This is a genomic window from Serratia sp. GW822-FHT06D09, assembly GCF_058799515.1.
The window spans coordinates 76,490-131,940 of sequence record NZ_JBXALO010000009.1 but is presented as its reverse complement, the minus strand read 5'-3'; the positions used below and the strand labels follow the sequence as shown (position 1 = coordinate 131,940).

At 55.5% G+C, this 55,451-nt stretch carries 57 protein-coding genes and 2 tRNA genes (1 of these 59 cut by a window edge); 20 read left to right on the top strand and 39 right to left on the bottom strand.

Translation table 11 applies throughout. The annotated features are described in order from the left end of the window. The 5 genes from AC1RKG_RS20015 to fabB all read right to left on the bottom strand — a co-directional run. Positions 1 to 402, bottom strand: partial view of a TolC family protein gene (locus tag AC1RKG_RS20015; RefSeq protein ID WP_493183633.1) — the beginning only. 858 nt of this gene lie to the left of the window's left edge; only the first 402 of its 1,260 coding nucleotides appear in the window; the start codon lies at positions 400 to 402; its stop codon lies beyond the left edge, outside the window. A gap of 10 nt (positions 403 to 412) precedes the next feature. After that, positions 413 to 736 (bottom strand): copper-binding protein, encoded by a 324-nt coding sequence (locus AC1RKG_RS20010; RefSeq protein WP_493183632.1) that lies wholly within the window; start codon positions 734 to 736, stop codon positions 413 to 415. A 68-nt stretch (positions 737 to 804) separates the two neighbouring features. Beyond that, entirely contained in the window at positions 805 to 1,227 is a 423-nt protein-coding gene (locus tag AC1RKG_RS20005) for a hypothetical protein (RefSeq protein ID WP_493183631.1), read from the bottom strand. A gap of 204 nt (positions 1,228 to 1,431) precedes the next feature. Further along, complete coding sequence (locus tag AC1RKG_RS20000; protein WP_020827903.1) at positions 1,432 to 1,653, bottom strand: putative periplasmic lipoprotein; 222 nt, start codon at positions 1,651 to 1,653, stop codon at positions 1,432 to 1,434. A 210-nt stretch (positions 1,654 to 1,863) separates the two neighbouring features. Then, positions 1,864 to 3,078, bottom strand: coding sequence for a beta-ketoacyl-ACP synthase I (gene fabB / locus AC1RKG_RS19995; protein WP_020827904.1), 1,215 nt, complete (start codon positions 3,076 to 3,078; stop codon positions 1,864 to 1,866). A 170-nt stretch (positions 3,079 to 3,248) separates the two neighbouring features. On the opposite strand from fabB, the gene mnmC reads away from it, so the two are divergent. Beyond that, complete coding sequence (mnmC, locus tag AC1RKG_RS19990; protein WP_493183630.1) at positions 3,249 to 5,273, top strand: bifunctional tRNA (5-methylaminomethyl-2-thiouridine)(34)-methyltransferase MnmC2/FAD-dependent 5-carboxymethylaminomethyl-2-thiouridine(34) oxidoreductase MnmC1; 2,025 nt, start codon at positions 3,249 to 3,251, stop codon at positions 5,271 to 5,273. A 46-nt stretch (positions 5,274 to 5,319) separates the two neighbouring features. On the opposite strand, the gene AC1RKG_RS19985 is transcribed toward mnmC, so the two are convergent. The 6 genes from AC1RKG_RS19985 to prmB all read right to left on the bottom strand — a co-directional run bounded on the left by AC1RKG_RS19985 (position 5,320) and on the right by prmB (position 10,353). Further along, positions 5,320 to 5,601 carry a YfcL family protein gene (locus AC1RKG_RS19985; RefSeq protein ID WP_020827906.1) on the bottom strand — a complete coding sequence of 94 codons (282 nt, stop codon included), beginning with the start codon at positions 5,599 to 5,601 and terminating at the stop codon, positions 5,320 to 5,322. A 285-nt stretch (positions 5,602 to 5,886) separates the two neighbouring features. Further along, positions 5,887 to 6,444 carry an elongation factor P hydroxylase gene (locus AC1RKG_RS19980; RefSeq protein WP_020827907.1) on the bottom strand — a complete coding sequence of 186 codons (558 nt, stop codon included), beginning with the start codon at positions 6,442 to 6,444 and terminating at the stop codon, positions 5,887 to 5,889. A gap of 66 nt (positions 6,445 to 6,510) precedes the next feature. Next, positions 6,511 to 7,311 (bottom strand): sulfite exporter TauE/SafE family protein, encoded by an 801-nt coding sequence (locus AC1RKG_RS19975; protein WP_046373022.1) that lies wholly within the window; start codon positions 7,309 to 7,311, stop codon positions 6,511 to 6,513. Positions 7,312 to 7,439: 128 nt separating this feature from the next. Further along, on the bottom strand, positions 7,440 to 8,267 hold the full coding sequence (mepA, locus tag AC1RKG_RS19970) for a penicillin-insensitive murein endopeptidase (RefSeq protein WP_044552709.1): 828 nt from the start codon (positions 8,265 to 8,267) through the stop codon (positions 7,440 to 7,442). Positions 8,268 to 8,272: 5 nt separating this feature from the next. Next, on the bottom strand, positions 8,273 to 9,358 hold the full coding sequence (gene aroC, locus AC1RKG_RS19965) for a chorismate synthase (RefSeq protein WP_020827910.1): 1,086 nt from the start codon (positions 9,356 to 9,358) through the stop codon (positions 8,273 to 8,275). Between the two features lie 62 nt (positions 9,359 to 9,420). Then, entirely contained in the window at positions 9,421 to 10,353 is a 933-nt protein-coding gene (prmB, locus tag AC1RKG_RS19960) for a 50S ribosomal protein L3 N(5)-glutamine methyltransferase (RefSeq protein ID WP_041415542.1), read from the bottom strand. 170 nt (positions 10,354 to 10,523) lie between these two features. On the opposite strand from prmB, the gene smrB reads away from it, so the two are divergent. After that, on the top strand, positions 10,524 to 11,054 hold the full coding sequence (gene smrB, locus AC1RKG_RS19955; protein WP_187961723.1) for an endonuclease SmrB: 531 nt from the start codon (positions 10,524 to 10,526) through the stop codon (positions 11,052 to 11,054). A 66-nt stretch (positions 11,055 to 11,120) separates the two neighbouring features. Here the strand turns inward: smrB and sixA are convergent, their stop codons facing one another. From sixA to AC1RKG_RS19935, 4 genes are all read right to left on the bottom strand, one after another. After that, positions 11,121 to 11,603, bottom strand: a complete 483-nt coding sequence (gene sixA / locus AC1RKG_RS19950; RefSeq protein WP_493183629.1) for a phosphohistidine phosphatase SixA — start codon at positions 11,601 to 11,603, stop codon at positions 11,121 to 11,123. A gap of 405 nt (positions 11,604 to 12,008) precedes the next feature. Next, positions 12,009 to 14,174: a fatty acid oxidation complex subunit alpha FadJ gene (gene fadJ, locus AC1RKG_RS19945; protein WP_493183628.1), complete on the bottom strand. Its 2,166-nt coding sequence runs from the start codon at positions 14,172 to 14,174 to the stop codon at positions 12,009 to 12,011. Next, on the bottom strand, positions 14,174 to 15,484 hold the full coding sequence (gene fadI, locus AC1RKG_RS19940; RefSeq protein WP_044552712.1) for an acetyl-CoA C-acyltransferase FadI: 1,311 nt from the start codon (positions 15,482 to 15,484) through the stop codon (positions 14,174 to 14,176). The genes fadJ and fadI overlap by 1 nt, the downstream gene beginning before the upstream one ends. 193 nt (positions 15,485 to 15,677) lie before the next feature. Next, a complete protein-coding gene (locus tag AC1RKG_RS19935) occupies positions 15,678 to 15,974 on the bottom strand; it encodes a YfcZ/YiiS family protein (RefSeq protein ID WP_142814749.1) in 297 nt (98 codons plus the stop codon). Positions 15,975 to 16,373: 399 nt separating this feature from the next. Here AC1RKG_RS19935 and fadL point away from each other — a divergent pair, with 399 nt between their 5' ends. Further along, entirely contained in the window at positions 16,374 to 17,714 is a 1,341-nt protein-coding gene (gene fadL, locus AC1RKG_RS19930; protein ID WP_493183627.1) for a long-chain fatty acid transporter FadL, read from the top strand. A gap of 116 nt (positions 17,715 to 17,830) precedes the next feature. Here fadL and mlaA read toward each other — a convergent pair whose 3' ends face one another. The 10 genes from mlaA to ccmA form a co-directional block, all read right to left on the bottom strand. Continuing rightward, positions 17,831 to 18,589, bottom strand: coding sequence for a phospholipid-binding lipoprotein MlaA (gene mlaA / locus AC1RKG_RS19925; RefSeq protein WP_020827918.1), 759 nt, complete (start codon positions 18,587 to 18,589; stop codon positions 17,831 to 17,833). A 35-nt stretch (positions 18,590 to 18,624) separates the two neighbouring features. Next, positions 18,625 to 19,836, bottom strand: coding sequence for a c-type cytochrome biogenesis protein CcmI (ccmI, locus tag AC1RKG_RS19920; protein ID WP_048762972.1), 1,212 nt, complete (start codon positions 19,834 to 19,836; stop codon positions 18,625 to 18,627). After that, positions 19,836 to 20,309, bottom strand: a complete 474-nt coding sequence (locus tag AC1RKG_RS19915) for a cytochrome c-type biogenesis protein (protein ID WP_020827920.1) — start codon at positions 20,307 to 20,309, stop codon at positions 19,836 to 19,838. Before AC1RKG_RS19915 ends, ccmI begins: the two co-directional genes overlap by 1 nt. Next, positions 20,306 to 20,857, bottom strand: coding sequence for a DsbE family thiol:disulfide interchange protein (locus AC1RKG_RS19910; protein ID WP_020827921.1), 552 nt, complete (start codon positions 20,855 to 20,857; stop codon positions 20,306 to 20,308). The genes AC1RKG_RS19915 and AC1RKG_RS19910 overlap by 4 nt, the downstream gene beginning before the upstream one ends. Beyond that, positions 20,854 to 22,824: a heme lyase CcmF/NrfE family subunit gene (locus AC1RKG_RS19905; protein ID WP_020827922.1), complete on the bottom strand. Its 1,971-nt coding sequence runs from the start codon at positions 22,822 to 22,824 to the stop codon at positions 20,854 to 20,856. Before AC1RKG_RS19905 ends, AC1RKG_RS19910 begins: the two co-directional genes overlap by 4 nt. Further along, positions 22,821 to 23,315: a cytochrome c maturation protein CcmE gene (gene ccmE, locus AC1RKG_RS19900; protein WP_012146100.1), complete on the bottom strand. Its 495-nt coding sequence runs from the start codon at positions 23,313 to 23,315 to the stop codon at positions 22,821 to 22,823. The genes AC1RKG_RS19905 and ccmE overlap by 4 nt, the downstream gene beginning before the upstream one ends. Beyond that, positions 23,312 to 23,548: a heme exporter protein CcmD gene (gene ccmD / locus AC1RKG_RS19895; RefSeq protein WP_020827923.1), complete on the bottom strand. Its 237-nt coding sequence runs from the start codon at positions 23,546 to 23,548 to the stop codon at positions 23,312 to 23,314. The genes ccmE and ccmD overlap by 4 nt, the downstream gene beginning before the upstream one ends. Further along, positions 23,545 to 24,282 (bottom strand): heme ABC transporter permease, encoded by a 738-nt coding sequence (locus tag AC1RKG_RS19890; protein WP_129940934.1) that lies wholly within the window; start codon positions 24,280 to 24,282, stop codon positions 23,545 to 23,547. Before AC1RKG_RS19890 ends, ccmD begins: the two co-directional genes overlap by 4 nt. Positions 24,283 to 24,400: 118 nt before the next feature. Further along, positions 24,401 to 25,060, bottom strand: a complete 660-nt coding sequence (gene ccmB / locus AC1RKG_RS19885; RefSeq protein ID WP_044552718.1) for a heme exporter protein CcmB — start codon at positions 25,058 to 25,060, stop codon at positions 24,401 to 24,403. Beyond that, positions 25,060 to 25,692: a cytochrome c biogenesis heme-transporting ATPase CcmA gene (gene ccmA / locus AC1RKG_RS19880; RefSeq protein WP_020827926.1), complete on the bottom strand. Its 633-nt coding sequence runs from the start codon at positions 25,690 to 25,692 to the stop codon at positions 25,060 to 25,062. The genes ccmB and ccmA overlap by 1 nt, the downstream gene beginning before the upstream one ends. 257 nt (positions 25,693 to 25,949) lie before the next feature. Between ccmA and AC1RKG_RS19875 the strand changes: the two genes are divergently transcribed. The 4 genes from AC1RKG_RS19875 (at position 25,950) to dsdC (ending at position 29,001) form a co-directional block, all read left to right on the top strand. Further along, complete coding sequence (locus tag AC1RKG_RS19875) at positions 25,950 to 26,879, top strand: formate/nitrite transporter family protein (protein ID WP_493183626.1); 930 nt, start codon at positions 25,950 to 25,952, stop codon at positions 26,877 to 26,879. Between the two features lie 129 nt (positions 26,880 to 27,008). Continuing rightward, positions 27,009 to 27,083: transfer RNA gene (locus AC1RKG_RS19870), tRNA-Arg, on the top strand. A gap of 201 nt (positions 27,084 to 27,284) precedes the next feature. Next, positions 27,285 to 27,824, top strand: coding sequence for a DUF2058 domain-containing protein (locus AC1RKG_RS19865; RefSeq protein ID WP_020827932.1), 540 nt, complete (start codon positions 27,285 to 27,287; stop codon positions 27,822 to 27,824). A gap of 247 nt (positions 27,825 to 28,071) precedes the next feature. After that, a complete protein-coding gene (gene dsdC, locus AC1RKG_RS19860; RefSeq protein WP_308530500.1) occupies positions 28,072 to 29,001 on the top strand; it encodes a DNA-binding transcriptional regulator DsdC in 930 nt (309 codons plus the stop codon). Positions 29,002 to 29,029: 28 nt separating this feature from the next. On the opposite strand, the gene AC1RKG_RS19855 is transcribed toward dsdC, so the two are convergent. The 3 genes from AC1RKG_RS19855 to AC1RKG_RS19845 all read right to left on the bottom strand — a co-directional run bounded on the left by AC1RKG_RS19855 (position 29,030) and on the right by AC1RKG_RS19845 (position 30,641). Next, positions 29,030 to 29,329 (bottom strand): hypothetical protein, encoded by a 300-nt coding sequence (locus AC1RKG_RS19855; RefSeq protein ID WP_020827934.1) that lies wholly within the window; start codon positions 29,327 to 29,329, stop codon positions 29,030 to 29,032. 3 nt (positions 29,330 to 29,332) lie between these two features. Next, positions 29,333 to 30,256: a DMT family transporter gene (locus AC1RKG_RS19850; protein ID WP_493183625.1), complete on the bottom strand. Its 924-nt coding sequence runs from the start codon at positions 30,254 to 30,256 to the stop codon at positions 29,333 to 29,335. 94 nt (positions 30,257 to 30,350) lie between these two features. Then, positions 30,351 to 30,641, bottom strand: coding sequence for a hypothetical protein (locus AC1RKG_RS19845; protein ID WP_020827936.1), 291 nt, complete (start codon positions 30,639 to 30,641; stop codon positions 30,351 to 30,353). 419 nt (positions 30,642 to 31,060) lie between these two features. On the opposite strand from AC1RKG_RS19845, the gene AC1RKG_RS19840 reads away from it, so the two are divergent. After that, complete coding sequence (locus AC1RKG_RS19840; RefSeq protein WP_020827937.1) at positions 31,061 to 32,212, top strand: porin; 1,152 nt, start codon at positions 31,061 to 31,063, stop codon at positions 32,210 to 32,212. 203 nt (positions 32,213 to 32,415) lie between these two features. Here the strand turns inward: AC1RKG_RS19840 and mltB are convergent, their stop codons facing one another. Further along, a complete protein-coding gene (gene mltB / locus AC1RKG_RS19835; RefSeq protein ID WP_115058383.1) occupies positions 32,416 to 33,501 on the bottom strand; it encodes a lytic murein transglycosylase B in 1,086 nt (361 codons plus the stop codon). Positions 33,502 to 33,793: 292 nt separating this feature from the next. Between mltB and AC1RKG_RS19830 the strand changes: the two genes are divergently transcribed. The 3 genes from AC1RKG_RS19830 to ypdK all read left to right on the top strand — a co-directional run bounded on the left by AC1RKG_RS19830 (position 33,794) and on the right by ypdK (position 35,382). After that, on the top strand, positions 33,794 to 34,234 hold the full coding sequence (locus tag AC1RKG_RS19830) for a DUF805 domain-containing protein (RefSeq protein ID WP_493183624.1): 441 nt from the start codon (positions 33,794 to 33,796) through the stop codon (positions 34,232 to 34,234). Between the two features lie 74 nt (positions 34,235 to 34,308). After that, positions 34,309 to 34,749 (top strand): type II toxin-antitoxin system HicB family antitoxin, encoded by a 441-nt coding sequence (locus tag AC1RKG_RS19825; RefSeq protein WP_020827940.1) that lies wholly within the window; start codon positions 34,309 to 34,311, stop codon positions 34,747 to 34,749. 558 nt (positions 34,750 to 35,307) lie between these two features. Further along, a complete protein-coding gene (gene ypdK / locus AC1RKG_RS19820; protein WP_104410986.1) occupies positions 35,308 to 35,382 on the top strand; it encodes a membrane protein YpdK in 75 nt (24 codons plus the stop codon). Between the two features lie 67 nt (positions 35,383 to 35,449). Here ypdK and AC1RKG_RS19815 read toward each other — a convergent pair whose 3' ends face one another. The 3 genes from AC1RKG_RS19815 to AC1RKG_RS19805 form a co-directional block, all read right to left on the bottom strand. Continuing rightward, positions 35,450 to 35,974 carry a cytochrome b gene (locus AC1RKG_RS19815; protein ID WP_020827942.1) on the bottom strand — a complete coding sequence of 175 codons (525 nt, stop codon included), beginning with the start codon at positions 35,972 to 35,974 and terminating at the stop codon, positions 35,450 to 35,452. Positions 35,975 to 36,084: 110 nt separating this feature from the next. Continuing rightward, positions 36,085 to 37,323, bottom strand: coding sequence for an alanine transaminase (gene alaC, locus AC1RKG_RS19810; protein ID WP_493183623.1), 1,239 nt, complete (start codon positions 37,321 to 37,323; stop codon positions 36,085 to 36,087). Between the two features lie 121 nt (positions 37,324 to 37,444). Beyond that, complete coding sequence (locus tag AC1RKG_RS19805; RefSeq protein ID WP_115058379.1) at positions 37,445 to 37,984, bottom strand: GNAT family N-acetyltransferase; 540 nt, start codon at positions 37,982 to 37,984, stop codon at positions 37,445 to 37,447. 169 nt (positions 37,985 to 38,153) lie between these two features. Here AC1RKG_RS19805 and AC1RKG_RS19800 point away from each other — a divergent pair, with 169 nt between their 5' ends. The 3 genes from AC1RKG_RS19800 (at position 38,154) to AC1RKG_RS19790 (ending at position 41,929) form a co-directional block, all read left to right on the top strand. Beyond that, a complete protein-coding gene (locus AC1RKG_RS19800; RefSeq protein ID WP_046373009.1) occupies positions 38,154 to 39,398 on the top strand; it encodes a DUF1479 domain-containing protein in 1,245 nt (414 codons plus the stop codon). A 108-nt stretch (positions 39,399 to 39,506) separates the two neighbouring features. After that, positions 39,507 to 41,198, top strand: a complete 1,692-nt coding sequence (locus AC1RKG_RS19795) for a sensor histidine kinase (RefSeq protein WP_041415550.1) — start codon at positions 39,507 to 39,509, stop codon at positions 41,196 to 41,198. Continuing rightward, complete coding sequence (locus AC1RKG_RS19790; RefSeq protein WP_020827947.1) at positions 41,195 to 41,929, top strand: LytR/AlgR family response regulator transcription factor; 735 nt, start codon at positions 41,195 to 41,197, stop codon at positions 41,927 to 41,929. Before AC1RKG_RS19795 ends, AC1RKG_RS19790 begins: the two co-directional genes overlap by 4 nt. A 10-nt stretch (positions 41,930 to 41,939) precedes the next feature. Here the strand turns inward: AC1RKG_RS19790 and AC1RKG_RS19785 are convergent, their stop codons facing one another. Then, positions 41,940 to 42,272, bottom strand: a complete 333-nt coding sequence (locus AC1RKG_RS19785; protein WP_020827948.1) for a DUF2502 domain-containing protein — start codon at positions 42,270 to 42,272, stop codon at positions 41,940 to 41,942. Positions 42,273 to 42,669: 397 nt separating this feature from the next. Between AC1RKG_RS19785 and AC1RKG_RS19780 the strand changes: the two genes are divergently transcribed. Beyond that, complete coding sequence (locus tag AC1RKG_RS19780; protein ID WP_020827949.1) at positions 42,670 to 43,896, top strand: L-lactate MFS transporter; 1,227 nt, start codon at positions 42,670 to 42,672, stop codon at positions 43,894 to 43,896. A 65-nt stretch (positions 43,897 to 43,961) separates the two neighbouring features. Here AC1RKG_RS19780 and glk read toward each other — a convergent pair whose 3' ends face one another. Beyond that, the gene (gene glk / locus AC1RKG_RS19775) at positions 43,962 to 44,927 is read right to left on the bottom strand and encodes a glucokinase (protein ID WP_493183645.1); all 966 of its coding nucleotides are present in this window, start codon (positions 44,925 to 44,927) and stop codon (positions 43,962 to 43,964) included. 342 nt (positions 44,928 to 45,269) lie between these two features. Between glk and AC1RKG_RS19770 the strand changes: the two genes are divergently transcribed. Further along, entirely contained in the window at positions 45,270 to 46,523 is a 1,254-nt protein-coding gene (locus AC1RKG_RS19770; RefSeq protein ID WP_020827951.1) for an ion channel protein, read from the top strand. Here AC1RKG_RS19770 and AC1RKG_RS19765 read toward each other — a convergent pair. Beyond that, the gene (locus tag AC1RKG_RS19765) at positions 46,520 to 47,212 is read right to left on the bottom strand and encodes an aspartate/glutamate racemase family protein (RefSeq protein WP_129983438.1); all 693 of its coding nucleotides are present in this window, start codon (positions 47,210 to 47,212) and stop codon (positions 46,520 to 46,522) included. The genes AC1RKG_RS19770 and AC1RKG_RS19765 overlap by 4 nt on opposite strands. Positions 47,213 to 47,278: 66 nt before the next feature. Then, positions 47,279 to 47,731, bottom strand: coding sequence for a multidrug/biocide efflux PACE transporter (locus AC1RKG_RS19760; RefSeq protein ID WP_020827953.1), 453 nt, complete (start codon positions 47,729 to 47,731; stop codon positions 47,279 to 47,281). 158 nt (positions 47,732 to 47,889) lie between these two features. Between AC1RKG_RS19760 and AC1RKG_RS19755 the strand changes: the two genes are divergently transcribed. Continuing rightward, positions 47,890 to 48,750, top strand: coding sequence for a LysR family transcriptional regulator (locus tag AC1RKG_RS19755; protein WP_174574502.1), 861 nt, complete (start codon positions 47,890 to 47,892; stop codon positions 48,748 to 48,750). A 5-nt stretch (positions 48,751 to 48,755) separates the two neighbouring features. Here AC1RKG_RS19755 and AC1RKG_RS19750 read toward each other — a convergent pair whose 3' ends face one another. Then, positions 48,756 to 50,417, bottom strand: coding sequence for an alpha-keto acid decarboxylase family protein (locus tag AC1RKG_RS19750; RefSeq protein WP_493183622.1), 1,662 nt, complete (start codon positions 50,415 to 50,417; stop codon positions 48,756 to 48,758). A gap of 245 nt (positions 50,418 to 50,662) precedes the next feature. On the opposite strand from AC1RKG_RS19750, the gene mgrA reads away from it, so the two are divergent. Beyond that, positions 50,663 to 51,652 (top strand): L-glyceraldehyde 3-phosphate reductase, encoded by a 990-nt coding sequence (gene mgrA, locus AC1RKG_RS19745; protein WP_493183621.1) that lies wholly within the window; start codon positions 50,663 to 50,665, stop codon positions 51,650 to 51,652. 230 nt (positions 51,653 to 51,882) lie between these two features. Further along, the gene (locus AC1RKG_RS19740; RefSeq protein WP_020827957.1) at positions 51,883 to 52,284 is read left to right on the top strand and encodes a DUF2502 domain-containing protein; all 402 of its coding nucleotides are present in this window, start codon (positions 51,883 to 51,885) and stop codon (positions 52,282 to 52,284) included. Positions 52,285 to 52,418: 134 nt separating this feature from the next. Here AC1RKG_RS19740 and AC1RKG_RS19735 read toward each other — a convergent pair whose 3' ends face one another. Then, positions 52,419 to 53,651: an Nramp family divalent metal transporter gene (locus AC1RKG_RS19735; protein ID WP_020827958.1), complete on the bottom strand. Its 1,233-nt coding sequence runs from the start codon at positions 53,649 to 53,651 to the stop codon at positions 52,419 to 52,421. 378 nt (positions 53,652 to 54,029) lie between these two features. Between AC1RKG_RS19735 and AC1RKG_RS19730 the strand changes: the two genes are divergently transcribed. Continuing rightward, the gene (locus tag AC1RKG_RS19730) at positions 54,030 to 55,217 is read left to right on the top strand and encodes a NupC/NupG family nucleoside CNT transporter (RefSeq protein WP_020827959.1); all 1,188 of its coding nucleotides are present in this window, start codon (positions 54,030 to 54,032) and stop codon (positions 55,215 to 55,217) included. A gap of 155 nt (positions 55,218 to 55,372) precedes the next feature. Here the strand turns inward: AC1RKG_RS19730 and AC1RKG_RS19725 are convergent. After that, positions 55,373 to 55,448: transfer RNA gene (locus AC1RKG_RS19725), tRNA-Ala, on the bottom strand. Between the last annotated feature and the right edge of the window lie 3 nt (positions 55,449 to 55,451).

Below are 55,451 nucleotides of genomic sequence, written 5' to 3'. Positions count from 1 at the left end.
TTGAAGGCGAGCGCGAATGGTGGCGCTGCCCGCATCCGTCTGGCTGGCTTCGGCGCGCAGGGTGTCCGCTTTACGCTGACGTTTGGTGCTGCTGACGTAATCCTGCATGATGCCGATTCGTCCCATGGTCATGCCTTCGCGGGTAAAACGCCGAGCGTTGCCGCCCTGCACCGGCACGTTTTCAATGCCGAACTTCAGCTTGGGATCGGGCAACTGCATTGCCGAATCCGCCATGTTCTGCAAGGCGTCAACCTGATGACGATTGGCGGATAACTCCGCCGAATAACCTTCGGCCGCCGTCAATGACTGTTGCAGCGTCAGACCCGCCGCCAGGGTGGCCGGTGCCCAACAGGCAAGCAGCAGCCAGCCCACCCGCCAAGGGTGAGAAAGGATAATGGTCATAACGCCTCCGTTATGGTCGAGCAGCGGCGATGGCGATCAGCTGATAACCGCCGTCGATCGGCAGGAAGCTGAAATCAACCTCGGTACCCACCGGCAAGACGGCGAATGAAGGCGATGAAGGAAGCAGGAAGCTCATGGTCATTGGCGGCCAACTGAGTGCAGGAATGGCCTGGTGCGCGATAGACACCTTTCGCTCATCCCAGCTTTTGACGACGCCCTGGCTGTGGATTTCATCGGCAGTTCTTGCGGCAGGATCCTGCATTGCCATATCGGCAGCGCTGGCGCTAAAAGAGAAAAACAGGGCGATCACTACGGCAGCAAATACATTACGCATAACGGGTACTCCATAAAATAGTTAACAAACGCGGAAAACCGTCGGAGACGGCAAAGCGGTTGTCAGAACTATTCACGGAACCGGCAGAAAACGATCTCTGCCGGCGGACCTGTTATCGGGGGCGTTTGCCAGGTATTGGAGGGGACTGAACGAGACGGGAAAGGCGTAATAACGGCCAATTCGCTGCTGGTAGGCAGCGCAGCCAATGTCAGGTTGCTGTGATCCTGTTGGGCTGACTCCGGAACGCAGTGTTTCTCACACAGCGGCTCTTGGGTTTGCATCTGCTGCTGCGACGGCACGCTGTTTTGCATATGCATCATATGCTGAGCCATCGGCGCTTCACCGCTGAACTGCAGGTTGCAGTTGTGGCTGGCCAACGCCAGTTGAGTATTCAACAACAGCCAGCTGACGACCAATAACCATGCGCAGGCCCGCTTTTTAGTAAAGCGCAGGCGGTGCATGGATAAGGAGATGGACGCCAAAGCCGACATCAGATCGTTCCAGAGTGGGAGATAGCGGGAGTATATCGACCCGGACCGGGCGCAGGAATGGAATTTACATCCGCTGACAAAGAACTGCCCATCTGTGGGCCGGTAATATAAATGCCATGACTTCAATCAACTGGCGGTGGATTACCCAAACAAAAAGCCCAGCAGATGCTGGGCTTTTAAACCGGGAGACTCTCCGACGGAAGGTTATTTGGTCAACGCGATAATACCCAGCGTCAGACCGGCAACTGCCGCTGCCCCACCGGCGATGGCGCCAGCGGTTTCCCAGTTGTCCTGCGTGGTGCCTTTCATGCAGGTATTGGTGTGCACCAGACGACCCTGGTCGTCATAGACCGGGACACAAGGGGAATCGGTCGCGCACCCAGCCAGAATGACCGACAGCAATCCAACCGCAATTAACTTTTTCATACTCTTGCCTCAATGTTCGATCACTCTGAAACGCTACGCCGAGTGATATTCGCGCTATTGAGCCATTGTATGCGCAAAAGGCTGAACAAAGCGTTAATGATCCGTCAGGAGATGTAATTTGGGATAACTCCTAGCGGCCCGTCGGCAGGGATTGCAGGCATTAAAAAGCCCGCAAAAATGCGGGCTTGATCCAGAACCTTGAGGCCGGAATTACTTCTGCAGCTTACGCATCACCAGCGTGGCGTTGGTGCCGCCGAAGCCAAAGCTGTTGGACATCACGGTGGTCAACTCGCGTTGAGTTGGCTCAGTCACGATGTTCATGCCAGCGGCTTTCTCATCCAGGTTATCGATGTTGATGCTCGGCGCGATAAAGCCGTGCTCAACCATCAGCAGGCTGTAGATCGCTTCCTGCACGCCCGCGGCACCCAGTGAGTGACCGGTCATGGCCTTGGTGGAAGAGATTGCCGGGGTGTTGTCGCCAAACACTTCGCGAATGGCACCCAGCTCTTTCACGTCGCCCACCGGCGTGGAGGTGCCGTGAACGTTCATGTAGTCGATTGGGGTATCAACGCCCTGCAGCGCCATCTTCATGCAGCGCACCGCGCCTTCACCTGATGGAGCCACCATGTCGGCACCGTCGGAGGTCGCACCGTAGCCGATGATTTCAGCATAGATGTGCGCACCACGCGCCAGAGCGTGTTCCAGCTCTTCAACCACCACCATACCGCCGCCGCCGGCGATGACGAAACCGTCACGGGCAGAGTCGTAAGTACGAGAAGCTTTTTCAGGGGTGTCGTTGTAGCTGGTGGACAGTGCGCCCATCGCATCGAACTCACAGGCCATTTCCCAGCACAGCTCTTCGCCGCCGCCGGCAAAGACCACGTCCTGCTTGCCCAGTTGGATCAGTTCAACCGCGTGACCAATGCAGTGTGCAGAGGTTGCGCAGGCAGAGCTGATGGAATAGTTAACGCCACGAATTTTGAACGGGGTTGCCAGGCAAGCAGAAACGCCTGAAGCCATAGCCTTGGTCACCATGTACGGACCAACGCCGCGCAGGCCTTTGGCACGCATGCCATCGGATCCGGCAACCTGGTTGCGCGGAGAACCACCACCTGAGCCAACAACCAGACCGGTGCGATCGTTGGAAACCTGATCGGCAGCCAGACCTGAGTCCTTGATGGCTTCTTCCATGGAAAGATAGGCATAAACGGACGCGTCGCTCATAAAGCGCATCACTTTACGGTCAATCAGACCCGTAGTGTCCAGTTTAACATCGCCCCATACGTGACTACGCATGCCGGAATCTTTCAGCTCCTGGGAGAAAGTGATCCCAGAACGTCCTTCCTGCAGGCTCGCCAGGACCTCCTGCTGGTTGTTACCAATGCTGGAGACGATTCCCAGGCCAGTAATCACTGCACGTTTCATTCAATACCTCTTCCACAATTTTACATTCGGGATTTTGCATCGCACTTTAGCGTACAGATGTACGCCGAACAAGTCCGATCAGCGTTTTTCAGCTTTATTCTTATCCAGTTTGCGCCATAGCGCCAGCGCCGTTAGAATCCCGTCACCCCTTGAGTTACGAGCAACTAACCGTGAGCCACGCCCCGATCCAAACCGCAGCGTTATCCTGGAATGAACAGGGTACACCTGTTTCGAAACAGTTTGATGACGTCTACTTTTCCAATCAGGATGGGCTGGAAGAAACCCGCTATGTGTTTCTCATGGGCAACCGACTGCCGCAACGTTTTGCCGACCACCCTCGCCCGCTGTTTATCGTGGCGGAAACCGGCTTCGGCACCGGGCTTAACTTTTTGACGCTGTGGCAGGCCTTTGCCGGTTTCCGCACGGCGATGCCGGACGCCCCGCTTCAGCGCCTGCACTTTATCAGCTTTGAAAAATTCCCGCTGCTGCAGGCCGATTTGGCGGCGGCGCATGCCCGCTGGCCGGAACTGGCGCCATATGCCGATGAATTACGCGCTCAATGGCCGTTGCCGCTGCCGGGCTGCCACCGCCTGCTGCTGGCCGAAGGGCGCATCACGCTCGATCTGTGGTTTGGCGACGTGAACGCGTTGCTGCCTCACTTCGACGCCAGCATGAACCGTCAAATCGATGCCTGGTTCCTCGATGGCTTCGCCCCGGCAAAGAACCCGGATATGTGGACGGAGCAGCTGTTCGGCGCCATGGCGCGCTTTGCCCGGCCGGGCGGCAGCCTTGCCACCTTTACCGCCGCAGGCTTCGTGCGTCGCGGCTTGCAGCAGGCCGGTTTTGATGTCATCAAAACCAAAGGCTTCGGCCAGAAGCGAGAGATGCTGACCGGCGAGTTGCCTGCCGATGCGCCGGCCGTCGCTCACCCTGCTCCCTGGCTGATGCGCCCGGTGGCGGAGAATACCGATGATATCGCCATCATTGGCGGCGGCGTCGCCAGCGCGCTAACCGCCCTCGCCCTGTTGCGACGCGGCGCAAAAGTCACGCTGTATTGCGCAGATCCGCAGCCGGGCGAAGGGGCATCAGGCAACCGTCAGGGCGCACTCTACCCTTTGTTGAACGGCCGAGCCGATGCGCTGGAAAATTTCTTCAGCGCCGCGTTTCCGTTTGCCCGTCGTCAGTACGATGCACTGGTGCGACAGGGCGTGGAATTCGACCATCAGTGGTGCGGTGTGAGCCAACTGGCCTTTGACGAGAAGAGCGCCGGGAAAATTGCCAAGATGCTGGCGGTTGAATGGCCGCAGGCGCTCGCCATGCCGGCCGACCGCGCTACGCTCAGCGCCTTGTGCGGCGTCGACAGCGGTTTTGACGGCATTAACTACCCGCAGGGTGGCTGGCTGTGTCCGGCCGAGCTGACGCGCAGTGCGATTGCGCTGGCGCAACGTCAAGGGATGCGCTGCCATTATGACGCTACGCTCAGCGCTCTGACCGCCCAAGAAGCAGGTTGGCAACTCAGCTTTAGCCGGGGTGAAATTCGACAGCATGCGACGGTGATTCTGGCCAACGGGCATCGGTTATCCGAACTGACGCAAAGTGAAGCGCTGCCGGTTTATGCGGTGCGCGGTCAGGTATCCCATATTCCTACCACGCCGCAGTTGAGTGCATTGAAGCAGGTGCTGTGTTACGACGGTTACCTGACGCCGGTGAATGCCAATAATCAGCAGCACTGTATCGGCGCCAGTTACCAGCGCGGCGAGACCGCCACCGAATACCGCGAAGAAGAGCAGCAGGAAAATCGGGCTCGCCTGCTACGTTGCCTGCCGGATCAAACCTGGCCGCTGGAGGTGGACGTCAGCGACCGCCAGGCGCGCTGCGGCGTACGCAGCGCCACTCGCGATCACCTGCCAATGGTAGGTGCAGTACCCGACTACCAGGCCACGCTAACGCAGTACCAGGATTTGCAACGTCAACACCAACGCGGTGAAGCTATCGCCAATGCGCCGAGCTACCCCAATCTGTTCATGATTGGCGGGTTAGGCTCTCGTGGGTTGTGCTCGGCCCCGCTGGCGGCAGAGATTTTGGCGGCGCAGCTGTTTGGCGAACCTTTGCCGGGCGACGCAGACCTGTTAGCGGCGTTGAACCCGAATAGAATGTGGGTAAGGAAATTACTGAAGGGACGTGTGGTAGCGTAAGAAAAATCACGCAGGGCGCCGGCGAAAGCGCCCTGCAGAAGCACTATCAGGCGGTAGGCAATGCCGTTTTGTACAGCGTTTCCCACATGCCATACACCAGTGCCTGATCCGGTGGTGACAGTTCACCGGCGGCAATGGCTTTATGCAGGCTGCCTTCCACCTGCGCCTTCAGCGCTTCAGCGGAGTGTTCACCCAGCTCTTCGACCTCGGCAACCGCCAACGTCAGATGACCGCGCAGGTAGCCACCGGCAAACAGTTCATCATCGCTGGCGTGCTCTACCATGTCATCAATCAGCGCCAAAATGCGCGCTTCAAATTCTGCGATCATCAAATTTCCTCTCATACCCTTCATCTTTCAAACTCTAGCGTTGTTGGCTGCGCTCACGCACCCCGGTCACTTACCTGAGTAAGCTCCTGGGGATTTGTTTGCTTGCCGCCTAGCTACAGCTTGGAAGCTATTGGGTATCTATTTTCAGTTAAACATATATACCCGTCATACTTGAAGCTGCTTCTTTGTTGGCTGCGCCGACTCGCCCCGGTCACATAGTGGACTATGCTCCCAGGGACTCGCAGGCTTGCCGCCGCGATGCAACTCCAAGTATTTAGGGTATAGTCAGTTGAGATCTTCCGGATAGGGAAAATGCTCCGCCGCCAGCGGTGGCGTATTGTAAAACGATTGTAACGCCTGAATAAAGCGCGCAGGTCTTGTGGGTATTCCCTGCTCCAACAGCAGCAGCACCCGTTCGCGCACCTTGCGTTGGAAGGCAATGCGGTCCGGCTCGCAGTCACCGTTGAGGTTGTCGCAACTGACATTGAACGGGAAACCGGCGGCGACGCAGAACATCCATTCCAAAGATTGCGGTTTAATTTCCACCGCTTCAAATTCACTTTGCGTCTGTGCATCTCGCCCGTCCGGGCAGTACCAGTAACCGAAATCTACCAACTTGCGGCGCTGTTCGCCGGCGATGCACCAGTGCGAGATTTCATGCATGCCGCTGGCGTAATAGCCATGGGCAAAAACGATCCGGTTATACGGCAGCTGATCGTCGGCCGGCAAATAGATCGGTTCATCGTCGCCTTTGACCAGTCGCGTGTTGTATTCATCGCTGAAGCACTGATTAAAAATTTCAATCAGTTGCTCATATTGATGGGTAGCCTGTGTGTCTGACATAAATAAAAATCCAATAACCACAAAAATAAAGAGGTAATTATTTCATTTTACCGCTCTTTTAGCATGCTAAAAATGCAGGGCCAGCCACTGCTGAATTTCAGCGCCGTGGTTGTCGTACAAGAGCTTGCAGCTCATCACCAGAGAAACGATAACGATCATCGGTCGGATCAGCTTTTGCCCGCGGGTCATCACCATGTGAGCCCCGAGGCGCGCACCGAGCACCTGCCCAACCAGCATCACCAGGCCAATACCCCACAGCACTTTGCCGCCAATGATAAACAACACCAGGCTGCCAAAGTTGGAAGTGAAGTTCAGCACCTTGGCGTGCGCGGTGGATTTGGCCAGGTTAAAACCGCACAGCGTCACGTAGGCCAGCGCATAGAAGGAACCGGCGCCGGGCCCAAAGAAGCCATCGTAAAAACCGACGCAGCCACCGGCCACCAGCCCGAACGGCAAGGCGCTCAAACGGCGCTGCCGATCGTTTTCCCCCAAACGCGGCGTCAGCAGGAAGTACAGGCCGATGCCGATCACCAATAACGGCAGCATTTGCCGCAGCAGATCGGCGCGCATGTGCTGCACCAGCACAGCCCCGGCAACGGAACCGATCAGGGCCAGCAAAATGGTCAGCTTCTGATCGTTGAGATCGACCGCTCGTCGGCGGATAAAATACAGACTGGCGGAGAGGGAACCGCCCACCGACTGCAGCTTGTTGGTCGCCAGCGCCTGCGCCGGGGGAACCCCCACCGCCAGCAGCGCCGGTACGGTTAACAGCCCGCCGCCGCCGGCGATAGAGTCGATAAAGCCTGCGAGTAACGCCACCACAAACAAAACCCCGAGCATCTCGGGGCCTACGACGAACCAGTCCATTTATACCCCTCTTACTTGAAGCGGCATCTGTGTTGATTGCACTCACTCACCCGAATCACTTACTCGTGTAAGCTCATCGGGATTCCTTCCCTTACCGTCTTGATGCAACTCCAATTACTTTGGGTATATTATTCCGCAGCGAAATGGTTATCCAGCAAAGCCTGACAGGTCGGCGGTAACGGCGGCGGCACCGGTTTACCCGGTTTGGCGCTCGGCTGATGCGGCACGAACCAGCTTGCCAGCTCGGCACCGCAACCGTCGCCCGGCGGCGGCGTATCCTGTTCTTTACATTCCAGGCTGCCTGCCGGGCAGCGCAGACGCACGTGCATGTGGGCACGATGACCAAACCACGGGCGCACCTTGTGCAGCCAGTCGCGATCGGCACCGGCATCCAGACACAGACGCTGCTTGATCGCCGGGTTAACGAAGATGCGCGTCACTTCCTGATCCTGTGCCGCCGCTTTGATCAGCGATTCAATCTGCGGCTGCCACTGACGAGCAACCACCTGCTTGCCGTCGCTGGAAACCAGATCGATCGGCTGCGGCTTCAGCAACTGCTGCGCACTCCAACGCTGGCGCGGCAACTGTAACCAGATGTCGACATCAAGCCCGGACTGATGGCTGGCATGGCCGCTGCTAAAGCGCCCACCGGCCGGCATCGCCATATCGCCGATCAGCACCGTGCCCAGATTTCTTTGGCTGGCTTTGCTGCTCAGCCGCTGGATAAATGCCAGCAGATCCGGGTGGCCGAAGTAGCGGCGTTGATCGGGCCGCATCACCTGATAATCCGGTGAGTTCAGCGGTAACGGCTGAGCGCCGATAATGCAACCATTGGCAAAACCGCCCACTGCCTGCGGTGCGCCGGCCACCGGGTGGTCGATCTTCTGCCACGGCGTCAGCGCCAGGGCGGAGCCCGAAGCCATCAGGGCAAGGATGCCCAACATCCAGTTTTTCATGGGAGTTACCAGCGTGGAACGTTAGAGACCACATCACCGTTTTGCGCACGCTGGCGCAGCAGGTGATCCATCAGCACAATCGCCATCATCGCTTCGGCAATCGGCACCGCACGGATGCCTACGCAAGGATCGTGACGGCCACGGGTGACCATCTCCACCGCTTCGCCCTGACGGTTAATGGTTCTGCCCGGCACCATAATGCTGGAGGTAGGTTTCAGCGCCAGGTGAGCAATGACCGGCTGACCGCTGCTGATGCCACCGAGAATGCCGCCTGCATGGTTGCTCTGGAAGCCTTCCGGGGTGATCTCATCACGGTTTTCGCTGCCGCGCTTGTTGACCACCGCGAAACCGTCGCCGATTTCCACGCCTTTCACCGCATTGATGCTCATCAACGCATGGGCCAGATCCGCGTCGAGGCGGTCAAACACCGGCTCACCGAGGCCAACCGGCACGTTTTCGGCAATCACGCTGACCTTGGCACCAATGGAGTCGCCCTCTTTCTTCAGCGCACGCATCAGTTCATCCAGGGCTTCCAGCTTATCGGGATCCGGGCAGAAGAACGGGTTCTGTTCAACCTGCTCCCAATCTTTCAGCTCACAGACCACGTCGCCGATCTGCGCCAGATAGCCGCGCACCTGTACGCCATATTTCTGCAGCAGATATTTCTTGGCAATAGCCCCTGCCGCAACGCGCATGGCGGTTTCACGAGCCGAAGAACGGCCACCGCCGCGATAATCGCGCACGCCGTATTTTTGCTCGTAGGTGTAATCCGCATGCCCCGGACGGAACACGTCTTTGATAGCGCCGTAATCTTGTGAACGCTGGTCAGTGTTTTCTATCATCAGCCCAATGCTGGTACCGGTGGTCACACCTTCAAACACGCCGGAAAGAATACGTACCTGATCCGGTTCGCGACGTTGAGTGGTATAGCGAGAGGTGCCTGGACGGCGACGGTCCAGGTCGTGCTGCAGATCGGCTTCGGTAAGCGGGATACCCGGCGGTACACCGTCTACGATACATCCCAGCGCCACACCGTGAGATTCACCAAATGTGGTGACGCGGAAAATCTGCCCAATACTGTTTCCTGCCATCGCGGCTCCTTACCCTTAATTATTATCTTTGTGGGGCCCGCCAAAGCAGGCCCGAAGAATGCTTAGCTGCGGTAGAGGCTGAAGTGCTCTTTGCAATCCACCAGTTGCTGCTTGGTCAGCATGAACACGCCGTCACCGCCGTTTTCAAACTCCAGCCAGGTGAACGGAATATCCGGATACTGTTCCATCAGATGTACCATGCTGTTACCCACTTCACAAATCAGCACGCCGTCGTCGCTCAGGTAGTCCGGCGCGCAGGCCAGAATACGGCGCACCAGCTTCAGGCCATCGCTGCCGGCCGCCAGGCCCAACTCTGGCTCAAAGCGGAATTCCTGCGGCAGATCGGACATGTCTTCCGCATCCACGTACGGCGGATTGGTGACGATCAGATCGTACTGGATCGCGGGAACATCGCGGAACAGATCGGAACGGATCGGGATCACCTGTTGTTCAACGCCGAGCGCCTGAATATTGCGCTCGGTCACCGCCAGCACGTCGCTGGAGATATCGACCGCGTCAACTTCCGCTTCCGGGAAAGCGTAGCTGCAGGCAATGGCGATACAGCCACTGCCTGTACACATGTCGAGAATATGGCGCGGCGGGTGCGGGATCAGGGCGCTGAAGCGATCGTTGATCAGTTCGCCAATCGGGGAACGCGGAACCAGCACACGCTCATCAACGTAGAATTCCAGATCGCAGAACCAGGCTTTATTGGTCAGATAGGCTACCGGGACACGTTCGTTGACGCGGCGGATCACGCGCTCAACGATGCGGTGGCGCTCGCTGGAGGTCAAACGGGCGGTGTGCATGTCCTCTGGAATATCCAGCGGCAGGAACAGGCTTGGCAGCACCAATTGCACCGCTTCGTCCCACGGATTATCGGTTCCGTGACCATAGTAGATATCAGCGGCGTTAAAACGGCTGACCGTCCAGCGCAGCATATCTTGAATGGTGTGCAGTTCGTTCACTGCTTCCTCGACGAAAATTTTGTCCAATTTGCCCTCCGGCAGGCACTGTGATTCATGATTTAGCCGCATAGTTTGCCATGAAGCCCGCGACAAATCACGCTAACCCCTTGCGCTTTTCATTCTGGCGTGAATTTTGCGTCGACAGAGACCCGCGACAAGGTAAACTATCGCGATAAATGATTTCCGGTGAATTCCAAATGAAGAACAAGCACCCTCTGAGCAAAGATGAATTGCAGCTCTTCAGAGAGTCGGTAGTAGACGCAAAAAAGCTGCGTCAGGACACCATCGTCCACCGTAAACCCAAGCCTGTCACCAAAAAAGTTGCTCCACAGCGCCTGCTGCAGGAACAGGTAGACGCCAGTTATTATTTCTCGGATGAATACCAGCCACAGTTGGAAGAGGAAGGCCCGACGCGCTATGTGCGCCCCGGTTACAGTGCCTTTGAACTGAAAAAGCTGCGTCGCGGCGATTATTCACCGGAGCTGTTTCTCGATCTTCATGGCCTGACCCAGATGCAAGCCAAGCAAGAGCTGGGGGCGCTGATCGCCGCCTGCAAGCGCGAACACGTGCACTGCGCCTGCGTGATGCACGGTCACGGCAAGCACATTCTCAAACAGCAGACGCCGCTATGGTTGGCGCAGCACCCAGACGTGCTGGTGTTTCACCAGGCGCCCAAAGAATGGGGCGGCAGCGCGGCGATTTTACTGCTGGTCGAACTGGCTGAGTGAACGGCAGAAATGACAAAGGGCGATGTTTGACATCGCCCTTTCGTTTTGGCCCCGCCCTGGGGTGCCTTATACTTTAGCCATCACCTGCGATGGACTCACCTGCCACTCAAATTTACCGTAGCTGCCGTCGGCGGCCAAATCGACATTGGCAATTGCCGAGGTCGCGAACATCGGCGGGCATTCGCCCGGACAGAGTTCCGCCACCAGGTAACCCACCAGCGGTAAGTGGGAGACGATCAGCACCGCGTGAATCCCCTGCTGCGCCAGCGCCTGCAGGTAGCTGCCGACCAGGCTGGCATCTCCGCCCGGCGTCAGCTCAGGCAGCACTTCTTCGCTTGCCGGCAAGGTCAAGGCTTCGCGAACCGTAGCCAGCGTCTGCTCTGCCCGCAGGTACGGGCTGACCAGCACGCGTTCAATATCCACAGACTTGGTATTTAACCAGGCCGCCATCTGACGTGACTCATCACGGCCACAAACAGTAAGAGGTCTTACCGAATCGCTGGCCGCATCAAGTGCCGCCTCTCCGTGACGCATAATCAAAACTTGCATATTGCACCGCTGTTGTTGACAAAATAACGCTATACAGAAACGCCGAGCGTGCTGTATCGCCGAGTTTTACAACCCCAAAGCAAACGCTTTGAAACGATAACGCGCCGTCTCTTTATGGCGGCCGGGCATTTTGCCTGAAAGTTCACGTAAAGAAAATGCTGTTTTTTACATCAATGGCGCCTTAACGGGAATTCAGCGCTCACATAACAACCAATTCAACAGGTTAAATTTTAACCTTCTCATCATGAATTTTATTGATGGCGGCCAGCCTTTCACCGCCATCAGGCTACGTTACCTCGTCCCTATCTCCCTGTATAGGGTCAGGGAATACCGGTATTGCAAGGAGTGATAGTGATCACATGCAACCTTGATCCTACTCTAGTACAAATCACGTCGCCGCGCCGCTCAGGTCCCCTGCGGATAGAAGCGTTCACCCTGCTGAGCCATGCGCTGCAGGCGTTCGCAAGGCGCAAAATATTCACCGTGCTGCCGCTGCAGGTACTCCAGCGTTTTAACCACCTTATCGGCCCCCAACTGATCCATATAGCGGAAAGGCCCGCCGAGGAATGGAGGAAAACCAATGCCGAACACCGCGCCGATATCGCCGTCGCGCGCGCTGCGGATCACGCCTTCATCCAGACAACGTGCGGCTTCATTGAGCATCATCATTACGCAACGCTGAGCGATGACGGTCGGTTGTAAATGCGACTTCGGCGTGATGCCCAGCAAAAGATAGACCGAGGTATCGGCGCGCTTGCTCCGCTGACGCTGCTGGCCTTCACTGGGGTAGAGATAAAAACCACGGCCGTTTTTGCGCCCTTTGCGTCCGTCTTTCAACACCGCCTCGAAGGCGGCTGGAGCGGCAAAGCGCGGCCCTAACTGCTCTACCAGCACCGGGACAATCTTGGTACCGATGTCGATGCCCACTTCATCCAGCAGAGTTATCGGCCCAACCGGGAAACCGAAATCCACCAGCGCCTTGTCCAGCGCTTCAATCGGTTCGCCTTCCAGCAGGCAACGAGTCGCTTCATTTATATAAGGAGCCAGAATACGGTTAACGTAGAAACCGGCGCGGTCGGCCACCACGATCGCCGTCTTGCCCTGCTTGTGCGCCAGCGCCACGGTGGTGGCAATGGTTTCTTCGCTGGTGGTAGCGTGCGGGATCACCTCAACCAACGGCATTTTATCCACCGGGCTGAAATAATGCAGGCCGATCACCTGCTCAGGGCGCTGCGCCTTGGCGGCAATCTGGCCAATCGGCAGCGATGAGGTATTGGAGGCAAAGATGGTGTGCGGCGCCGCGTGCTGTTCTATCTCGGCCACCATCTGCTGCTTCAGCGCCAGGTCTTCGAACACCGCCTCAATCACCACGTCCACCCGTTCAAAACCGGTGTAATCGGTCGAACCGGAGATCAGCATCATCTGTTTTTGCCGTTCCGCCGGGCGCATGCGTTTACTGCGTACCCGCTTGCCGAGCACGTCCCAACTGTATTTTAACGCGTGGTTAATGCCCGTTTCGTTAACGTCTTTAATCCGCACTGGCAAACCACCCCGCGTGGCGGTCACACAGGCGATACCGCCGCCCATCAGGCCGCCACCCAAAATGCCGATTCGGTGCAGTTCATGAGGTTGTGCATTGCCACCGCGTTCTTTTTTCAAGGAGGTAGAGGCAAAGAACAGGCTGCGCAACGCGGCGGACTGCGGGGTCATGGCCAATTCGCCAAACGCCCGCGCCTCGGCTTCATAACCGCTGGCGCTGCCGTGATCCAGACCGGTGCGCACCACCTGAATAATGCGTTCTGCGGCAGGATAATTGCCGTGCGTTTTCTCCAGCGTTTTCTTGCGCACAATGCTGAACAGCAGGCTTTTACCTAGCGGGCCGTTGAGCAAACGCTCCTGCCACGGCAATTCGCGCCGGCTCTGCCAGCCTTGCTTGACCCGTTCGACGGCAGCCTGCAATAAAATTGACTGGGGCACGGCATCGTCCACCAACCCCATGCGCAACGCCTGACGCGCCCGAATGTGTTTGCCGGTCAGGATCATGTCCAACGCCTTGCTGGCACCAATCAACCGCGGCAAACGCTGGGTGCCACCGGAACCCGGCAGCAAACCTAGCTGCACTTCCGGCAGGCCGAGTGCGGTTTTGTCATCCAGAGAACAAACGCGACTGTGGCACGCCAACGCCAGCTCCAGCCCACCGCCTAAGCAGGCGCCGTGAATAGCCGCCACCACAGGGACCTGGAATGCGGCAATCTGTGCCAGCGTACTTTGGCCTTTTTTCGCCAGCGCTTCGGCCTCTTTGGCAGTGGTACAGGCGGCAATCATGCTGATATCCGCCCCGGCAATAAACGAATCCGGCTTGCCGGAGATAATCACCAGCCCTTCCAGCGCCGGATGCTGCTGCGCGCGGATCAGTACGTCGTTGACCTGCTCGACAAACTCGGCCTTCAGGGTGTTTACCTTCTCCCCCGGAACATCGATGGTGATCACACCAATGTTGTCCGGACGAAGGGTCAGTTGAAAGGCCGAGGGTTTGGCCCGCTGTTCATGCAATGCGTTTTCAAAGCTCATTATTCCACCTCTACGATCATTGCGGCCCCTAACCCTCCGGCTGCGCAGGCGGTCGTCAGCCCCAGTCCGCCGCCACGACGCTTCAGCTCGTGCAACGTTTGGGTGATCATGCGCGCGCCGGTAGCGGCAAATGGGTGACCATAAGCAATTGAGCCACCCAATACGTTGAATTTTTCCATGTCCACTTCGCCAATCGCCCGGCTGCGGCCCAGCTTTTTCTGAGCAAATTCGTCGCTGGCAAACATTTTCAGGTTCGCCAGGGTCTGGGCAGCAAAAGCTTCATGCATGTCAATGAGGGTCAGGTCGGCCAGGCCGATGCCGGCGCGATCCAGCGCCAGCGGCGTAGCGTAAGACGGCCCGAGCAGCATATCTTCCCACACATCGATGGCGGAGAAGGCAAAGCTGCGCAGATAACCCAGCGGTTGCAACCCCAACTCTTTCGCTCGCGACTCACTCATCATCAGCACCGCTGCCGCGCCGTCGGTCAACGGCGTACTGTTGGCTGCGGTAACGCTGCCGTGCTTGCGATCGAATGCCGGTTTCAGCTTTGCGTAGGACGCCAGGCTGGAATCTTTGCGAACGTTGTTGTCTTCGGTGATTTGCGTACGGTATGGCGGCACATAGGCCGTCATCACCTCGTCGCGCAGCAGCCCCTGCTCCCAGGCTTTGGCTGCCAGTTGGTGAGAGCGGTGCGCCAGCGCATCCTGCTCTTCCCGGGTGATGCCGTGGCTTTTCGCCATTTGCTCTGCGGTATCGCCCATGCGCAGCCCGGTGGAATATTCCGCCACTGCCGGCGGCACCGGCATCAGGTCACGGAACTTCAGTCGGCTAAACAGCTTGAGACGCTGCGACAGGGTACGGGCTTTGTTGACGTCCACCAGCGTGCGCGCCAACGCTTTACTGACGCCGATAGGCAGAACGGAAGAAGAGTCAGCACCACCGGCGATGCCGATACTGATGCTGCCTGCCATGATGCTTTCCGCCACGTTGGCAATCGCCTGGAAGCTGGTAGCGCAGGCACGCGACACGCTATAAGCATCGGTATGCACGCTCATGCCGGTACCGAGCACGATTTCACGCGCAATATTCGGCGCCTCAGGCATTTGCACCACCTGGCCGAACACCAGTTGTTCAATCAGCGCCGGATCGATACCGCTGCGGGCTAACAGTTCACTTACCGCCGTTTTCCCCAGATCCACCGCTGGAATGCCGTGATAAGCGGTCGCCTGTTTGGCAAAGGGGGTCCGCAGTCCATTTACAATCGCAATACGGTCACCGTGACGGGTCACCAACGGCAGTGCCTTACTCATAAACGCTCCTGAAGAAAATAACGCCAGCGCAACGGTCAAGAAGAGGTCTGACCTGATGGGGTCATTGTTAACCAAATGTTTACATTTGGCAAACCGGCAGAAGTGAAAACTGAGAGCAGGAGCAACTTTCTAGAGGGGGATTGAGGAGGAAGCGAGCGGCGCGGGATGACCCCGCACCGTTTTAAAGCCGTGATTAACGCAGGCCGAGTTGAAAAATCAGGGTTTCTGCCTGGCAGGCGAAGGTGAAATCAGCCACCAGTTCCACGCCACCGTCAACCGGTTTAATGCTACTGCTGATGTCGCACGGGTCGGATTCCACACCGCGGGCTTTTTCGGTCAGCGTGGCCAACATTTTTTCTGCATCCTGCTGATTGGTAAACACCTGGCTGTAGGAGGCGGTGCAATCGGTATTGTCCATCACGGTACCGACATCAACACAGCAACAGGCGGCAGTTTCCTGGGCACTACATTTATTAATTGGATTGGACATGATTCATTCTCCTCAGGGACCGCCGTTACGCGAGTCCAAATTGCCATTTAGCTACTGGCGCAAAGACACAAGATTCTGCGTTTATTTTACTCTGCGATGAAACCGATCACTAGCACTTACTTTTTATAGGTGTTTTAAGTGATGGAAATCACAAATGAAAATCGACGTCTGCTAAGGAATGGTAAGAATATTGTTATGCATCGCTGGTTTTTTGTTATGCAGATCTCCTTTTTGATATCAATTTGGAAATATCTCAAAAACATTGTTGCAACATTTTCACAGGTCGGACCTATAATTCAGCCACTGGTCTGATTTGTCTGAATGATAACGGACCCTACAATCCCGCGCTCCTTGTTACTTTGAGTAACATAGTTTAAATAATAAACACATAATGAGGTTTTGGTCATGAGCCAGAAAAACCTATTTACTAAATCAGCTCTCGCAGCTGCAGTGGCAATTATTTCTTCAAACGTGTCTGCCGCAGGATTCCAGCTGAATGAGTTTTCATCAGCTGGTTTAGGACGTTCGTATTCTGGCGAGGGCGCCATGGCGGATACTGCAGCTTCCGCCAGCCGCAACCCGGCCCTGCTGATGATGTATACCCGCCCGGAACTCTCCCTAGGTGCGGTGTTTATCGATCCGGATGTAGATATCTCCGGCAAGTCACCTTCCGGTGCCAGCCTCGACTCCAAGAACATCGCCCCTACCGCCTGGGTGCCAAACCTGCATTATGTTCAACCGATTAACGATCAGTTTGCCATAGGCGGCTCGGTCACCAGCAACTACGGCCTGGCGACAGAATTCAACGACGGTTATACCGCCGGGGCTTACGGCGGTAAAACTGACCTGACCACCGTCAACCTGAACCTGAGCGGTGCCTACCGTCTGAACCAACAATTCAGCTTCGGCCTGGGCTTTGACGCGGTTTATGCCAAAGCCAAGCTTGAGCGTTATGCCGGTGAATTGCCGAAGCTGCTCGCAGCACAGGGTATGCAGAGTGGAAAGCTTACGCCGCAGCAGGCACAGCAAATCGGCGGCATCCCGGCAGATACCCAGATTTCGCACCTGAAAGGTGACGAATGGGGCTTTGGCTGGAACGCCGGTATTCTGTACGAAGTGGACGAAAATAACCGTTACGGCTTCACTTACCGTTCCGAAGTGAAAGTCAAATTTGACGGCGACTACAAAAGCAGCCTACCGTCGGCTTATAACCCACTGCTCGTTCCTGCCGGCTTGCCTTATGGCACCAACGGCAGCACCATCCCAGGCTCTCTGGATCTGAACCTGCCGGAAATGTGGGAAATCTCGGGTTACAACAAGGTTGCACCGCAGTGGGCTATCCACTACAGCCTGGCTTACACCAGCTGGAGCCAGTTCCAGGAGCTAAAAGCTACCGGCAACAACGGTCAAACCCTGTTTGAGAAGCACGAAGGCTTTAAAGACGCTTACCGCATCGCACTGGGTACTACCTACTTCTACGACGATAACTGGACCTTCCGTACCGGTATCGCCTTCGATGACAGCCCGGTGCCGGCCCAGAACCGTTCTATCTCTATCCCGGATCAGGACCGCTTCTGGTTGAGCGCAGGTACCAGCTACGCATTCAACAAAGACGCCTCTGTTGACGTCGGTGTTTCCTACATGCACGGCCAGAAAGTCACCATCAAAGAAGGTCCATATACCTTCGAATCCGTGGGCAAGGCCTGGCTGTACGGCGCCAACTTCAACTACCGCTTCTAATCTTTTCGATGACGAAGTCAGGAGCGCCCTTCTTAGGGCGCTTTTTTTTGCCCGCCGATCTCAAAGCATAAAAAAACCCGCCATCAAAGCGGGTTCTTTTCCTTCACCGAGCGAGATTACTGCGAGTCGATCTCGTCCAGATCGCCCTGGATCGCCTGAGCGTTCGGGTTGATCTCAGGTTTCAGCGAGCCGCCGTTCGCCAGGAAGTCGTTACGCTGGAAGTAGGCTTCGCGCACCATCAGGTACGGATCGGAAGAGTTGCGCAGCAGGCCGTCGGAATCCAACAGCTCGGCACGGGTTTCAATCCCTTCAACCACCCATTTGCCCGCCGACATCCAGAAGGTCAGGTAGCTCAGCACCGGATAGACCGTATCCGCCCAGTCACCGCCCTCTTCACGCAGGGTGAAACTGCCGTAGCCCGGCAACATCACATAAGGACCGTAGCCGACGCCATAATGCCCCAGGGTGCTGCCGAAACGGTTAGGCTCTTCGCGAGCCAGTTTCGGGTTAGCCATCCCGGCCACGTCGATCAGACCGCCCATCCCCAGAAGGGTGTTGAGGAAGAAACGGTTAAAGTGGATCATCCCCTTATAGGGGTCGCCTTTCAGGAAGGAGTTGACCATGCTGGCCGGTTCTTCCAGGTTAGACGTAAAGTTGCTTATCCCATTACGCGCCGGCATGGGCAGGTAGTTGCGCCAGGCCACGGCCACCGGGCGAAGTACATACGGATCCAGGACGTTATAGTTGAAGTTGAACATCGTCCGGTTAAATCCTTCCAGAGGATCGGATCGCCCTTGTGGTTCATCTTGTGGCGCGCTGGCACAGCCCACCAATAACACCGTTGTGAAAGCCAGCCCAGTCAGGCGAAAGTTCATATTTTTCTCCATAAAAACACGTTCGGTCTTTTTATTTAAGGGACCTGTTTGTTTATCTGAACGTCAATCTGCTCTTTACCGCTGAAATTCTGCAGCGCACTCTCGCCGAACCAATCACCCGCCTGTGGCGTGGCCAGACCATCCTGAGAAATTCGCACCCGCACCTTGACCTGATGCTGAGCCGAAAGCAGGCGTTCAGGCATCATGGCGTTGCTGTCATCCAGAGAAAATGACAGCGGGAAACGGCTTAAGGGCAGTTGTTTTACCGCAACCGGCACTGGATTGGTGCCATCGGTCACTGAAATTACCAGCGTCCCCTGCTGTGGCAAAGCGTTCGTCGCCTGTGGCGATAACGTCACGTTAATGCCAAGTTTAACAGTTTCTTCGCCCGCCTGTGTTTTTGCTTGTTCAATGCTGCGCTTTATCACTTCGGCGCGTTGATCATTGGCTGGCAACAGCTTCAGCATAACCTGCCAGGCGCCAATCGCCTGCTTGAAATCCCCCTGTTCGAAGGCGTTGAACGCCAACAGGCTCAGCACGCGCATATTGGTGTGATCTTCGGCGATCATCTTGCGCAGCATCTGAGTGGCCTGCTTGTTATCCTCCGGATCGTTAGAGCGCGTCAAGACTTCCGCATAGCCGAGGCGGACTTCCAGACTATTCGGATCAAGTTGATAAGCATGAGCAAATGCCTGGGTGGCGGTGGTGGCGTTATTCAGCGCCATCCCCACGCGACCCAGCATCATCCAGTCGTTGATATTGCGATCGTCCTGCTGCAGCGCGGTACGCAGCCCCAGCCCGAGGCGAGCAATCTCTTCCATGCTCAACGGTTGGGCGCGCTCATTAGCGACGCGCGCGCGCAGATCCGGCATTTGCGCCTCGACCTGTTGCCAGTCCAATACCTGTGCCAACCCACCGGTTTTCAGATAAAAGCCAAGGGTGACCACCACCAGCAAGGCAACCCCAGGCACCAATGCCCAGCGGTTAATGGGTTTCTCCTGCGTATCCTGCTGGCCGGGGATGTCATTGAGCAGGTTTTGCTGCAGCTCTTTCACCAGTTCAGGGCGCTCAGCAACCACGCCCTGCTGTTCGTCCTGCTCCAGCTCATGCAGACGATCCTGATAAAACGCCTTGTTCAGCGTATCGCGGCTCGCAGCGGTGCTTTTACCGCTGTGGCGCATCGCCGGTACCACCAGCAACGCCGCAGCGCCCACCAGCAGGACAATAATAATCAGCCAAAAAGCCATTAGGGTTTCTTCCTGTCAGTCTCTTTCAGCAGCGCCGCCAGACGCTGTTGCTCCTGCTCGGAGAATTCATCGTTAGCGTTAACGGCACCGGTACGACGGTGGCGAGTGCGCAGTATCACTACCGCACCGCCGATCAACACAAACAGCAACGGGCCTACCCACAGGATCAGCGTCGCCGGGGTCACCGGCGGTTCGTAGGTGACGAAATTACCGTAGCGCGCCACCATATAGTCGATAATCTGCTGCTTGTTCTGCCCCTGCATCATCAACTCGTACACCTTGGTACGCATATCGGCCGCTATGATGGCGTTAGAGTCGGCGATGCTGTTGTTCTGGCATTTCGGGCAGCGCAGCTGTTCGGTCAGCTCCCGGTATTGCTGTTCCTGCTCGACCGAATTGAACCGATAAGTGTCGATAGCCGCCGCGGCGCTCCAACTCAGTAACGCGGCAAATATCAGGGTCAGCAGCCTCATGCCTCACCCCCATATTTTTTGTACAGCGGCAGCACTTCCTGCTGCCAAACGCGCTCGTTCATGTCTCCGGCGTGGCGGTAGCGGATAATGCCCTGCCCGTCGATCAGGAAGGTTTCCGGTGCGCCGTACACGCCCAAATCCAGCCCCAGCATGCCGTCGCCGTCGTACAGGCTGAGCGCGTACGGGTTGCCCAGCGAGTTCAGCCAGGTCACCGCTTTGCCGCGATCGTCTTTATAGTTCAGCCCCACCACGCGAATGCCGCGCGCGGCCAGCGTATTGAGGTATTGATGTTCGGCGCGGCACGTTGGGCACCAGGTCGCCCAGACGTTCAGCAGCATGGGTTTGCCATTGCGCAGCACCGCCTGGTCGTAAGTTTTGCCAGGCTGGTCGAGGGATTCCAGTTTGAAAGCCGGCACCGGCTTGCCGATCAACGCCGATTCCAGCATGGTCGGGTCTTCGCCACCGGCGTTGCGCGTCAGCTGCACCATAAACGCCGCCACCAGCAGCAGGAACAGGATTAATGGGATAAACAGCAGCTTACGGTTCATGCCTGCTCCTCCAGCTTGCCTTCACGCTTGAGTTTTTTGCTCATCCGATAGCGCGGGTCGAGAATGCACAGGATACCGCCCAGCGCCATAAACACCCCGCCGAACCAGATCCAGCGTACGAATGGTTTGTAGTACAACCGCACTGCCCAAGAGCCGTCGTCCAGCTCTTCGCCCAGCGCGGCGTACAGGTCGCGGCTGAAGCCGCCGTCAATCGCCGCTTCGGTCATCATGCTGCGCGCCACGCTGTAATAGCGTTTTTCCGCGTGCAACGTCGCTTCCGGTTTGCCGTTGCGCGTGACATCGATAATGCCGACGCCGCCGCTGTAGTTCGGCCCACGAATATCGTGCACGTCACGGAACACAAAGTGATAGTTATGGATATCCACGCTGTCGCCGGCTTTCATGCGGACATCACGTTCCACACTGTAGTTTTGGCTGAAGGCAATGCCGATTACCGTTACCGCCACGCCAAGGTGACCCAGCACCATCCCCCAGTGGCTGCGGGAAAGATGGCTCAGCCCACGCCAGAAACCGTGGCGATGCGTTGCACGTTCGTGCAGTTCCATCAGCGTCAGGATTATCACCCAAACGGCCATGATCAGCCCCACCACCGTCATGCCGGCGATGCTGTCTTGCAACAGCCACGGCAGCAGGATCGACAGCACCAGCGTAATCACCAGCGCCACGCTCAGGCGGCGCCACAGCTTGGTCGGCTCGTCGCGGCGCCAGCGCACCAACGGGCCAATCCCCATCAGCAACGCCATCGGCGCCATCAGCCAGGTGAACATGGTGTTGAAGAACGGTTCGCCGATAGAAATGCTGCCCAGGCCCAACTGCTTATGCACCAGCGGCAGCAGCGTCCCCAACAGCACCACCAGCATGGCGGCGATCAGCAGTACGTTATTGCCCAGCAAGAAGGTTTCACGCGAGAAGGTTTCGTGCTGCACCCGGCTGCGCACTTGCCCGCCCTTGACCGCATACAGCAGCAGAGAACCGCCTATCACGATCACCAGATAAGCGAGGATAAACATGCCGCGTGCCGGGTCGGAAGCAAAGGAGTGCACCGAAACCAGCACCCCGGAGCGCACCAGGAAAGTGCCCAGCAGACACAATGAGAAGGCGGTAATCGCCAGCAATACCGTCCAGGCTTTGAAAGTGCCGCGTTTTTCGGTCACCGCCAACGAGTGCATCAGCGCGGTACCGGCCAGCCACGGCATAAATGAAGCGTTCTCGACCGGATCCCAGAACCACCAGCCGCCCCAGCCCAGTTCATAATAGGCCCAGGCGGAGCCCAGCACGATGCCCATGGTGAGGAACACCCAGGCGGCCGTGGTCCAAGGGCGCGACCAGCGTGCCCAGGCCGTGTCCAGGCGACCGGCCATCAGTGAAGCGATGGCGAAAGCAAAGGCCACCGAGAAACCGACATACCCCATATACAGCAGCGGCGGATGGAAAATCAGGCCGATATCCTGCAGCAGCGGGTTAAGGTCGCTACCGTCGATCGGGAAGTTCGGCAGCGTACGGGTGAAGGGGTTGGAGGTCATGATGATAAACAGCAGGAAACCTGCCGTGATCATGCCCATCACCGACAATACGCGCGCCACGGCATCTTGCGGCATCGAACGGCTGCACAGCGCCACCGCCAGCGACCAGCAGCTCAGCAACAGCACCCACAGCAGCAGCGATCCCTCGTGGGCGCCCCAGGTGGCAGCGATGCGGTAATACACCGGCAGTTGAGTATTGGAGTTGGCGGCCACATAGGCCACGGTAAAGTCATTAACGACAAAGGCGTGCACCAGGCAGATGAACGCCAGGGCGATAGCGGCAAACATGCCGTAGGTCAGTGGGCGCGCCACCGCCATCATGCGACGGTCCTGACGCGCCGCGCCCCACTGCGGGTAAATACTCAGCAGCAGCGAAATCGCCAGCGCCAGGCATAGCAGAAAACTTCCCGTTTCCGGCATCATGATTTAGCGCCCTCGTTCTGCGGGGTGGCGTAGGCCGAAGCTGGCCCCTTATGGTTTTCTTTCATCGCGTCGGCCACTTCCGGCGGCGTGTATTTTTCATCGTGTTTCGCCAGCACTTCACGCGCATTCACCACGTTGCCTTCGCCCAGCACGCCCTGTGCCACCACGCCCTGCCCCTCACGGAACAGATCCGGCAGAATGCCGGTGTAAGTGACGTCGATTGCACCGCGTGCATCATAAACTTTGAAACTGACCTGCAGCGTTTTCTGATCGCGCTTTACCGAACCCGGCATCACCATGCCACCGATGCGCAGGCGCTGGCCCACCTCCGGTTTCTCATGATTTTCGCCCTTGCCCTGCAGAATTTCGCTTGGGGTATAAAACAGATCGATGTTGGAGCGTAGCGCATACAGCATCAGGGTCGCGGTCAGCGCAACGCCGATCAGCACTACGATCGCCAAATACAGGCGACTTTTACGACGAGGATTCACAATGATTTCTCCCGCGGGTTAGCGGTTTTTTGTTTCGACTGCTGCGAATGACGAATACGTCGTTCGCGTGCCTGACGGCGTCCAATCTCATCCAGCAATTGCCGGCGCTGCCAGAAAGTGTGGGCCACCAGCCCCAGCAACGAGAGCAGGGTTACGGCTACCGCCAACCAAACGTAGAAGGCATAGCCGCCCATGGCGAAAAACGCCTGCCAGGAAGTAAAGGCTGCATTCATGGTTGACGCTCCTTGTTAACCAGCCCTGCCACCCAAGGGCGCTGGCGTTCCTGAGACAAAATCAGATTGCGCAAGCGCAGCAAGGTGAGAGTGATGAAAAACAGCAGGTAACCGAGTATTGCCCAACGCAGCGGGGTGCGCATGCTTGGCGCGATGCTCTGTTGCATATTGGTGGAACCCTGATGCAGCGTGTTCCACCATTCGACCGAGAAGTGAATGATCGGGATGTTCACCACCCCGACCAGCACCAGAATGCCGGCGGCGCGGCCCGCCAGGCGGCGGTCCTCAAAGGCGTTGTACAGCGCAATAATGCCAATATAAAGAAACAGCAACACCAGTTCAGACGTCAGGCGGGCGTCCCACACCCACCAGGTGCCCCACATCGGCTTGCCCCAGGCGGAGCCGGTGACCAGCGCAATAAAGGTAAACACCGCGCCGACCGGTGCCATCGCCGCCACCACGGTATCGGACATTTTCATCTGCCACACCAGGCCGATAAACGCCGCTATCGCCATTGAGCCATAGATCCCCATCGACCACATCGCCGCCGGCACATGGATATACATGATGCGGAAGCTATCGCCCTGCTGGTAATCCTTGGGTGCGAAACCGAATCCCCAGACCCAGCCCAGCAACAGGCAAGCCGCTCCGGCCAGTCCCAGCCAGGGGATAAAGCGGCCACAGACGTGATACAGCCGTTCAGGCTGGGCAAACTGATGTAACCATTTCCACATTGTCGTCATTGCTCACGGTAAATTTATACGGTGGCCGCCCCGTTTACCGGGGCGACGAAAATTGCTTGTGCGGTGGAACACGCTCTTGGTGGCGTTAACCCGCGTTTCAATAAGTTAGCTAGTGCACGCTCACTCGCAGCGCCGCTGCGGTGGCGAAAGGCGCCAGCGTTATGCTTCCCGCCAGCATCGCGCCCAGTATCGCCAGGTAACCGTCTATCGGCATGCCCATAGAGGCGGCGTCGATGGCGGCGGTGGAAAATATCAGCACCGGGATATACAGCGGCAGCACCAGCAGGCTCAGCAGCACGCCCCCCTTGCGCAACCCGACGGTCAGCGCCACGCCGATAGCGCCAATCAGGCTCAGCGTCGGCGTACCCAGCAACAGCGTAAACGCCACCGCCAGCCAGGTGTGAGTGTCCAATGACAGCAGCAGCGCCACCAGAGGCGACAGGATCAACAGGGGTAAGCCTGTTACTACCCAGTGAGCACACACTTTGCCTAACACCGTCATCGGCAGCGGCGTTGGCAATAACAACAGTTGTTCCAGCGAGCCGTCGAGGAAATCATCGCGAAACAAACGCTCCAGCGACAGCAGGGCCGCCAGCAGCGCCGCCACCCAGATAATCCCCGGCGATATACGCGCCAGCAGTTGCGGTTCTGGCCCAATCCCTAACGGAAACAGCGTGATAACGATCAGGAAAAACCACAACGGATTAACGATTTCCGACCCTTTGCGAAAGGCAATCTTCAGCTCACGGCGCAATACAGTCAAAAACATTAAAGAGTCTCCACGCGGTTTTCCGTCAGGCTTATTTTCCCTACCGCCTGCGTTGCGCCGGCCAAATCCTGATGCGTGGTCAACAATACCATGCCGCCCTGCTGAGCATGTTGCTCAAAAAGGCTTATTAATTCAGCCACACCCTGCTTGTCTATCGCCGTCAGCGGCTCATCCAGGATCCACAGCGGACTACTGCTGAGCCACAACCGCGCCAACGCCACACGCCGCTGTTGACCGGCGGAAAGCTGCGCCACCGGTAAATCCTCATAACCCACCAGACCGACCTGCTCCAGCGCCTGCCAAATGGCCTGACGATCGGGCGCACCGCGCACCGCCTGGTAAAACTGCAGGTTCTCAAAGGGCGTCAACATGGTTTTAATCCCCGGCTGATGGCCGAGGAATAACAAATCCTGATAATAACGTTCGCGATGACGCAACGTATTTTGCCCGTGCCAGCAGACTTCTCCGCTTTCCGGTCTTGCCAGGCCCGCCAGAATGCGCAGCAGGCTGGTTTTTCCCGCGCCGTTCGGCCCTTCTACCTGAATAATGTCGCCCGGTTTTACCGTAAAGCTTAACGCGCTAAACAGGGTGCGTTCATCACGGACGCAACTCAGATTTTTAGCTTCCAGCATCGGGAGAACTCATATTTTTCTTTGGGATAGCGATCATAGCATAAGCCATCTGTGGCTCGTAGCCCGCAGCCGGTCACTCAACTACTCCAATAGGGGTAATATTGCGCCCCAGATCAAAAATGCGTAGAAAAACCCGGCAACGTTAAACTCTTGTTACTTTTTTCTGCAATTTGCCACATCGCTTTCACAGCGTCCCTGAGCCAACTACGCTTAATCATGATCATGACCCTGACAGTCTTTGATGGAGATAACGGATAATGAGCAATCAGCAGCAGCGCCCGGATGCAGAGCAGGAAAATAGCCTGCAAGTAGAGAGCAAAGAGCATGAACAGGGCAAGAGCGAAATTGAGGTAAAGGAAGAGAACCTGCCCTCGCGTGCAGCGGCGGTGCATGAGCTGATCCGCATGGAAGGCGAAAAAGAGCTGGAGCGCGACTGGCTGGCACTGCTGTGGTCAGCGGTGGCCGCCGGGCTGTCGATGGGGGCTTCCCTGATGGCGAAAGGCATCTTCCACGCCCGCCTGCCGGACGATCCCAGCCGCTTCTTTATCGAAAATATCGGCTACACCTTTGGCTTTATCATCGTGATCATGGCCCGCCAACAGCTGTTTACCGAAAATACCGTCACCGCGGTACTGCCGATCATGCAAAAACCGACGTCGAGAAACCTCTTGCTTCTGTTTCGCCTGTGGGGCGTGGTGCTGCTGGGGAACCTGGTGGGGACCGGGCTGGCGTCGCTGGCGTTTATCCACATGCCGATTTTCGACGAGAACACCCGCAGCGCCTTCGTTAGCCTGTCGGAAGAAGTAATGAAAAACTCGCCGTCTGAAATGTTCGCCAACGGCATTCTGGCGGGCTGGATCATCGCCACCATGGTGTGGATGTTCCCTTCCGCCGGGGCCGCCAAGATTTGGGTGATTGTACTGATGACCTACCTGGTGGCGATCTGCGATCTGACCCACATCGTGGTGGGATCGGTAGAGATCCTTTATCTGGTGTTTAGTGGCGTCATCCCCTGGCAAGATTTTATCTACCCATTCGCTATTCCAACGCTGGCCGGCAACATTATTGGCGGCACCTTTATCTTTGCGTTGATCAGCCATGCGCAGATCCGCAACGACATGAGCGACAAAAACAAGGCAGAGCGGCTGGCGGCGGAAAAACAAACCGGCAAGGCGAGAAAACCGTGATCGCGATCAGCGCAGCGCGCGAAAATCACCGCATATTGGCGAGGGAATGAGCAAACGCACCGCTAAGCGCTTATTCTGCGGGTAAAAAAAGGTATACTGCCCCGGCAGCCTAGGTTGCCGGCCCGCAGCGTCCCCGTAGTTAAACGGATATAACAAGCCCCTCCTAAGGGCTAGTTACTGGTTCGATTCCAGTCGGGGACACCATAAATTTATATACTCGCCTCTGCCGCACCCACTAACCCACAACGTACGCCCCCTCCAATCCTGAGTGATTTATCGAACTTCAAATTTGGTCAATAAACCCCGTTTTATCAGAATGATGCATCCTCTCGCCCACAATCTGGCACAACGTCGAATATTAAAGGTATAATCTCAGATACTATTTGATCGATTTTAGAAACGAACATGACAAAGCTGACATTACAAGAGCAGATGCTCAAAGCGGGATTAGTAAGCAGTAAAAAGCTGGAGAAAGTGCAAAGAACTACGAAAAAATCGCGCGTTCAGGCTCGCGAGGCAAGAGAAGCCGTTGAAATCAACAAAAAGGCGCAAATAGAGCGCGATAAACAGCTGAGTGAACAACAAAAGCAGGCCGCTTTATCTAAAGAATATAAAGCTCAGGTAAAGCAGCTGATTGAAATGAACAGGATCGTCATTTCAAATGGTGACATTAGTTATAACTTCACAGACAACAATTTAATTAAAAATGTACGCGTAGATAAACTGACTCAATCTCAGTTAATTAATGGGCGTCTCGCCATTGCACGGCTGGTTAGTGATAATAACCCTGAGGGTGAATATGCTATTATCCCTGCGGTCGTGGCTAATAAAATTGCACAGCGCGACGCAAGCTATATTGTTCTGAGCGCTGAACTCAGCCAGGAAGCTAAAGACGAAGAAGATCCTTACGCCGATTTTGTCGTCCCTGATGATTTGATGTGGTAATCAGAACTTTAGGGCAACGGACTCTCCCTCTTGCCCTAACATCAAAAATCCGTATTCCTGCCGCACCACGAAAAGATCACTTACTGCAAATCAGTGATTAGTATCCTCAGGCTAAAAAATATTTTCATCACGCTTAAAACTGACAAATTAAACGGTCACACCTACAGCATTAAAAAACTTAAAATCGTATTTTAGTTCCCTCCGTTAAAATGTTAATATTGGCAAATGATCCGGATGGAGTAATAGCATGTTTCCCAACAAAAAATATTCACGACGAGCAAACCCGCTGACCAGCTATCAATTTTCTCGTCTGCATACTTTTGAATGCGTCGCCCGTCATTTATCTTTTTCACTGGCGGCAGAAGAACTGTCTATTACTCCCAGCGCCGTAAGCCACAGAATTAACCTGCTGGAAAAAGAGCTGGGGTTTCTTTTATTTCAACGATTCCACCGCAGAATTACGTTAACGCCGGATGGCGAGAGAATGCAATGGGCGTTAAATCATTCCTTCGATGCCCTGACACAGGAAATCCTGGATATCAAAAACCGCGAGCTGACGGGCAGCCTGACCATTTATTCTCACCCCTCTCTGGTCCAGTGTTTGCTGATACCCCGCATCGGCGATTTTATTGCTCTGCATCCGACCATTCATTTAAACATTCTCACCGGGCAGGAAAATATCAATTTGGCCAATCGGGGCGTGGATTTAGCCATGTATTTTGGCCGTCCACCATCGGATAAACAGCTGGACGAAATCTTTATGCGGGAGTCCATGGTTCCAATCTGCACGGAGAAATACGCCAAAACACATAACCTTTATAATGCGCCTGGGAACCTGGCAAACTGCACTCTATTGCATGACAGATACAACTCCGGTGAAGACGAGTGGCAGATCTGGTCACAGCATTTTGATTTGGGCCTGGATACCGACGCCAAAAGCATGGAGTTCGACCGCTCTGACCTGGCGGTGTTGGCGGCAACTCAGCATCTTGGCGTGGCGATGGGGCGACTCAATCTGGTGCAGGACTGGATCAAAAGCGGCGAACTGATTATCCCGTTTACCGACATGATCTTGCCCTGCGAACACAGCTATTTTATGTCGACGCTCTCTGGGCGTCAGTGGCCTAAGATTATCGCATTCAAAGAATGGATGATGAAAATAACCCCTCTGGTCTGAGGGGCCAAAGGCGAAAAGATCGAAATGATCACCATTTTTTCGGAGTATACGAAAACTCAAGCGCACAGCTGTACAATCGTCCGGCCTTTGAATAATAAATATGCTTGCGGCTGTTATCCCACACCACAGCATAGTTATTAGCAAAGTTTATTATTTCAACCGGAGTTTGGTTTGATAATTTCCCCCGTTTCGTATTTTTCACCACAAAGAAATCACCATTATCGCTTAAGGTGATCAAAGGATAACCCCAGGCATATTTTGACACTTGTACGGTAATAATGAATTGGCTTTCACAGTTTATCTGATAGGTATGAATATCAACGTCCATAGTTTATATTTTTGGTGCAATCCTTCTGGTAAAATAAAACAAATATGAGCAGCTCACGACAATAAGCCCTAAAACGATCAGCACTGAACCCAAGACGAACTCGATCTGCAGTGGTTCTCCCAAGATCACCACGCCGGCAAGAATGCCAAAAATAGGCGTCATAAACGTCAGGATACCCAGCGAAGAAGCCTGGTAATGACGCAGCAGAGAGAACCAAATTAAATAACTGATAAATGAGACGATAATCGTTTGAAATACCAAACTGCTCCAGGCCACGGAACTCAGCGTGAAATGTACGTTCTGCATCGTCATCGCCAGCAGGGATAGCACAATGCAGGCGCCCGTCAGTTGGAACAGCAGCGTCTGTTTTGACGAGCAATTCGCCAAACCGGTTGTTCGAATGAGGATAGTAGAGCCGCCCCAGGATAATCCCGCTAACAAACCATAAATATCCCCACGCAGCTGATTCACGCCCCCAGAGCTCTCGCCCATAGCGGAAATCGCAAGCACCACACCGCCGAAAGCGATGGCAATACCGGCCCACTGTACAGCCGACAAACGCTCGTGCCTGATGAAAAAATGCAGCCCGATGGCAGAGAAAAGGGGGGCCGTGTACAGAAAGACCGCCATGTGCGAGGCGCTGGTATAGCGCAAACCTTCAGAAACGAAAAAGAACTCCAGCGCGAACGACAGCCCAACACCGAAACCGGCTAACAGCGTGCGGGGATCGAATAAAAACTTCTCGCCTTTAAAACGCGCCAAGAGATAGACCGCCAAAGCGGCAATCCCTGATCGGATGGCAATTTGCAGCACGGCGGAAATATCCGGCTCGGCTGCCTTGATCGCCACCTGCTGCAGCCCCCATATGGCGCATATCATCACCATGGCGGCGCCAGCTTTGCCGTCTATATTATTTCTGGCACTCATCTAGCCTCCCGCAAACCGCTGAGTTATAAATGCACGCCTCCCTCACCACGAATAATCAGGTGATATACAATAAAATCGAGGGAAGCCGAAAAAATTATTCTTTAAAGACCAATATTTCCTGGTACATTTTAATCACTTCACTGTCGCTGTCAGTATCCCCGGTATATTCAGTTTGTTGTGCCACATGAATGACCTTCCAACCTCGTTTAGCAAGATCCGGAATAGTCATGCGGCCAATGTCGCGACAGTTAAACAAGGTATCATCACTCAACCGCATCTCACCGACACTGGCATAATCATAAGATTTTGACTGACAAACATGCGACTCAGCCGCCATTAACGGCATTGAAAAAAGCCCGATTAACAGTATGAAACATCCTTTCATAATAACCTCCACAACCCTTATCAATTTCATCTGACTTGTAAATAACCCGTGTTAAATAACAAGGCGTAAAATCCATTTAAATATATTTCGTTACGATGAAATTACACGGTATATGCCATTCTCTGACAAGTGATAAATATAGAGCTTTGTGTTAGATGAATTCATCCGAAGATTGACCTCCCCCACGCCCTTCAACTGAGCATTTTTCGCACACCTCCCTTCTCCCCAGCATCGAGTCGGTTAAAAACAAACCAAATAATTAGCAAGAAAAGTAACTCATTGTGACGCACATTGTGTTACATATGCGTTCCGCTTTACTCACGCCAAAAAACAATGAAAACGCTCAGAAAACAGCCTGGGCAACTCACTGATGCCAGAGGGTTTCGGAGAGGTTGGCAATCTATACACAGGGATAAAAAATGACATACAAATTGCGCACATTAACCCAGGCTATTGCTCTGGGACTGGTCGTTGGCAGTGCTTCTTTCGCTGCCCAGGCTGAGATCACATTGTTGAAGCAGGACCCACAGGCCGGCGATCCGTTGAGCCGTCTTAACTTTACCGTTGGCGGCAGCATCCGCCCGCAGTTCAACAATATGACCGGCGATGGCGATAAGGGCTCTTACAAACGTAACGGTTTCGACGGCGGCACCCGCTTCCGTTTTGCCGCCGATTACTACCTGTTCGACGATATTAGCTGGATCAGCTATTACGAGCTGGGTGTCAATATTCCTGCGCTGTTCAACTGGGATAACCACTACGCCGACGGCGCCAATGACACCAGCCGCCGTATGCTCTACACCGGCCTGAAAAGCAAAACCTGGGGGCAGCTGACCTTCGGCCAGCAAAACAGCATTTACTATGACGTGGTCGGTGCCAAAACCGATATCTGGGACTATGACATGTTGGCTCAGGCGCCAGGCAACGGCATCAACGGCGATTACGACGGTTCCTACCGTTCACGCAAGATGCTGAAGTACAAAAACAGCTTCGGCGATGCGGATGTTTATGCCTCTTACCTGTTCAGCGATGGCGAATACCTGCCGGGCAACGGTCTGCGCTATAAACGCCAGGGCGGCGGCTCACTGGGCGTGGACTACCATCTGACACCGGATCTGACCTGGGGTACCGCGTGGAACTATACCCGCGCCGAGATGCGCAATCCTTCCACCAGCGGCTCGAAAAATTACGATCAGAATATTGTCGGTACGGCGATCAGCTGGAAGCCGGACAACTGGACCCTGACCTTTGGCGGTGGTTGGTACAACAACTTCCTGACCACCAAAAAAGCCAACGTTAACGACTACTTCGCTGGCGATGCCTGGGGGATTGAATATCTGGCGGGGTATACTGTGCCGGTAGGCCAATATGCGGTGAAATCCGTGATGCCGTACTTTATGGGTGACCGTCTTGAGTACGTAACCGGCCGCAACTATCAGCGTATCGATAACGGTCTTGGCGTGACGGTACAATTTGATTACGGTTTCCGTGTGGACGTGGAACACGTACTGACGTCCAGCACCGATAACCTCGGCGACATGACTCTGGTGCGTTTGCGCTACGATTTCTGATTATCACCGATGTAAAAAAGGCCGCTTATGCGGCCTCTGACTGCTGACAAAATCCTCTGCACTTAAACGTTATGTTTTGTGCGCTCATAGAAACAAAGGATTCGGTCTTCAGGGTTTCCCCAAACACCCGAAAACCACGCTTTTCGGGTGTTTGTCATCTAACTAAGGCCGCTTATGCGGCCTTTTTCATTGCTGATCCGGTATCAGAATCCGCCGCGTGCCGACCGGCCCACCGCTTCACCCAACTGCCAAACCGCCATCGCATAATGGGTGCTGTGGTTGTAGCGAGTGATGGTGTAGAAGTTTGGCAGACCGTACCAATACTGATAACCGGTGCCAACATCCAGACGCAGCAGGCTGGCTTCCTGATTGTCGCCCAGCGATCCCTGTGGGCTCAACCCGGCCTCCGCCAGACTGGCGACGGAATAGCGGGTTTTAAACCCATTTTCCAATCCTGGCGCCTGGCCATTTGCCTGTACTGCCACGGGTTCACCCTTGGCCCAACCGTGTGCTTTAAAGTAGTTGGCAACGCTGCCGATGGCATCCACCGGATCCCACAGGTTGATGTGGCCGTCACCGTTGAAGTCAACCGCATAGCTCTTGAATGAAGACGGCATAAACTGACCGTAACCCATTGCCCCGGCGAATGAACCTCGCAGCTCCAGCGGGTCATCCCCTTCTGTGCGCGACATCAGCAAGAAGGTTTCCAGCTCGCCGGCAAAGTAGTCGGCGCGACGCGGATAGTCGAAGGCCAGCGTCGCCAGCGCATCGATAATGCGGGTTTTACCCATCACGCGGCCCCAACGGGTTTCAACGCCGATAATGCCGACAATGATCTCCGGCGGCACGCCGTAAACCTGATAGGCACGCTGCAACGCGTCCTGGTACTGATTCCAGAACTGCACGCCGTTTTGCACGTTGTCCGGGGTGATGAATTTATTACGATAACGCAACCAGGAGCCGTTTGGCCCGGTCGGTCCCTGGGTGCTTGGCGTCGGCGCCTGACGATCCATCAGCCGCAGCACGGAATCCAGCCGACGGGCCTGCGCCAATACGTCATGCAGTTGCTGGCGATCGAAACCGTGCTCCCGCACCATTTTATCGATAAAGCGGGCGGTGTTCGGGTTATTGGCGAAATCGCCGCCCAACGGCTGACCGGAATGCGCCGGCGTCAACAGGAATCCTCCTTTTACGGCGTTGTCCTGAGGCACGGCCGGGGTCGACTTCGGCCCGCTGCTACAGGCAGTGAGTAAGGTAAGCAGAGGGAGAAGAACAACTAAATGACGCATCGGATATCCATATAAGCCAGGCCAGTGATAAGTGTGGGTTATGTTAATCCATTGTCGGGTGCGAACAAACTGGATTATGTCGCTCATCACAGAGCAACAAGTCGAAGTATTTTCGAAATGTGATGCAAAGCACAGAAACAAAGCACCACTTAGGGTAAGTCCGCGATACAGACAAAAACCTAAACCTTGATTAAATGAGATAAACTCTCATTTTGACTCGACGCAAAGCCCCCTACGCTGCTTTTTTAGCGGCTCTTCCCGTCGGCAATGACTGATACAACGGAGTGTAATTTTGGATTCTCTCGGACAGATCGCTAAAAACACCTTTAAAAAATGTATTACTCGCCGCACCTACCTTTTCTCCATGCTTATTTTCGCCGCTGGCCTGATCTTGTTGTCCTATCTGTCGCCCTATCTGGATGAAAATCTGTTTCGTGTCTACGCACACAGCGACATCGGCGAGTTTTTTGCGGTGTTCGTCTACCTGCTGTGCATAATGCTGTGGTCGCTGAGCTGGATAGGGTTAACCCTGTGGTTTGTCGCCCGAACCGCCTTTCGGTTCAACGACATCGGCACGCTCGGTTGGCCGCTGGCCCTGATGCTGTATGGACTTAGCGTGGTGAATAACTACCATCCCGGCCCTGTCGAACGCTGGCTGATCCTGATAAGCCTATTAGGGCTGCTGTGCGCACTGCTGCTGCCCTCAGGGTTCCTGGCACGTAAGGCCGGTTAGACGCGTCGCCGCTGGCTATCTGCGGGGCAAGCGGTCACAATGCCACATCTCTCCCGGCCCAAACAGGAAATGCCATGTCTTGCCACTACCCCGCCCATTACGCCTTCGATAACGAAAGCGACGCCTGGCAGATTCACTTTCGCGATTTTCCTGAACAGCAGGCCGCCTGCTATAAACGTGAAGATATCGAGCTGGAAGCGCAGGAAAGCCTGCTGCTTGCTATCGCCATGGAAATGGAAGAAGGCCGTACGGTGCCTGCCCCTTCCCCTGCTCTGCCGGATGAATTGGCTATCCACCTGCCGGTGTTGGTGAAGCTAAAACTCGAACTGCATAACATTATGCTGGCCGGTGCCACCTCCAAAGCCGATCTGGCGCGCAAACTGGGCTTTAACGCCGGCCAGATGGATCGCCTGCTGGATGTGGCCTATGCCTCAAAGGTGGAAGCGCTGGAACAGGCGCTTTACCTGTTGGGCTATGAAGTCCAGACCTCGGTAGCAGAAGTTCGCCGGGGTTAAGAAAAATATTTTTGTCGGGGGCTAAATATTCTTCACTTTTCGCCGATGTGTTCGTTACCGAATCACCAAAAGCAAAAAGTGAAGGCTAAAAATGGAGTGGAGTCGCCGCAATATCTGGACCGTTATTCTGCTGTCGTGCCTTGTCTTCTGGGTCATCCTGCTGACCGGCGCCAACGCCGTCGCCTGATCCCTTTTCATAACATCACAGCAAGCATAATTATAAGGCCCGCGTCAGCGGGCTAATCCTCTTTTGCCTGATAAAAAAGGTAAATAAAAATCGTTTAAAAACAGTTAGCACTGGTTAATAAATCGCCAAAAAATGTGATCAAAAACACAGTATTGTAATCAGGCTGGCAATGGGAGTACATTAGCGCCGATCCTGTCGTGGTTCATGTTTTACCTCAAGGACTATGAAGCACGACGACCGGGTAATCCGTGGCCGAGGACGTTGTTCTTCCTTTTGAAGGATCCGCCTATTTGCCCTGGACTACCCACAAAATACTCAGCACAACAATCGGGATCATTGGCTTGCGAGGGACTCCAAACGGGAGTTGTTCAGTGAAATATTTTGTTATGGGCGTTTCATTCATGTTGGTGACATGGATTGGCACCTTTATGCTGATGGTTGCATAACCAAGGCATGACCGGGAATTTAGATAAAGGGGCGCACCAGCGCCCCTTTGTTGTTTCTGCTCCCCGGCTATTTCCCCGGCATCATGCGGCGCAAGGTATCGTCCTTACGCAGATAGTGGTGGTACAGCGCCGCCAACGCATGCGCGCCAATAATAAAGTAACCGGTATTGGCCAGGGTCTCATGCGTACTTTTGATTATCCGGCGCAACCACGGATCCGGCGTAACGAACTGCGGGACCTGCCAGCCCAGCAAAACCCACTCCTTTCCCCCGTAAGCCAGCGTCAGTACGCCCAACACCGGCAACGTTAGAAACAGCAGATAGAGCAACGCATGAAAGATTTTGGCGCCCCATTCCTGCCACTCTTCCAGCGGCGGTGTGGTTGCCGGCGTAGCATAACGCCGACGTAATCCCAGCCGGATGAACATCAGCAAAAAGACCGCCAGGCCAAAGTTAAAATGCAGATTTTTTACCAGCGACGCCAGATCATCCGGTACCGAGTTCTTCAGCAGCATCGCCGCGTAGGTGAGGATCACCATCAGCAGCGTCAGCCAGTGCAATACAATTTGCGATTTTGCGTAACGATTACCCATACAGGCTTCCAAATAAATAAAGAAAATCTTATTGGATCATAGTGGGTAAATAATGAAGAAAACCTTAGCGGGAAGAAAAAAGCCGGCGCGAATGCACCGGCCTGAAGGCATTACTTGGTCGCAGCCGAGGTGCTGCTCTTGGCCGGCTTGATCAGCCCGTCAGCACGGAACATCGCTTTGATACCGCGAACCGCCTGGCGGATACGATCCTGATTTTCAATCAATGCAAAACGCACGTGGGTGTCGCCATAATCGCCAAAGCCGATGCCTGGCGATACGCAGACCTTGGCCTCCGCCAACAGGCGTTTGGCAAACTCCAGCGAACCGAGATGCGCATAAGGCTCGGGGATTTTGGCCCAAACGTACATCGAAGCTTTCGGATTTTCCACCATCCAGCCCGCCTCATGCAGCCCTTTGACCAGCACGTTACGGCGCTGGCGATACTGTTCTGCAATATCCAGTACGCATTGCTGGTCGCCTTCCAGGGCAGCAATCGCGGCGACCTGCAGCGGGGTGAACGTCCCGTAGTCGTGATAGCTCTTGATGCGTGACAGTGCGTTGACCAGCTCCGGGTTGCCGACCATAAAGCCGATGCGCCAACCCGCCATGTTGTAGCTTTTCGACAGGGTGAAAAATTCTACCGCGATATCTTTGGCACCCGGCACCTGCATGATCGACGGCGCTTTCCAGCCGTCATAAACGATGTCGGCGTAAGCCAGATCGTGGATCACCAGCACGTCGTATTGCTTGGCCAGCGCCACCACGCGTTCGAAGAAGTCCAGCTCAACGCACTGGGCGGTAGGGTTCGACGGGAAGCCGAGGATCATCATTTTCGGACGCGGAATGGTTTCACGAATGGCGCGCTCCAGCTCACCAAAGAAATCCACGCCGTCCACCAGCGGCACAGAACGCACCTGCGCGCCGGCGATTACCGCACCGTAAATATGGATCGGGTAACTCGGGTTCGGCACCAGCACGGTATCGCCATGATCGAGCGTCGCCAGCATCAGGTGCGCCAGGCCTTCTTTCGAACCAATGGTGACAATGGCTTCAGTTTCGGGATCGATCTCCACCTGGTAGCGGTCGGCATACCAGCGTGAAATCGCACGGCGCAAACGCGGGATACCGCGCGAGGTAGAATAGCCGTGGGTGTCGTCACGCTGCGCAACGGTGCAGAGTTTTTCCACAATGTGCGGCGGCGTCGGCCCGTCGGGGTTGCCCATGCTGAAATCGATAATATCCTCGCCGCGACGGCGTGCAGCCATCTTGAGTTCGGCGGTGATGTTGAATACGTAAGGGGGGAGACGTTCAATACGCGTGAAACGGCGTTGCGGACTATTATCAGCCATAGGGACCTCAAAGTGACGTTAGCGCCCGGACCATCCGAGCGACGCTGGCCAATCTGTCGATTGACCGGATATTGAACATATCTCAGCCCCGGCAGGCTTGTCGATACCTCGCGCAATATTTTTATTTACCGGCCCTGAACTCCCTCGCCAACAGCCCGAACTGCCAGTCATCGCGCCATTGCCCCGCCAGCCGGTAGTTATCGCGCAACGTCCCCTCCAGCAAGAAACCGCATGACTCCAGCAGTCGGCGCGAGGCGATATTACCTTCGGTCACGGTGGCCGTCAGCTTATGAAAATCGCAGGCGTTAAAACCGAAATCCAGCACCGCCCGCAACGACTCCTTGCCGTAGCCCTTGCCCTGCCCGGACGGCAAACTGCCATAGCCCACTTCCGCCTGTTGGTAAGGTAACCACTGCGGGCGAAAACCGGTCATCCCTACCACTTCTCCACTGGCCTTTTCTCGCATTACCAGGCACAACCACTGCTCCCCATATTTGTCCCAGACGGGGAGTCTGGCTTCAAAGCGCGTGCGAATTTCTGCTTCACTGAGCGGATCGGCGATATAACGAATCACCTCGGGATCCTGATACAAGCGCAGAAACAGCGGCCAATCGTTGGCCGTTATCGACTGCAGGGTCAAACGTTCAGTGACCAGTTTCATCTAAAATCTCCGAAAAACGAAAATGAGGAAGTTACGAATGAAAGATATCCCTTTATTTTCCTCTATTAAATTCAGATAATCATTAACGTCAAAACAACAAAACCATAACGCCTTACCCGGTCCCCTACAACCGTCCGTCGTTGCCCAGCGGCAGCGCGAGGAGAACACCATGGCTTCCTTACTGATTGACGATATTCCCAGCGCCATTACCGCCGTTAAAAGGCAATTGCGACAGGCTTTGCCAAATTATCGCGAAACCTTTCTGGCGCTGGAAGACAACATCCGCCAGCAGGTTGAACAAATTCGCCAGGAACTGGCCGCCGGTCAGAACCCGGTGCCGCAAATCGATGCCGAAGATATTCTGCAGCAACGCGTCAGCGAGCAGCAAAAAGCCTTGATCAAACAGCGTGGTGCCTGCGCCATCCGCGGCGTGTTTCCTCGCGATAAAGCCGAAGCCTGGAACCGGGAAGTCGGCAACTACCTGGAGCGCAACAACTTCGTTGAACGCCTGAAAGGCGCTGCCGAAGATAACTACTTCGGTAAACTAGCCGCCAGCAAACCGCAAATCTACGGTATTTACTGGTCAAAACCGCAGGTGGAAGCACGTCAGGACGCGCGCATGCACGCTGTGCAGGTGTTCCTCAACAGCCTGTGGGAAACCGAGAGTAACGGCAAACAGCACTTTGACCCGACGCGCGTTACCACCTATGCCGATCGCACCCGCCGCCGTCCGCCAAACTCCTCTTCGCTCGGCCTGTCGCCGCACGTCGACAGCGGCACCATCGAACGCTGGCTGGATGAGAATTTCCGTTACGTCTATCGTCACGTGTTCTCAGGCAACTGGCAGGCTTACGATCCCTTTGCCGCCGATGGTCGCACCGAAGTACGTGAAATCGCGTCACCGGCGGTGTGTTCGATGTTCCGCACCTTCCAGGGCTGGACAGCATTAACGCCGCAGCGCACCCACGCCGGCACGCTGAACCTGGTGCCGATTGCCAACGCCATGGCCTACGTGTTGCTGCGTGCGCTGCAGGATGACGTCGCGGATGACGATCTGTGCGATGCCGCACCAGGCCGGGCGCTGTCGATCTCCGAAAAATGGCATCCCCTTTTATTAAGTGGGATTTCCCCTATTCCCGATTTGGAACCGGGCGACACGGTGTTCTGGCACTGCGACGTGATCCATGCGGTGGAAAACGAGCATAACGGCGAGTTCGACAGCAACGTGATGTACATCGCCGCCGCACCGGGCTGCGAGAAGAACGACGCTTACCTGCAACGCCAACTGCCCAGTTTTATGAGCGGTAAAACACCGCCTGACTTCGCCCCCGATGATTTCGAGGTGGATTTCGACGGGCGCGCCACGGTCGACCTGTTGACCCCACTCGGCAAAGAACAGTTAGGCATCAAATAAGCGCGTCCCCGTGGTGCGCCGCCGGCCGCCACGGGGCCAATCCGCTGTGATATACTCCGCCCTATCTTTCCGCCGCAGCGAGAGCCCGTCGTGCACCCTTTTTTTGAAATGCTGTTAGCGGTATTCGATCGCGCAGCGCTGATGCTGATCTGCCTGTTTTTCCTCACCCGCACCCGGTTGTTCCGCCAGTTGCTGCAAAAAGAGGACCATACGCCGCTTGAACTGGGCATGGTCACCGCCATTTTCTCGCTGTTTGCGCTGTTCAGCACCTATTCAGGCGTCAACGTGGAAGGCTCGCTGGTCAACGTGCGGGTGATCGCCATCATGGCCGGCGGCATCCTGTTCGGCCCCTGGGTAGGGATAGTCACGGGGATTATCGCCGGGGTGCACCGCTACCTGATTGATATCGACGGTATCACCTCGGTTCCCTGTCTGATCACCAGCATCATTGCCGGTATCAGCGCCGGCTATATCAACCTGAAGGTGAAGAAAGAGCAGCGTTGGCGCGCCGGGATCGTCGGCGGCATGCTGTGCGAATGCCTGACCATGCTGTTGATTGTGCTGTGGGCCAAGCCGACCGAGCTGGGGCTGGATATTGTCTCCAAAATCGCCCTGCCGATGATCCTCGGCACGGTGTGCATCGGCCTGATCGTGCTGCTGGTGCAGAGCGTGGAAGACGAAAAAGAAGTGATTGCCGCGCGGCAAGCCAAGCTGGCGCTGGATATTGCCCGCAAAACGCTGCCCTATTTCCGTAATATCAACAGCGAAACGCTGGCCACCATTTGCGACATCATTCGTCATGACATTCAGGCCGATGCGGTGGCCATCACGGATACCCACCAGGTGCTGGCCTACGTCGGCGTGGGCGAAGAGGCATACCCCATTGGGCGTGAAGGGCTGAGTCGCGTCACCCGCGAAAGCATCCGGCACGGCAAGATCATCATCAAAAATAACCTGGAAAACCCGGCCACGCCGCAGATCCACTCGCAGTTGGTGATCCCACTGTGGGAAAAGGGAGAAGTGACCGGCGCGCTGAAAATTTACTACTGCCACGCCCACCAGATCACCAATACGCTGAAGGTGATGGCGGTCGGTCTGTCGCAGATCATCTCCACCCAAATGGAGGTCTCGCGTATTGAGCATCTGCGTCAAATGGCGGACAAGGCGGAAATGCGCGCCCTGCAGAGCAAGATTAATCCCCATTTCCTGTTCAACGCCCTGAACGCCATTTCGTCCTCGATCCGCATCAATCCGGACACCGCTCGTCAGCTGATTATCAACCTGTCGCGCTACCTGCGTTATAATTTGGAGCTGAACGACGAGTTGATCGACATCCGCAAGGAACTGCATCAAATTCAGGATTACATCGCCATCGAACAGGCGCGTTTCGGCGCCAAGCTGACGGTGATCTATGATATCGATGACGACATCTCGGTGCGTATTCCCAGCCTGCTGATCCAGCCGCTGGTCGAGAACGCCATTGTGCACGGCATTCAACCGTGCAAGGGCAAAGGGGTAGTGGTGATTGCGGTGAAAGATCAGGGCGATCGAGTCAGGATTTCGGTCAAAGATACCGGTCACGGTATCGACCCGCAGGTCATCGAACGCGTCGCCCGCAACGAGATGCCTGGGCACAATATCGGCCTGCTGAACGTGCATCATCGCGTCTCCCTGCTGTACGGCGAAGGGTTGCGAATTCGCCGTCTGGAACCCGGCACCGAGATTGCCTTTTACATCAGCAAAAACGGCGGCAAACTGCCGGTGGATAACAGCGCGCTGCCAGCCGGAGAGCCATCATGAAAGCCATCATTGTCGAAGACGAGTTTCTCGCTCAGGAGGAGCTCAGTTATCTGATCAAGAAACACAGCAATATCGTCATCGAAGCCACCTTCGATGACGGGCTGGACGTGCTGAAATACCTGCAAAACCATCAGGTAGACGCCATTTTCCTCGACATCAATATTCCGTCATTGGACGGCGTACTGCTGGCGCAAAACATCAGCAAATTTGCGCACCGGCCTTCGATAGTGTTTATCACCGCCTATAAAGAACATGCGGTGGAAGCGTTCGAAATCGAAGCGTTTGACTACATCCTCAAGCCCTATCACGAGGCACGCATCGTCACCATGCTGCAAAAGCTGGAGGCGCTGCATAACCGCCCGGCCAACCTGCCGGAACAGGCCAGCGCACCGAACCGCAGCAGCCACAGCATTAACCTGATCAAAGACGAGCGGATTATCGTTACCGACATCAACGACATTTACTATGCCGCTGCCGATGAGAAAGTGACGCGAGTTTACACCCGGCGCGAAGAGTTTGTGATGCCGATGAACATCACCGAATTTTACGGCCGCCTGCCCGAGGAGCATTTCTTCCGCTGCCACCGTTCCTACTGCGTCAATCTGTCAAAAATTCGCGAGATCGTCCCTTGGTTCAATAACACCTATATTCTGCGGCTGAGCGACCTCGATTTTGAAGTGCCGGTCAGCCGCAGCAAGGTCAAAGAGTTTCGCAAGCTGATGCGCCTGTAATCGCCAGCGGCTACCAGCGTGGCCCCGGCCCGTAGTAATAACCTGGCGGTGGCGGAGGCGGCATGCGGTAATGCGGGCGATCGCGCCATTCGCGCCGTGGCGGACCGTAATAGATCACCCGCGGTGGTGGGCCATAGTAATAGCCACGCGGACGTTCATAGCCACGATGTTCAGCCCACCAGCGTGGATCGCGCCAGCGACCGCCGTCCCAATAGTGACCGCGATTATCGCGATCGCCGATATGCAACGAAAGCCCCGGCACATTCACACCGATGGACACGTCCGCATGGCTCACTAACGGCAGCGACAGCAGTGCGGCCAGTAACAACACTGTTTTTTTCATCTTAACGACTCCTGCAAAGCGGAACCCGTCCGTTCACCGCTAACATAGGCCTGTGCCCGCCGCCGCTCTATAGGAACAGTGCCCATTTACGCCTTTCGCACACATCCTTCACAATTTACCCACAATCTTGCACCGATGATTTACAATAAATCGCTGATATTCTTGATGTAGATCACGTGGCATCAGCTGCATTTCATCCCCTTTTACCCCCTAAAACGGCAACTCATGCGCTGCCAGATGCATTTCATTCCTTCCCTTGTGCAACTCATTCCCGATCCGCCGCCGAGTGGTACTACCAGCCATATAATATGCCCATACCGCGGGGCTACAGACGCTACCGCAAATTCTCGCCAACGGCTGACCGCCCGGCAATACACACACAGGAAGGAGACCGGCCATGAACACTAAACCGGTAAATCGCAGCTTAATCGTTCTGGGCACCATCATCTGCCAGATGGGTCTCGGCACTATCTATACCTGGAGCCTGTTCAACCAGCCGCTGGTCGACAAGTTCCACTGGGGCCTCGGTGACGTCGCCACCACCTTCTCCATCACCAGCTTCTTCCTGGCCTTCGCCACCCTGTTTGCCGGCAAACTACAGGAACGCTTCGGCATCCGTAACCTGACGCTGTTCTCCGGTATCCTGGTAGGTCTGGGGCTGATTGCCAGCGCCTACGTCAGCTCGCTGGACATGATTTACCTGCTGGCCGGCGTGGTGGTCGGTTTCGCGGTAGGTATCGCCTATATCTCTACCCTGTCCAACCTGATCAAATGGTTCCCGGCCAACAAAGGCTTGATCTCGGGTATCTCTGTGGGGGCTTTTGGTAGCGGCAGCCTGTTGTTCAAATACGTCAACGCCGCGCTGATTGCCGACGTGGGCGTCTCCAGTGCCTTCTTCTACTGGGGTGCCATTGTTATGGCGCTGATTGTTCTGGGCTCCCTGCTGCTGAAAGAACCCGTATTGGCAAGCAAATCCGCACAGCAGAGCGCGGGGAACCTGGGCAACGACTTCAGCGTACGCCAGATGCTGGCGACCAAAGAAGCCTACCTGCTGTTCATGATTTTCTTCGCTGCCTGCATGAGTGGTCTCTACCTGATCGGTATCGTCAAAGATATGGGCGTGCAACTGGCCGGAATGGACCTGGCGACCGCCGCCAACACCGTGTCCGCCGTCGCTATCTTTAACACCGCAGGCCGCATCATTCTGGGCACGCTGTCTGACAAAGTGGGCCGTATGCGCGTCATCAGCTTCACCATGCTGGTTACCGTGCTGGCGATTGTGGCGCTGAGCTTCCTCACCCTGAATCACACACTGTTCTTTATCTGCGTCGGCGCAGTCGCCTTCTGCTTCGGGGGCAACATCACCGTGTTCCCAGCGATTGTCGGTGACTTCTTCGGCCTGAAAAACCACAGCAAAAACTACGGCATCATCTATCAAGGCTTCGGTTTGGGCGCGCTGGCGGGGTCATTTGTCGCCAAATACTTCGGCGGCTTCCACGCGACCTTTATGGTGATTGGCGTGCTGTCCATCGCTTCCCTGATTATCACCTTGTTCATCAAGGCACCGAAAGCGGTAGCGCAGGAAGAAGAAACATTCGAGCCGGCGCATCTGGCTAAAGCCTGATAGCTTAGACGGCAAAAAGGGGCGCAACCCACTGGGTTGCGCCCCTTTTTTATCGCTGCGTCAGGTTACAGATGCATCCCCAGCGTCTGGCGCAGGTGGGCACCGGCACCCAGCAAGCCCGGTTGGCCATGGGTGATCATGAATACCGGGATCTCACGTACATAATCTTTGAAACGTCCTTTATCCTCGAACGCCGCACGGAAACCGGAAGCTTTAAAGAATTCCATAAAGCGCGGCACAATACCCCCGGCGATGTAAACGCCGCCAAAGGTCCCCAGGTTCAACGCCAGATTGCCGCCGAAACGGCCCAAAATTACGCAAAACAGCGACAGGGCACGACGGCAATCGATGCAGCTGTCGGCCAATGCGCGCTCGGTAATGTCCTTCGGCTCCAGCTTTTCCGGCAGCCGGTTATCCGACTTGACGATAGCGCGGTAAAGATTGACCAGGCCCGGACCGGACAGGACGCGTTCGGCGGAGACATGACCCACTTCGGCGCGCAGTACCTCCAGAATGATGTCCTCTTCTTCGCTGTTCGGCGCAAAGTCCACGTGACCGCCCTCGCCCGGCAGGCTCACCCAGCGGCGGTTAACGTGCACCAGATGCGCCACCCCCAGGCCAGTCCCGGCACCGTATACCGCAATAGGTTTGTCTTTTTGCGCGTTACCGCCGCCGAACTGCAACACGTCGTCTTCTGACAGCATCGGGATCGCCATCGACACGGCGGTGAAGTCATTGATCACTTCCAGATGGCTCAGCCCCAGGTTGGCCTTCATCTCTTTAATCGAAAACGCCCAGGTGTGATTGGTCATGGCAACCCAGTCTTCGGTGACCGGGCAGGCAATCGCGATACAGGCGTCCTGCACCTGAATATCATGCTCTTGCAAATATTGGCGGATCACCGCCTCCAGACTGTCAAACTCCAGGCCGGAATAGGTTTTCACCTGGGTAATTTCACCCGTCGCCACAGTGCACAACGCCAGGCGGGCATTGGTGCCGCCTACATCACCTACGAGGGCATAGGTCATCAGTATCTTCTCCGCAAAATGAATAATAGAAAGCTGCCCACACTGTAAAATCCCGCCGCAAAAACAACAATCACCATCCTCCGCGCTGCCGTCCATTAGCGATCCAGATCACAAAAAACGTTTCAGCCTGGCGGCTTCAAGGCGATTTGAAACAAATTGCGGCAAAAAACGTCGCGCAGTGGCTGTTAACCGTCATAACTCGTAGGCACTATTACTCCGCTGTGGACCTGGCCCAGCCGGAAATTTCTTTGCGTGCCAGCGTGTCGATTGTCTGGCAAGCTAGCGCTATAACCCAATCACCCGTTCGCCCTGCCAGCCAGAGGGCCATTGACAAGGGATCCCCGCATGTTGCACCCGCGCGCCAATGCCATGTTGGCCTTCGCTCTGCCTGCTCTCATTATCGGTTCTGCCTCAAGTTTGGTGCTCATTCTGGTGATGAAGTTCGCCGAGGCCCTGCAGCGGCTGCTCTGGGTCAATGTTCCCGCAGCGTTGAATATTGACACTCACTCCCCCTGGTGGCTGGTGGGCATGTTAACGCTCACCGGCGTCGCCGTCGGGCTGATTATCCGTTTTCTCCCCGGCCATGCAGGGCCGGATCCGGCGACCGAGTCTTTGATCGGTATGCCGTTGCCGCTTTCTGCGGTGCCTGGGCTGGGGCTGGCGTTGATTATTGGCCTGGCGGGCGGAGTCAGTTTGGGGCCGGAAAATCCGATCACCGCCATCAATATTGCGCTGGTGGTGGCGGCAGGTTCGCGTTTGCTGCCGAAAGTGCCGCGTATGGACTGGATTATTCTCGCGGCGGCCGGCACCATCGGCGCGCTGTTTGGCACCCCGGTCGCCGCGGCGCTGATCTTTTCGCAAACCCTGGCGGGCAATAATGACGTTCCCTTGTGGGACAGGCTATTTGCCCCGCTGATGGCGGCAGCGGCGGGAGCGGTCACCACCCAGCTATTTTTCACCCCGAATTTCTCACTGCAAATTGATGCCTATGCCGCGACCCGGCTGGCAGATATTTTCAGCGGCTCGATAGTCGCCCTGATCGCTATCGCGCTGGGTATGGTAGCCGTGTGGAGTTTTCCGCACATTCATCGCCTATTTCATTCGATTAAGAATCCGGTGCTGATGCTGGGGTTAGGCGGCTTTGTGCTCGGCCTGCTGGCGCTGATCGGCGGTGAAATCACGCTATTCAAAGGGCTGGACGAAATGAAGCAGTTAGCCATCGGTGAGAATTTCTCCGTCACGGAGCTGATGCTGATTACGCTGACTAAACTGGCGGCGCTGGTGATTGCCGCTGCCAGTGGCTTTCGCGGCGGGCGCATCTTCCCGGCGGTGTTTGTCGGCGTAGCCTTGGGGCTGATGCTGCATCAGCACGTGCCGGCCGTGCCGGCAGCCATTACCGTTTCCTGCGCCATTATGGGGTTGGTACTGGTGGTCACGCGTGACGGCTGGCTCAGCCTGTTTATGGCCGTTGCGGTGGTGCCGGAGCTGCATCTGCTGCCGGTGCTGTGCATCGTGATGCTGCCCGCCTGGCTGGTGCTGGCGGGCAAACCGCTGATGCTGGTGGGCAAGGGCAAACAGCTTCCCCCGCGCGAAGATTAAGCCAGCGCGAATTCCGCTGCGGCGCGCGCATGGATTTCGGTGGTGTCGAATACCGGCACTGACGCATCTTGCGCGCTGACCAGCAGGCCAATTTCGGTACAGCCGAAAATAATGCCCTGAGCCCCCTGCTGCTCCAGATCACCGATAATGCGGCGATACTCGTCACGCGACGCATCGCGGATTTTACCCAGGCACAGTTCTTCATAAATAATGCGGTGCACAATGTCACGATCGGCGGCTACGGGAGTGACCACCTCGATACCGTGCTTTTCCTGCAGTCGCCCACGGTAGAACTCCTGCTCCATGGTAAAGCGCGTACCGAGCAGCCCAACGCGACGAATATCCTGTTGGCGCACCTGCAGCGCGGTGGCGTCGGCGATGTGGATCAGCGGTAAACCGCTGGCCTGCTCGACCGCATCCGCCACCTTGTGCATGGTGTTGGTGCAAATGACGATGGCCTGCGCACCGGCGGCGCGTAATGAGGTCGCCGCATCAGCCAACAAGCGCCCGGCACCGGCCCAGTCGCCCTGATGCTGCAGGCGTTCCACCTCGTGAAAGTCGACGCTGTAGAGCACGATTTTAGCGGAATGCAGACCGCCCAGCCGTTGCTTAACCTGTTCATTGATCGTGCGGTAATAAGGAATGGTCGATTCCCAGCTCATACCGCCCAGCAGTCCCAGCACTTTCATCATTGCTCCTCGTTTCATCGCCGTAATTCTTCGACATTACCTCAGAATCACGGCGGATACGACGGCTTATTTCGCGCCGGAATTCACCGGCTGGCGCGCCTCGAACCAGCGCTGACGCAGCGTGTCGTACACCCAGTTATAGAGCATGGTGTACGGCAGGAAGAACAGGAAGAAACCGATCTCCAGCATAAAGGCCTGAACGAAAGAAATGCTCAGCATCCAGGCGGCAATCGGCACGCCGATCAGCACAAAACCGGCCTCAAAGCCCAGCGCGTGAAACACCCGCACTTTAAGATTACGTGCCACACGGCTCACCGGCCACAGGCGGTCAAATACCGTGTTATAAACCATGTTCCAAACCATGGCGACGGTGGATAACATCACCGCCAACGCACCGATCTGCACCATCGAACGGTTGAGCAGCCAGGCGCCCAGCGGGGCGCAAATCATCACTGCGATAGCCTCAAAACCGACGGCGTGGACGATACGTTCAATGAAAGACTTGTTTTGCAGTTGCATACATCACCTGTTTTTTTACCTTATTAATTTATAGGGGCGCTGCAAGCCGCGCCCGTGTTACCAGGAGCGGATTTATTCGCCTCCTATGAAAACCAGGTGATTATCATCGAGTTTTTGAGTAGATTAAAGATAGGTTCCATCTATAAAGTAGATACATCATGCGCTACTCCCCCGAAGCTTTGCTGGCCTTCGTTGAAGCCGCCGCCCTGGGCTCTTTTTCCGCCGCGGCCCGTAAGCTGCGTAAAAGCCAGTCGACCATCAGTACCGCCATCGCCAATCTTGAGGCCGATCTGGGTTTGATCCTGTTCGATCGCCAGGCACGCCAGCCGGTACTGACAGCCGCTGGGCGGAAAGTGCTGGGCCATGTACAGGAAATTCTTGCGGCCAGCGAACGGTTGGATGCCCTGAGCATTCGGCTGGCGGACAATATAGAGCCGCGCTTAAGCGTAGTGTTTTCCGATACCTATCAGCCGAAACACCATGACCGGCTGATGCAGCAGTTCGAGCAGCGTTATCAGGATATCGAACTGGAGTGGATGATCGCTGAAGAAGGTGACGTGATTGACCTGCTGCAAATCGGTCGCGCGCACCTGGGCATGGTTGAGGTGCAAAAACAGTATCCGCCAGACATCGCCTTTGCCCGGCTGCCGGAGCAAACCGAAATGGGGCTGTTCGTCGCACATTCGCACCCGATGGCGCAAACTGCCTCGCCCACGCCTGAACAACTGTCCAGCACGCGGCAACTTATCCTGAACACCTATACCGGTGCCGAAACCGCCCGCTCCGGCGGGCTGGTATGGTCAGCCCCCAGCTATCTGCTATTGCTGGAAATGGCGGAACAAGGGTTTGGCTGGGCGGTACTGCCCCGCTGGCTGGTGCAGCAATACGGTCACCACAGGCTCACCGAGCTGCGTCCGCGCGGCTGGCCCAAGCTGATATCGGTGGATGCGGTTTGGTCTAAGCTGACCCCGCCGGGACCGGCGGGGTACTGGATGCTGGAGCGGCTTTTGGAAAGCTAACAGGTTCAGGCCGCCGCGTTACGTGACTGAAGGGCACTTGAGATCGTTTGCAGCAGTTCGGGAATGTCCATCTTCGGCAGCACCACTTCGACAAAGGCCAGCTGTGGGCTGTCGGCCACTTCGCTCAGCACCTGGCGCAGCTGTTCCGGTTCGCTAACGCGTAACGCTTTCACTTGGCGTTCAGCACCTAACGCCTGCGGCAGTTGGGTCCAGTTCCAATGAGCGATGTCGTTATAACGCTGGTTCGGGCCGTGGATTGCCCGTTCAATGGTGTATCCGTCATTATTCAGCAGGAAGATCACCGGCTTTAGCCCATCGCGCAACATCGATCCCAATTCCTGCACCGTCAGCTGTGCTGAACCGTCGCCGATCAGCAGCACCACTCGCCGCTCCGGCTCCGCCGTCTGTGCACCGAACGCCGCCGGCAGTGTGTAACCGATAGATCCCCACAGCGACTGGACGATGAAGCGGCAGCCTTGTGGCAAGCTTAGCGATGCCGCGCCAAAACAGGCGGACCCCTGCTCGGCGAGCAGGATATCGCCCGGCCGCAAAAAGCCCTGTATCTGTTGCCAGAAACCGTGCTGATCCAGACCGCTGCCGTTCGGATCCGGCAACGCTGAACGTTTAATCTCTGACCGTTGCCATTGGTTGGCCAGCGACAAGGTTAACTGGTGTAACGCGATAACCGCGTCACGCATCGGGATTTGACTGAATACCTGCTGCCCCACACGCGATTCAAAGGGCTGAAGATCAATACATTTCTCGGCAGGAAGGTGCTGACTGAATCCGGCGGTAATGGTATCGGTAAAACGTACGCCAACATTAATGATCACGTCGGCGTTCTCGATCAGCTGTTTTACCTGTGGCTCGCTAGCCGCACCGACGTAGGTCCCGGTGAAACAGGCATGAGTTTCGTCCAATACGCTCTTGCCAAGCAGCAAGGTTGAATGCGGCATATCCACCTCATTCATCCACTGCTCCAGCACCTTTTCAGCACCGAAGCGTTCGGCCAGGAAATCGGCCAACAGGGAAACCCGCCGGGCCGGTAACAGCAACTCCCGTGCGGCGGCGATAAAGCCCTGCAGTGATGCCGGTGAAAGATTGGCCTGTCGTAGCATTAATGGGGCAGGCTTTGACACCAGCGGCGCTTCAGCTACGTCGCTCGGCAGCAGCAGATAGACCGGACGACGCTCGAACAGCGCGGTAGTCAGCAGGCGATCTATTTCCCCTTCGGCGTTATCGGCGGTGAGGCTGGCCTGAGCCACGGTCACCTCTTTCGCCATGCGGGCGAAGTGACCAAAATCCCCGTCGCCCAGGGAGTGATGCAACAATTCTCCAGCCCGTTGCGCACGCAGAGCCGGGGCGCCCACCACGTGGATCACCGGCAGGTATTCGGCATAGCTGCCGGCAATACCGTTGACCGCGCTCAATTCACCTACGCCAAAAGTCGTCAACAAGGCAGCGGCGGGTTTACAGCGCGCGTAACCGTCAGCAGCATAGGCGGCATTAAGTTCATTGGCGCACCCTACCCAGGTGATTTGCGGGTGATCGATCACGTGATCAAGAAACTGCAGGTTATAGTCACCAGGCACGCCAAAGAAGTGCCGGATGCCGATCTGAGCTAAACGATCGAGTAGGTAATCAGCCACCGTATAGTTCTTATTCATGATCATCACCTGCCAAGGGTTAGGATTTTCAGTATTAAGTATCGAAGATGTTGTATAAATTTCGAACTTTATGTCTGAAAGGTAACTGGAAACCCTGCGTTACATCCCTGCCCCATTGGCTGGCATTGGGCCGCTCTGATAAGCCATGTTGATATACAGGCTGTTTAGCGTGATCGCAGCCTCTGACAAATGCGGTGAAAGCGCATACACTAAAATTCATTTCACCTCCGCTGAAAAGGGTTCGTATGCTCTACCAGGCTGATTCTTCACGTTATCAAAGTATGGAATACCGTCGCTGCGGCCGCAGCGGGCTAAAGCTCCCGGCCATTTCACTTGGCTTATGGCATAACTTTGGTGACGTCACGCTGTATGACAATGCTCGCAAGCTGATCCACTGCGCGTTTGATCTCGGCATTACCCATTTCGATCTGGCCAACAATTATGGCCCGCCGCCCGGCTCCGCCGAGGAAAACTTCGGTCGCATTCTCAAGGCGGATTTGAAGTCCTGGCGCGATGAACTGATCATCTCGTCAAAGGCTGGTTACACCATGTGGCCCGGGCCTTATGGGGATTGGGGCTCGAAAAAGTACCTGGTCGCCAGCCTGAATCAAAGCCTGCAGCGCATGGGGCTGGAATACGTGGACATCTTCTATCACCATCGACCGGATCCGGATACGCCGCTGGAAGAAACCATGGCCGCCCTGGATTTGCTGGTACGACAGGGCAAGGCGCTTTACGTCGGGTTGTCCAACTACCCTGCCGATCGTGCGCGCCAGGCGTTCAGCATTCTGCAGCAGCTCGGCACGCCCTGCGTGATCCATCAGCCGAAATACTCCATGTTCGAACGTTGGGTGGAGCCAGAATTGTTGGATACGCTGGAAGAACACGGTGTGGGTTCTATCGCCTTCTCACCGCTGGCCGGCGGCCTGTTGACCGATCGTTATCTGCAGGGCATTCCCCAGGATTCACGCGCTGCCAGCGGCAGCCAGTTCCTGCAACCCGATCAGCTCACCGAGGATAAACTGGGAAAAATTCGTCGACTTAATGCACTGGCGCAGCAGCGCGGACAGAAGCTATCGCAAATGGCGCTGGCCTGGGTATTGCGTGGCGATCGCGTCACTTCGGCACTGATTGGCGCCAGCAAGACCAGCCAAATTGAAGACGCCGTAGGCATGTTGGCTAACCGCACCTTTACCGATGATGAAATTAAGCAGATCGAGCAAATATTAATGTAATCGCTTACAATTATCGCCGGTTTATCGCCGGCGATAACGCCGGCCGCGCCAGACAAATCTTAAATCACTCTCCCTGCCCCGTTTTTAAGAATGCCGCTAAGATTCAACCCTATCCACAAAGGCTAATATGCCGATATTGCAGGTAAAACTATAAGGCTGTTTTATAAACTGATGAACGCGCTTCATTAATTGTAAAACCGGCCAAGCCGCTACGGCGGAAAGGAGCATTCATGTTTAAACCTCTGTTATTGGCCGCTCTGTTGGTGGTGTCAACGCTGCCTGCCATCCAGCCAGCGCAGGCGGAAGGGCTGAGTATCGATCTGATGCCGGGCGTCTCATTACGTATCGGTGAGCAAGACAATCGCGGCCGTTACTGGGACGGTTATGACTGGCGCGACCGCGACTGGTGGCAGGGCCATCAGGGTCGGTACCTGGGTGAACGCAATCGTCGGGGCTACAACTGGGATGGTTATCGCTGGCGCGACAACAATTACTGGCGCAAGAATTATTACTATCATGAGGGGCGCTATCGTAAATACGATAAGCACTATTATAAGCACCATGAGAAGCATCACGGGAAAGGCCGACGTCATGACGATCGCGATCATCGCCACCATGACCACGATGATTGACGGCCAAAGGCCGTCAGCCCGCCTAATCTCCCGCATTTAACAGAGCGAGAAACCCGGGGCGCCCGGGTTTCCGCTGATATTGAGCTTGAGTGAACCGCATTAGACTCAATGTCGGCCTTTCATTTGGTGTCCGCTCAGAGAAGGCTGCTGACCAGCAGGTAGCCGTTCAGCCCAACCACCACCAGCACGATCACTTTCCCTATCGCCTGTATGCTGCGGCTGTTGACCATCTCCCCCATCAGCTCGCGGTTGCCGGTGAACGACAACAGCGGCACCAGCGCCAGCGCAATACCGAAACTCAGCAGCACCTGGCTCAGTACCAGAATACGCGTAGCGTCCATGCCCATCATAATGACGATAAACGACGGCAGCATGGTGACCACCCGGCGCACCCACAGCGGAATATAAAAGTGTACAAATCCCTGCATCACAACCTGCCCTGCCAGCGTCCCCACCACGGTGGAAGATAATCCGGCAGCGACCAGACTCAGTCCGAAGATGGTCGCTGCCGCCTGACCCAATAGCGGCTGCAGCGTCAGATAAGCCTGATCGAGATCGGCAATGCCGCTGTGGCCATTAAAATGGAAGGCCGCAGCGGCGGTAGCCATCATCGCCAGGTTAACAAAACCGGCTATGGTCATGGCAATGGCGACGTCAAACTTGGTGGCCGCGTAGCGATCGGCTTTTGAATGCTCACCGCCGGTCTGGGTTAATGACGAATGCAGATAAATCACGTGCGGCATGATGGTGGCGCCGAGCACCCCGGCAGCCAAAAATACCGCGTCGCCGTTCGGCAGGTCCGGTATCGCCATGCCTTTCAACAAAGGCTCCAACTGCGGTTGTGAAAATACCAATTCCACCATATAAGCTGCGGCAACAAACAGCAGCAAACCGCCGATCACCATTTCCAGCGGTTTCTGCCCGCGTTTTTGCAGCATCAGGATAAGGAACGTGGCGATACCGGTCAGGATCGCCCCTTCCAGCAGCGTGACGCCCAGCAGCAGTTTGAAGCCAATCGCTGCACCAATAAACTCGGCCAAATCTGTGGCCATGGCAATGATTTCCGCCTGAACCCAATAGGCCCAAACCGCCGGACGCGGGAAACGATCGCGAATGTGCTCTGCCAGATTTTTACCGGTGGCAATACCGAGTTTTGCGGACAACAGCTGGATCAACATCGCCATGACGTTGGCCCACACCACCACCCACAACAGGGTGTAGCCAAAGGAAGCGCCTGCCTGGATGTTGGTAGCAAAATTACCGGGATCGATATAGCCGATAGCCGCTATGAATGCGGGGCCCATCAAGGAAAGTTTGATCTTCCTGGCAGGGCGACTGGTGGTTTCAACCACATCACTGTTCAGCATGTTCTGAACCCTTACTTCTATTAAGCCTGTGGTTATCTTATGTAAATGATAATAATTATCAAGTGCATTTAGAGCGGTAATGCTTATCTCTGCGATAGAAAATAACCACGGGTTTAACGAAGGGTTTGGCGGGTAAGTGAACATTTACCGCACTGAACGAAGTTCTATCCTGGGAAAAATCCTTTGGATGATCCATTTAGCGCAAGAATATGAATTTCATATGGATTGATTAACCTCTTGATTTTTTATGCTTTACCGTACAAGTTTAAGATGTTTCCCCCTATGATTTTCCATATTTGCAATAGAGCTCTCGTTTTTAAACGTGGCGTTACATAAAATGACATCCGAAATTCAGCCTGCCTCAAGTTTGGAGCAAACATGTCCCATATTGCGCACTTTGCGTTGGCGTTAGTGGTCGTCGCGATCCTGGCACTTTTAGTGTGTCGCGATCGTAAAAGCATCCGCATTCGCTATGTTATTCAACTGTTGGTTATTGAAGTACTGCTGGCCTATTTTTTCCTGCATTCGGAAGCGGGTTTAGGCTTTGTAAAAGGATTTGCCGCGCTGTTTGACAAGCTGCTCGGGTTTGCTGGGCAAGGGACTGATTTTGTATTCGGCGGTATGGGCGACAAAGGTCTGGCCTTCTTCTTCCTGAAGGTACTGTGCCCAATCGTCTTTATCTCTGCGCTGATCGGTATTCTGCAATACATTAAAGTACTGCCGTTTATCATCCGCATTATTGGTACCGTGCTGTCAAAAGTAAACGGTATGGGCAAGCTGGAGTCCTTCAACGCCGTCAGCTCGCTGATCCTGGGCCAGTCTGAAAACTTCATCGCCTATAAAGATATTCTGGGCAAGATGTCAGAAAAGCGCATGTACACCATGGCGGCAACCGCGATGTCCACGGTTTCCATGTCCATCGTCGGCGCTTACATGACCATGCTGGACGCCAAGTTTGTGGTGGCGGCGCTGGTACTGAACATGTTCAGCACCTTTATCGTGCTGTCATTGGTCAACCCGTATGACACCAGCAAAGAAGAAGAACTGCATCTGGGCAACCTGCACGAAGGCCAGAGCTTCTTCGAAATGCTGGGCGAATACATCCTGGCGGGTTTCAAAGTCGCGATTATCGTTGCTGCGATGCTGATCGGCTTTATTGCCCTGATCGCCGCGCTCAACGGCCTGTTCAGCGCCATCTTCGGCCTGAGCTTCCAGGAAATCCTGGGCTACTTCTTCTATCCATTCGCTTGGATTATGGGTATTCCTAAACACGAAGCGTTGCAGGTTGGCAGCATCATGGCGACCAAGCTGGTTTCCAACGAATTCGTGGCGATGATGGAGCTGCAGAAGGTTTCTGCTGAACTCTCTCCGCGCAGCCTGGGTATCCTGTCGGTGTTCCTGGTTTCCTTCGCCAACTTCTCTTCCATCGGCATCGTAGCCGGTGCGATTAAAGGGCTGAACGAGCACCAGGGCAACGTGGTTTCCCGCTTTGGTCTGAAGCTGGTTTACGGTTCTACGCTGGTCAGCATCCTGTCTGCGTCGATCGCAGGCCTGGTTCTGGGCTAAGCTTAAAAGCCAGTCATGCAAAGGTCGCTTCGGCGGCCTTTTTTATTGCCTGCGATTCTTCTGTAACTGCTGGCATAACAGGAGGCGTTACGGTGATTCAATATGGGAAAAGACAGAAAGCAAAAAGCCGACCCTAAGGTCGGCTTTTTAAATGGTGGTGGAGCTAGACGGGATCGAACCGTCGACCTCTTGCATGCCATGCAAGCGCTCTCCCAGCTGAGCTATAGCCCCACA

What these genes read in the sequence shown, in the direction of transcription:
- AC1RKG_RS19730 (WP_020827959.1), top strand. Translation starts at nt 54,030, where the DNA reads ATGTCCCATATTGCGCACTTTGCGTTGGCGTTAGTGGTCGTCGCGATC.
- AC1RKG_RS19755 (WP_174574502.1), top strand. Translation starts at nt 47,890, where the DNA reads ATGCGCTACTCCCCCGAAGCTTTGCTGGCCTTCGTTGAAGCCGCCGCC.
- AC1RKG_RS19855 (WP_020827934.1), bottom strand. Translation starts at nt 29,329, where the DNA reads ATGGACGTTGATATTCATACCTATCAGATAAACTGTGAAAGCCAATTC.
- AC1RKG_RS19865 (WP_020827932.1), top strand. Translation starts at nt 27,285, where the DNA reads ATGACAAAGCTGACATTACAAGAGCAGATGCTCAAAGCGGGATTAGTA.
- AC1RKG_RS19795 (WP_041415550.1), top strand. Translation starts at nt 39,507, where the DNA reads ATGCTGTTAGCGGTATTCGATCGCGCAGCGCTGATGCTGATCTGCCTG.
- mltB (WP_115058383.1), bottom strand. Translation starts at nt 33,501, where the DNA reads ATGCGTCATTTAGTTGTTCTTCTCCCTCTGCTTACCTTACTCACTGCC.
- ccmB (WP_044552718.1), bottom strand. Translation starts at nt 25,060, where the DNA reads ATGTTTTTGACTGTATTGCGCCGTGAGCTGAAGATTGCCTTTCGCAAA.
- dsdC (WP_308530500.1), top strand. Translation starts at nt 28,072, where the DNA reads ATGTTTCCCAACAAAAAATATTCACGACGAGCAAACCCGCTGACCAGC.
- AC1RKG_RS19785 (WP_020827948.1), bottom strand. Translation starts at nt 42,272, where the DNA reads ATGAAAAAAACAGTGTTGTTACTGGCCGCACTGCTGTCGCTGCCGTTA.
- AC1RKG_RS19750 (WP_493183622.1), bottom strand. Translation starts at nt 50,417, where the DNA reads ATGAATAAGAACTATACGGTGGCTGATTACCTACTCGATCGTTTAGCT.
- AC1RKG_RS19850 (WP_493183625.1), bottom strand. Translation starts at nt 30,256, where the DNA reads ATGAGTGCCAGAAATAATATAGACGGCAAAGCTGGCGCCGCCATGGTG.
- mgrA (WP_493183621.1), top strand. Translation starts at nt 50,663, where the DNA reads ATGCTCTACCAGGCTGATTCTTCACGTTATCAAAGTATGGAATACCGT.
- AC1RKG_RS19905 (WP_020827922.1), bottom strand. Translation starts at nt 22,824, where the DNA reads ATGATGCCGGAAACGGGAAGTTTTCTGCTATGCCTGGCGCTGGCGATT.
- AC1RKG_RS19935 (WP_142814749.1), bottom strand. Translation starts at nt 15,974, where the DNA reads ATGTCCAATCCAATTAATAAATGTAGTGCCCAGGAAACTGCCGCCTGT.
- fabB (WP_020827904.1), bottom strand. Translation starts at nt 3,078, where the DNA reads ATGAAACGTGCAGTGATTACTGGCCTGGGAATCGTCTCCAGCATTGGT.
- AC1RKG_RS19975 (WP_046373022.1), bottom strand. Translation starts at nt 7,311, where the DNA reads ATGGACTGGTTCGTCGTAGGCCCCGAGATGCTCGGGGTTTTGTTTGTG.
- AC1RKG_RS19980 (WP_020827907.1), bottom strand. Translation starts at nt 6,444, where the DNA reads ATGTCAGACACACAGGCTACCCATCAATATGAGCAACTGATTGAAATT.
- AC1RKG_RS20005 (WP_493183631.1), bottom strand. Translation starts at nt 1,227, where the DNA reads ATGTCGGCTTTGGCGTCCATCTCCTTATCCATGCACCGCCTGCGCTTT.
- AC1RKG_RS20010 (WP_493183632.1), bottom strand. Translation starts at nt 736, where the DNA reads ATGCGTAATGTATTTGCTGCCGTAGTGATCGCCCTGTTTTTCTCTTTT.
- AC1RKG_RS19840 (WP_020827937.1), top strand. Translation starts at nt 31,061, where the DNA reads ATGACATACAAATTGCGCACATTAACCCAGGCTATTGCTCTGGGACTG.
- fadJ (WP_493183628.1), bottom strand. Translation starts at nt 14,174, where the DNA reads ATGAGCTTTGAAAACGCATTGCATGAACAGCGGGCCAAACCCTCGGCC.
- AC1RKG_RS19780 (WP_020827949.1), top strand. Translation starts at nt 42,670, where the DNA reads ATGAACACTAAACCGGTAAATCGCAGCTTAATCGTTCTGGGCACCATC.
- AC1RKG_RS19815 (WP_020827942.1), bottom strand. Translation starts at nt 35,974, where the DNA reads ATGGGTAATCGTTACGCAAAATCGCAAATTGTATTGCACTGGCTGACG.
- AC1RKG_RS20000 (WP_020827903.1), bottom strand. Translation starts at nt 1,653, where the DNA reads ATGAAAAAGTTAATTGCGGTTGGATTGCTGTCGGTCATTCTGGCTGGG.
- AC1RKG_RS19985 (WP_020827906.1), bottom strand. Translation starts at nt 5,601, where the DNA reads ATGATCGCAGAATTTGAAGCGCGCATTTTGGCGCTGATTGATGACATG.
- AC1RKG_RS19770 (WP_020827951.1), top strand. Translation starts at nt 45,270, where the DNA reads ATGTTGCACCCGCGCGCCAATGCCATGTTGGCCTTCGCTCTGCCTGCT.
- AC1RKG_RS19825 (WP_020827940.1), top strand. Translation starts at nt 34,309, where the DNA reads ATGTCTTGCCACTACCCCGCCCATTACGCCTTCGATAACGAAAGCGAC.
- AC1RKG_RS19915 (WP_020827920.1), bottom strand. Translation starts at nt 20,309, where the DNA reads ATGAGGCTGCTGACCCTGATATTTGCCGCGTTACTGAGTTGGAGCGCC.
- AC1RKG_RS19790 (WP_020827947.1), top strand. Translation starts at nt 41,195, where the DNA reads ATGAAAGCCATCATTGTCGAAGACGAGTTTCTCGCTCAGGAGGAGCTC.
- AC1RKG_RS19910 (WP_020827921.1), bottom strand. Translation starts at nt 20,857, where the DNA reads ATGAACCGTAAGCTGCTGTTTATCCCATTAATCCTGTTCCTGCTGCTG.
- AC1RKG_RS19890 (WP_129940934.1), bottom strand. Translation starts at nt 24,282, where the DNA reads ATGTGGAAATGGTTACATCAGTTTGCCCAGCCTGAACGGCTGTATCAC.
- mlaA (WP_020827918.1), bottom strand. Translation starts at nt 18,589, where the DNA reads ATGAACTTTCGCCTGACTGGGCTGGCTTTCACAACGGTGTTATTGGTG.
- ccmD (WP_020827923.1), bottom strand. Translation starts at nt 23,548, where the DNA reads ATGAATGCAGCCTTTACTTCCTGGCAGGCGTTTTTCGCCATGGGCGGC.
- alaC (WP_493183623.1), bottom strand. Translation starts at nt 37,323, where the DNA reads ATGGCTGATAATAGTCCGCAACGCCGTTTCACGCGTATTGAACGTCTC.
- AC1RKG_RS19765 (WP_129983438.1), bottom strand. Translation starts at nt 47,212, where the DNA reads ATGAAAGTGCTGGGACTGCTGGGCGGTATGAGCTGGGAATCGACCATT.
- AC1RKG_RS19875 (WP_493183626.1), top strand. Translation starts at nt 25,950, where the DNA reads ATGAGCAATCAGCAGCAGCGCCCGGATGCAGAGCAGGAAAATAGCCTG.
- AC1RKG_RS19805 (WP_115058379.1), bottom strand. Translation starts at nt 37,984, where the DNA reads ATGAAACTGGTCACTGAACGTTTGACCCTGCAGTCGATAACGGCCAAC.
- AC1RKG_RS19740 (WP_020827957.1), top strand. Translation starts at nt 51,883, where the DNA reads ATGTTTAAACCTCTGTTATTGGCCGCTCTGTTGGTGGTGTCAACGCTG.
- ccmA (WP_020827926.1), bottom strand. Translation starts at nt 25,692, where the DNA reads ATGCTGGAAGCTAAAAATCTGAGTTGCGTCCGTGATGAACGCACCCTG.
- smrB (WP_187961723.1), top strand. Translation starts at nt 10,524, where the DNA reads ATGAAGAACAAGCACCCTCTGAGCAAAGATGAATTGCAGCTCTTCAGA.
- AC1RKG_RS19735 (WP_020827958.1), bottom strand. Translation starts at nt 53,651, where the DNA reads ATGCTGAACAGTGATGTGGTTGAAACCACCAGTCGCCCTGCCAGGAAG.
- mepA (WP_044552709.1), bottom strand. Translation starts at nt 8,267, where the DNA reads ATGAAAAACTGGATGTTGGGCATCCTTGCCCTGATGGCTTCGGGCTCC.
- aroC (WP_020827910.1), bottom strand. Translation starts at nt 9,358, where the DNA reads ATGGCAGGAAACAGTATTGGGCAGATTTTCCGCGTCACCACATTTGGT.
- AC1RKG_RS19845 (WP_020827936.1), bottom strand. Translation starts at nt 30,641, where the DNA reads ATGAAAGGATGTTTCATACTGTTAATCGGGCTTTTTTCAATGCCGTTA.
- AC1RKG_RS19760 (WP_020827953.1), bottom strand. Translation starts at nt 47,731, where the DNA reads ATGCAACTGCAAAACAAGTCTTTCATTGAACGTATCGTCCACGCCGTC.
- ccmI (WP_048762972.1), bottom strand. Translation starts at nt 19,836, where the DNA reads ATGGCTTTTTGGCTGATTATTATTGTCCTGCTGGTGGGCGCTGCGGCG.
- sixA (WP_493183629.1), bottom strand. Translation starts at nt 11,603, where the DNA reads ATGCAAGTTTTGATTATGCGTCACGGAGAGGCGGCACTTGATGCGGCC.
- AC1RKG_RS19800 (WP_046373009.1), top strand. Translation starts at nt 38,154, where the DNA reads ATGGCTTCCTTACTGATTGACGATATTCCCAGCGCCATTACCGCCGTT.
- fadI (WP_044552712.1), bottom strand. Translation starts at nt 15,484, where the DNA reads ATGAGTAAGGCACTGCCGTTGGTGACCCGTCACGGTGACCGTATTGCG.